Origin of the sequence: Streptomyces sp. NPDC048506, assembly GCF_040651315.1 — a bacterium.
In the GTDB taxonomy this organism is placed as follows: domain Bacteria; phylum Actinomycetota; class Actinomycetes; order Streptomycetales; family Streptomycetaceae; genus Streptomyces.
On record NZ_JBEZIX010000018.1, the window covers coordinates 114,311 to 162,797 of the forward strand.

At 72.0% G+C, this 48,487-nt stretch carries 48 protein-coding genes and 1 pseudogene (1 of these 49 only partly in view); 28 read left to right on the forward strand and 21 right to left on the reverse strand.

Translation table 11 applies throughout. From position 1 onward, the window contains the following. The 4 genes from AB0C96_RS17115 to AB0C96_RS17130 all read right to left on the reverse strand — a co-directional run. Positions 1–587: the 5' portion of a flavoprotein gene (locus AB0C96_RS17115; protein ID WP_362918168.1), read on the reverse strand. Its footprint begins 25 nt before the window's first position; 587 of the gene's 612 nt are visible here — the first part of the coding sequence; it begins with the start codon at positions 585–587; its stop codon lies off the left edge, out of view. After that, the gene (locus tag AB0C96_RS17120; protein WP_362918170.1) at positions 584–1,561 is read right to left on the reverse strand and encodes an LLM class flavin-dependent oxidoreductase; all 978 of its coding nucleotides are present in this window, start codon (positions 1,559–1,561) and stop codon (positions 584–586) included. Before AB0C96_RS17120 ends, AB0C96_RS17115 begins: the two co-directional genes overlap by 4 nt. Positions 1,562–1,701: 140 nt before the next feature. Next, positions 1,702–2,958, reverse strand: a complete 1,257-nt coding sequence (locus tag AB0C96_RS17125) for an insulinase family protein (protein WP_362918172.1) — start codon at positions 2,956–2,958, stop codon at positions 1,702–1,704. Continuing rightward, positions 2,955–4,226 carry a pitrilysin family protein gene (locus tag AB0C96_RS17130; protein ID WP_362918174.1) on the reverse strand — a complete coding sequence of 424 codons (1,272 nt, stop codon included), beginning with the start codon at positions 4,224–4,226 and terminating at the stop codon, positions 2,955–2,957. The genes AB0C96_RS17125 and AB0C96_RS17130 overlap by 4 nt, the downstream gene beginning before the upstream one ends. A 158-nt stretch (positions 4,227–4,384) precedes the next feature. Here AB0C96_RS17130 and lxmK point away from each other — a divergent pair, with 158 nt between their 5' ends. The 9 genes from lxmK (at position 4,385) to AB0C96_RS17175 (ending at position 8,733) form a co-directional block, all read left to right on the forward strand. Beyond that, entirely contained in the window at positions 4,385–5,491 is a 1,107-nt protein-coding gene (lxmK, locus tag AB0C96_RS17135) for a class V lanthionine synthetase subunit LxmK (protein ID WP_362918176.1), read from the forward strand. Between the two features lie 3 nt (positions 5,492–5,494). Further along, the gene (locus AB0C96_RS17140; protein ID WP_362918178.1) at positions 5,495–6,457 is read left to right on the forward strand and encodes a T3SS effector HopA1 family protein; all 963 of its coding nucleotides are present in this window, start codon (positions 5,495–5,497) and stop codon (positions 6,455–6,457) included. A gap of 58 nt (positions 6,458–6,515) precedes the next feature. Then, positions 6,516–6,695: a hypothetical protein gene (locus tag AB0C96_RS17145; protein WP_362918180.1), complete on the forward strand. Its 180-nt coding sequence runs from the start codon at positions 6,516–6,518 to the stop codon at positions 6,693–6,695. A 35-nt stretch (positions 6,696–6,730) separates the two neighbouring features. Then, positions 6,731–6,883, forward strand: coding sequence for an LxmA leader domain family RiPP (locus AB0C96_RS17150; protein ID WP_362918182.1), 153 nt, complete (start codon positions 6,731–6,733; stop codon positions 6,881–6,883). A gap of 322 nt (positions 6,884–7,205) precedes the next feature. Further along, positions 7,206–7,388, forward strand: coding sequence for an LxmA leader domain family RiPP (locus tag AB0C96_RS17155; RefSeq protein ID WP_362918184.1), 183 nt, complete (start codon positions 7,206–7,208; stop codon positions 7,386–7,388). A 309-nt stretch (positions 7,389–7,697) separates the two neighbouring features. Next, positions 7,698–7,853 (forward strand): LxmA leader domain family RiPP, encoded by a 156-nt coding sequence (locus AB0C96_RS17160; protein WP_362918186.1) that lies wholly within the window; start codon positions 7,698–7,700, stop codon positions 7,851–7,853. A gap of 298 nt (positions 7,854–8,151) precedes the next feature. Next, positions 8,152–8,316 (forward strand): LxmA leader domain family RiPP, encoded by a 165-nt coding sequence (locus AB0C96_RS17165; RefSeq protein ID WP_362918188.1) that lies wholly within the window; start codon positions 8,152–8,154, stop codon positions 8,314–8,316. Between the two features lie 59 nt (positions 8,317–8,375). Continuing rightward, positions 8,376–8,531, forward strand: a complete 156-nt coding sequence (locus AB0C96_RS17170; RefSeq protein WP_362918190.1) for an LxmA leader domain family RiPP — start codon at positions 8,376–8,378, stop codon at positions 8,529–8,531. Between the two features lie 37 nt (positions 8,532–8,568). Next, on the forward strand, positions 8,569–8,733 hold the full coding sequence (locus AB0C96_RS17175; protein ID WP_362918192.1) for an LxmA leader domain family RiPP: 165 nt from the start codon (positions 8,569–8,571) through the stop codon (positions 8,731–8,733). A gap of 95 nt (positions 8,734–8,828) precedes the next feature. Here AB0C96_RS17175 and AB0C96_RS17180 read toward each other — a convergent pair whose 3' ends face one another. Then, a complete protein-coding gene (locus AB0C96_RS17180; protein ID WP_362918194.1) occupies positions 8,829–9,122 on the reverse strand; it encodes a helix-turn-helix domain-containing protein in 294 nt (97 codons plus the stop codon). 242 nt (positions 9,123–9,364) lie between these two features. On the opposite strand from AB0C96_RS17180, the gene AB0C96_RS17185 reads away from it, so the two are divergent. Continuing rightward, entirely contained in the window at positions 9,365–10,036 is a 672-nt protein-coding gene (locus AB0C96_RS17185) for a response regulator transcription factor (protein ID WP_362918196.1), read from the forward strand. Then, positions 10,033–11,283 carry a HAMP domain-containing sensor histidine kinase gene (locus AB0C96_RS17190; RefSeq protein ID WP_362918198.1) on the forward strand — a complete coding sequence of 417 codons (1,251 nt, stop codon included), beginning with the start codon at positions 10,033–10,035 and terminating at the stop codon, positions 11,281–11,283. Before AB0C96_RS17185 ends, AB0C96_RS17190 begins: the two co-directional genes overlap by 4 nt. Before the next feature lie 95 nt (positions 11,284–11,378). Here the strand turns inward: AB0C96_RS17190 and AB0C96_RS17195 are convergent, their stop codons facing one another. From AB0C96_RS17195 to AB0C96_RS17235, 9 genes are all read right to left on the reverse strand, one after another. After that, the gene (locus AB0C96_RS17195) at positions 11,379–11,810 is read right to left on the reverse strand and encodes a protein-tyrosine phosphatase family protein (protein ID WP_362918200.1); all 432 of its coding nucleotides are present in this window, start codon (positions 11,808–11,810) and stop codon (positions 11,379–11,381) included. 104 nt (positions 11,811–11,914) lie between these two features. Next, on the reverse strand, positions 11,915–13,300 hold the full coding sequence (gdhA, locus tag AB0C96_RS17200) for an NADP-specific glutamate dehydrogenase (protein WP_362918202.1): 1,386 nt from the start codon (positions 13,298–13,300) through the stop codon (positions 11,915–11,917). Next, complete coding sequence (locus AB0C96_RS17205; RefSeq protein ID WP_362918204.1) at positions 13,301–14,584, reverse strand: beta-ketoacyl-[acyl-carrier-protein] synthase family protein; 1,284 nt, start codon at positions 14,582–14,584, stop codon at positions 13,301–13,303. Further along, on the reverse strand, positions 14,581–14,850 hold the full coding sequence (locus AB0C96_RS17210; RefSeq protein ID WP_362918206.1) for an acyl carrier protein: 270 nt from the start codon (positions 14,848–14,850) through the stop codon (positions 14,581–14,583). The genes AB0C96_RS17205 and AB0C96_RS17210 overlap by 4 nt, the downstream gene beginning before the upstream one ends. Then, the gene (locus AB0C96_RS17215) at positions 14,823–15,938 is read right to left on the reverse strand and encodes a beta-ketoacyl-ACP synthase III (RefSeq protein WP_362918208.1); all 1,116 of its coding nucleotides are present in this window, start codon (positions 15,936–15,938) and stop codon (positions 14,823–14,825) included. The genes AB0C96_RS17210 and AB0C96_RS17215 overlap by 28 nt, the downstream gene beginning before the upstream one ends. Before the next feature lie 31 nt (positions 15,939–15,969). Next, a complete protein-coding gene (locus AB0C96_RS17220) occupies positions 15,970–16,809 on the reverse strand; it encodes an SDR family NAD(P)-dependent oxidoreductase (protein WP_362918210.1) in 840 nt (279 codons plus the stop codon). Further along, entirely contained in the window at positions 16,806–17,912 is a 1,107-nt protein-coding gene (locus AB0C96_RS17225; RefSeq protein WP_362918212.1) for a ketoacyl-ACP synthase III, read from the reverse strand. Before AB0C96_RS17225 ends, AB0C96_RS17220 begins: the two co-directional genes overlap by 4 nt. After that, positions 17,912–19,774, reverse strand: a complete 1,863-nt coding sequence (locus AB0C96_RS17230; RefSeq protein WP_362918214.1) for an acyl-CoA dehydrogenase — start codon at positions 19,772–19,774, stop codon at positions 17,912–17,914. Before AB0C96_RS17230 ends, AB0C96_RS17225 begins: the two co-directional genes overlap by 1 nt. Next, positions 19,771–22,218 carry an acyltransferase domain-containing protein gene (locus AB0C96_RS17235; protein ID WP_362918216.1) on the reverse strand — a complete coding sequence of 816 codons (2,448 nt, stop codon included), beginning with the start codon at positions 22,216–22,218 and terminating at the stop codon, positions 19,771–19,773. Before AB0C96_RS17235 ends, AB0C96_RS17230 begins: the two co-directional genes overlap by 4 nt. Before the next feature lie 437 nt (positions 22,219–22,655). Between AB0C96_RS17235 and AB0C96_RS17240 the strand changes: the two genes are divergently transcribed. The 4 genes from AB0C96_RS17240 to kdpB all read left to right on the forward strand — a co-directional run bounded on the left by AB0C96_RS17240 (position 22,656) and on the right by kdpB (position 28,558). Continuing rightward, positions 22,656–24,005 (forward strand): hypothetical protein, encoded by a 1,350-nt coding sequence (locus AB0C96_RS17240; protein WP_362918218.1) that lies wholly within the window; start codon positions 22,656–22,658, stop codon positions 24,003–24,005. Between the two features lie 578 nt (positions 24,006–24,583). Beyond that, positions 24,584–25,360 (forward strand): GNAT family N-acetyltransferase, encoded by a 777-nt coding sequence (locus AB0C96_RS17245; protein WP_362918220.1) that lies wholly within the window; start codon positions 24,584–24,586, stop codon positions 25,358–25,360. Positions 25,361–25,655: 295 nt separating this feature from the next. After that, complete coding sequence (locus AB0C96_RS17250) at positions 25,656–26,189, forward strand: universal stress protein (RefSeq protein ID WP_362918222.1); 534 nt, start codon at positions 25,656–25,658, stop codon at positions 26,187–26,189. 194 nt (positions 26,190–26,383) lie between these two features. Further along, positions 26,384–28,558 carry a potassium-transporting ATPase subunit KdpB gene (gene kdpB, locus AB0C96_RS17255; RefSeq protein ID WP_362918224.1) on the forward strand — a complete coding sequence of 725 codons (2,175 nt, stop codon included), beginning with the start codon at positions 26,384–26,386 and terminating at the stop codon, positions 28,556–28,558. Here kdpB and AB0C96_RS17260 read toward each other — a convergent pair. Next, on the reverse strand, positions 28,526–28,894 hold the full coding sequence (locus AB0C96_RS17260; RefSeq protein ID WP_362918226.1) for a GNAT family N-acetyltransferase: 369 nt from the start codon (positions 28,892–28,894) through the stop codon (positions 28,526–28,528). The two genes, kdpB and AB0C96_RS17260, sit on opposite strands and share 33 nt — an antisense overlap. Positions 28,895–29,051: 157 nt before the next feature. Here AB0C96_RS17260 and AB0C96_RS17265 point away from each other — a divergent pair, with 157 nt between their 5' ends. Further along, positions 29,052–30,497: a glyceraldehyde-3-phosphate dehydrogenase gene (locus tag AB0C96_RS17265; protein WP_362918228.1), complete on the forward strand. Its 1,446-nt coding sequence runs from the start codon at positions 29,052–29,054 to the stop codon at positions 30,495–30,497. Here the strand turns inward: AB0C96_RS17265 and AB0C96_RS17270 are convergent. Both AB0C96_RS17270 and katG read right to left on the reverse strand, forming a co-directional pair. Further along, entirely contained in the window at positions 30,419–30,982 is a 564-nt protein-coding gene (locus AB0C96_RS17270) for a hypothetical protein (RefSeq protein WP_362918230.1), read from the reverse strand. The two genes, AB0C96_RS17265 and AB0C96_RS17270, sit on opposite strands and share 79 nt — an antisense overlap. A 303-nt stretch (positions 30,983–31,285) precedes the next feature. Then, entirely contained in the window at positions 31,286–33,517 is a 2,232-nt protein-coding gene (gene katG, locus AB0C96_RS17275; protein ID WP_362918232.1) for a catalase/peroxidase HPI, read from the reverse strand. A 494-nt stretch (positions 33,518–34,011) separates the two neighbouring features. Between katG and AB0C96_RS17280 the strand changes: the two genes are divergently transcribed. Further along, a complete protein-coding gene (locus AB0C96_RS17280; protein ID WP_362918234.1) occupies positions 34,012–34,428 on the forward strand; it encodes a Fur family transcriptional regulator in 417 nt (138 codons plus the stop codon). 24 nt (positions 34,429–34,452) lie between these two features. On the opposite strand, the gene AB0C96_RS17285 is transcribed toward AB0C96_RS17280, so the two are convergent. Next, on the reverse strand, positions 34,453–35,043 hold the full coding sequence (locus tag AB0C96_RS17285; RefSeq protein WP_362918236.1) for a cysteine hydrolase family protein: 591 nt from the start codon (positions 35,041–35,043) through the stop codon (positions 34,453–34,455). 144 nt (positions 35,044–35,187) lie between these two features. On the opposite strand from AB0C96_RS17285, the gene AB0C96_RS17290 reads away from it, so the two are divergent. Next, the gene (locus tag AB0C96_RS17290) at positions 35,188–36,177 is read left to right on the forward strand and encodes a helix-turn-helix domain-containing protein (protein ID WP_362918238.1); all 990 of its coding nucleotides are present in this window, start codon (positions 35,188–35,190) and stop codon (positions 36,175–36,177) included. A gap of 130 nt (positions 36,178–36,307) precedes the next feature. Here AB0C96_RS17290 and AB0C96_RS17295 read toward each other — a convergent pair whose 3' ends face one another. After that, on the reverse strand, positions 36,308–36,895 hold the full coding sequence (locus AB0C96_RS17295) for a TetR family transcriptional regulator (RefSeq protein WP_362918240.1): 588 nt from the start codon (positions 36,893–36,895) through the stop codon (positions 36,308–36,310). Positions 36,896–36,978: 83 nt separating this feature from the next. On the opposite strand from AB0C96_RS17295, the gene AB0C96_RS17300 reads away from it, so the two are divergent. The 4 genes from AB0C96_RS17300 to AB0C96_RS17315 all read left to right on the forward strand — a co-directional run bounded on the left by AB0C96_RS17300 (position 36,979) and on the right by AB0C96_RS17315 (position 40,984). Continuing rightward, positions 36,979–38,175: an FAD-dependent monooxygenase gene (locus tag AB0C96_RS17300; protein WP_362918242.1), complete on the forward strand. Its 1,197-nt coding sequence runs from the start codon at positions 36,979–36,981 to the stop codon at positions 38,173–38,175. Between the two features lie 707 nt (positions 38,176–38,882). After that, positions 38,883–39,875, forward strand: a complete 993-nt coding sequence (dhaK, locus tag AB0C96_RS17305; RefSeq protein ID WP_362918244.1) for a dihydroxyacetone kinase subunit DhaK — start codon at positions 38,883–38,885, stop codon at positions 39,873–39,875. A 58-nt stretch (positions 39,876–39,933) separates the two neighbouring features. After that, positions 39,934–40,542, forward strand: a complete 609-nt coding sequence (dhaL, locus tag AB0C96_RS17310) for a dihydroxyacetone kinase subunit DhaL (protein WP_362918246.1) — start codon at positions 39,934–39,936, stop codon at positions 40,540–40,542. A 13-nt stretch (positions 40,543–40,555) separates the two neighbouring features. Beyond that, a complete protein-coding gene (locus AB0C96_RS17315) occupies positions 40,556–40,984 on the forward strand; it encodes a PTS fructose transporter subunit IIA (RefSeq protein WP_362918248.1) in 429 nt (142 codons plus the stop codon). A 185-nt stretch (positions 40,985–41,169) separates the two neighbouring features. Here the strand turns inward: AB0C96_RS17315 and AB0C96_RS17320 are convergent, their stop codons facing one another. After that, positions 41,170–41,988 carry an SAM-dependent methyltransferase gene (locus AB0C96_RS17320; protein ID WP_362918250.1) on the reverse strand — a complete coding sequence of 273 codons (819 nt, stop codon included), beginning with the start codon at positions 41,986–41,988 and terminating at the stop codon, positions 41,170–41,172. A 440-nt stretch (positions 41,989–42,428) separates the two neighbouring features. On the opposite strand from AB0C96_RS17320, the gene AB0C96_RS17325 reads away from it, so the two are divergent. The 3 genes from AB0C96_RS17325 (at position 42,429) to AB0C96_RS17335 (ending at position 45,108) form a co-directional block, all read left to right on the forward strand. Then, positions 42,429–43,019: a sigma-70 family RNA polymerase sigma factor gene (locus AB0C96_RS17325; RefSeq protein WP_362918252.1), complete on the forward strand. Its 591-nt coding sequence runs from the start codon at positions 42,429–42,431 to the stop codon at positions 43,017–43,019. 2 nt (positions 43,020–43,021) lie between these two features. Continuing rightward, positions 43,022–43,786, forward strand: coding sequence for a hypothetical protein (locus AB0C96_RS17330; protein ID WP_362918254.1), 765 nt, complete (start codon positions 43,022–43,024; stop codon positions 43,784–43,786). Between the two features lie 149 nt (positions 43,787–43,935). Continuing rightward, a complete protein-coding gene (locus AB0C96_RS17335) occupies positions 43,936–45,108 on the forward strand; it encodes a sialidase family protein (protein ID WP_362918256.1) in 1,173 nt (390 codons plus the stop codon). Between the two features lie 24 nt (positions 45,109–45,132). Here the strand turns inward: AB0C96_RS17335 and AB0C96_RS17340 are convergent, their stop codons facing one another. Next, positions 45,133–45,540, reverse strand: a complete 408-nt coding sequence (locus tag AB0C96_RS17340; RefSeq protein WP_362918258.1) for an STAS domain-containing protein — start codon at positions 45,538–45,540, stop codon at positions 45,133–45,135. Positions 45,541–45,829: 289 nt separating this feature from the next. Between AB0C96_RS17340 and AB0C96_RS17345 the strand changes: the two genes are divergently transcribed. From AB0C96_RS17345 to AB0C96_RS17355, 3 genes and pseudogenes are all read left to right on the forward strand, one after another. Next, the gene (locus AB0C96_RS17345; protein WP_362918260.1) at positions 45,830–46,591 is read left to right on the forward strand and encodes a DeoR/GlpR family DNA-binding transcription regulator; all 762 of its coding nucleotides are present in this window, start codon (positions 45,830–45,832) and stop codon (positions 46,589–46,591) included. Positions 46,592–46,969: 378 nt separating this feature from the next. Beyond that, the gene (locus AB0C96_RS17350) at positions 46,970–48,301 is read left to right on the forward strand and encodes a sugar ABC transporter substrate-binding protein (protein WP_362918272.1); all 1,332 of its coding nucleotides are present in this window, start codon (positions 46,970–46,972) and stop codon (positions 48,299–48,301) included. Beyond that, positions 48,282–48,487, forward strand: a pseudogene (locus tag AB0C96_RS17355) (sugar ABC transporter permease); the annotation flags it as partial. The gene AB0C96_RS17350 and the pseudogene AB0C96_RS17355, both read left to right, overlap by 20 nt.

Here is a 48,487-nt window from a genome sequence, read left to right on the forward strand (position 1 = left end):
CGCAGGTCTTCCAAGGCATGGACCGCGTGCGGCAGCAGCGCGGCGGAACCGACCCCCTCCTCGCCACTGGACATGCTGACGCCGCGAACCGGTGGCAGGACGGTGACGTTGTCCCGTTCGGACAACTCGGCGATGTGCCGGCGGTGGGCGGGATTGGCGTGCCCGTTCGGCGGCAGGGACGGGCAGACGACGATCGGGGCGCGGGTGCACTGCAAGGCGAGGAGCGCCGGCGTGTCGGCCAGCCCGAGGGAGAAGCGGGCGACGAAGTGCATCGTGGCCGGATGGACGAGAACGGCGTCCGGCCAGGAGGCCAGTTCGACATGGAGCGCGCCGTCGGGTTCGTCGGGCCACACGTCGGTCATCGGCCGTCCGGCGCCGCCTGCGGCGGCTGTCGCCGTGGGGGTGGTGAACCGGCGTGCCGACGCGGTGACCAGGCACCGCACCTCGGTGTCCGGGTAGCTGGTGCGCAGCCAGGCGAGCCACATCGGCAGGAACATCGTCTGCACTCCGCCGGTGGCCAGGTACAGCAGGCGCCGGGCGTGGAAGGCCGGTGGTTCGGCAGCTGCGGCAGGTTGCGGTCCGATCATCGGGGGTCCCGTCCTTCGATCGCGGTGAGGATCTCCGCCAGGTCCCGAAGAGCCGCCCCGGGCCCTTCCACCAGGTGCACCCCGCCGACGCTGACGATCACCTCGTCGACGCCCGCGGCGTGGTAGTCGCCGAGGGCGGCGGCGATCTCGTCCGGGCTGCCGGTCGCTATCACGCCGTGCCGGACCAGCATCGACGCGCCTGCGTGCGGGTCGGCCGGATCGACGGGCACGCCCGCCTGGTTGAGCATGTCGGTGTAGTGGGGAGCCGAGAGGTGTGCCGCGGCCGAGTGGTACGCGAGGCGCAGCACGTCGCGTCGGCGTCGGTCGACGACGCAGTGGACGACGGCGGCGAGGCGCGGGGCGGGCCGGTCGGCCTGTCGAGCGGAGGAGGCGACTGTGGGGAGGAGTCGGTCGCGGACGTAGCCGGACGGTGTCAGCCAGGTGATGGCCCAGTCCGCCATCTCCCCGGCGAGCCTCGCCATCGGTTGTCGTAGCACCCCCAACCCGATCTGCACCGGGGAGTCTGCCATGGGCGGCAGTTGCAACTCCCCGGTCCGCCACGGGTTCTCCGGCTCGTCGGCGACCTTCCCGTCCAGCAGCGCGCGCATCCTGGTGGCGTAGTGACGGGTGGCCGTCACCGGCGCGCGGTAAGGGGGGCCGAGCATGCTCCGTTGGAGGGCGGCAGCGCCCGGTCCGATGCCCGCGATGAAGGGGCGGCCGGACAGCGCCGCTATGGAGCGGGCGTTGAGGGCCGCGGTCAGCGGGTGCCGCATCGGCATCAGTGTGACCGCCGAGCCGAAACCGATGTCGAACCCCATTCCGGTGAGCGCGGCGAAGAGGTGGTGCGTCTCGATGGTGAGTGACTGACCGGCCCACAGGCGGCGGCCGGACGTGCTCTCCGCGAGACGGGCGTACGACGCGACCGATCCGATCTCGGTGGGCATCGTCGCGTAGATGACGCTGGTCGTGGGCATCGTGTGGTCCCTTGTGGCTTGTGAGCGCCGGCGCGCCGGTGCTGCCGCGCCGGTGGGCTGCTGTGCTGTTGCGTCGATGCGCCGGTCGGGTCGGGTGCGCTGGTGCGGTGGTTGCGCTTGTCGCGCTGGTTGCGGTGGGGTCAGAACCACTCGTCGGGGAGCCCTGTCGCATCACCGCAGACCACACCGCTCATCCGCTCCGGGTGGTACAACAGGGCGGCTTCCCTGACGTCGGAGAGCGTGAGCCCGGCGATGTGCTCCGGTGCCTCGGCGATGCCCGACAACGGGATTCCCGAGGTGAGGTACGACATCAGGCATCCGGCACGGCCGCTGTGCGATCCGAGGTTGAGCGCGTGTCTGCCCATGATGTATCCGACTGCTGAGGCCAGTTCACGGTCGGTGGCACCGGTCGTGGCGAACTCCTCCAGCAGCCGGAAGAGGTGGGACATGGCCTCGACGACGGAGGAGGGATTGACGTCGGCTTCGAGCTGGAGGACGTCCGCTTCCAGGTGGTCGCCGAGGGAGAGCGTGGTCCGGTAGGCCAGCCCGTGCCGCTCGCGAAGCGCGGTGTTGATCCGGGAGGAGAAGCTTCCGCCCAGGATCAGTGCGGCGACCTGCGCGGCCGCGAACGCGGAAGGCATCCGGCGAGGTACCGAGCCCGCGGCCAGGCGGATGTGGGTCTGCTGCCATCCGGGGCGGTGATGCGTCACGATGCGGCGCTCCGCCACGGCCGGTGGGCAGAGGGGCTCCGCCACCGGGTGCGGTGGAGCGGCCCACGACCCGAGGGCCGCGTCGAGACGGGCGAAGGCCTGCGCGGGGTCGAGGTCGCCGACCACGACCAGCTGCGACCGCTCGGGGTCGATACACCGGTGATGGGCCTCGGTGACCTGCTGCGCCGACACTCCGGCCACATGGACCGGCGCGGGGGCGGGATCGGCGAACGGCGGCAGATGCCCGTAGAACTGCGCCCACAGCCGGCGGACCGAGTAGGCGGAGGGGTGCGCGGCAACCAGCGATGCCTGCTGGGTGGCCTTCGACGCGGCGATGCGGACCTGGTCGTCGGTGTACTGGGCGCCCACGGCAGCGGCGAGCGTGTCGGCCAGCAGGGGCAGCAGGTCAGCGGTGCACGACAGCGACAGCATCAGCCACTGGTGCCTGCGGGAGATCGCGACGGCACCGCCGGACTGCTCGAAACGCGCACACGCGGGCAGATCGGGCCAGCACGCGGCCAGTACGTCCAAAACGGCCAGGTCCGACCGGTCGTGCAGCGGCAGCGGTATGGCGAGGTGTGCCTGCACCAGGGGAACCGTCGCCAGCACCGACGCGGTCATCGTCAGTCCGTGCGGCCCATGGTGTGTCACGAAGTCCGGCATGCGTACCGGAGCGGGCGGGATCATGCGGCCGCCTCCTTGGGGATCAGGGTGAGTACCGCGCGCCCGTCGGGCTGCACCACGGTCGCAGCGGCGGCGGCGATGTCGTCCGGGCCGGCCCCGGCCACGGCCCGGGCCAGCTCCTCGCCGATGCCCGGTCGGTCGAACAGCAGGGCACCGCGCGCCAGGGAGCGCACGCGGTGCTGCAAGGAGTCCAGGCTCTGGTAGAGACCGGTGACCGCGGTGGCCACCGCCCGCTCGGTCTCCGCACCGTGGGCGGCGCCCGCCGCCACCTCGGCGGCCTGCTCGGTCACCATGCCCAGGGCGTCGTCCGCCAGCCCCTCGGGATGGTGCACGACGATCACGAAGGTGTCGGGGTCCTTGGCCATCAGCGGGCCGAACAACCCTACGGAGGAGTCCACTTGGGCCCCCGACGGCGCGAGTGCCCGCCGCAGCCGGGCGTTGGCGCCGCCGGTCAGCAGGTGCGACAGCACGACGTGCGCCGCGTACGCGTTCAGGTCGGCCGCCGCATCCGGCAGTCGGCAGCCGATGGCCAGTGCCGGGCGCGGGGCCAGCGGGTCGTGGCACGTCCCGTGCAGCGGACGGCGACCGAGGGGTTCCGCCGTGTCCGGCAGATGCGGCGCGGGGCGTGCCGGTACGTGCGTGAAGGCGCGGCGCGCCGTTTCCAGCGCGGCGCGCGGGTCGAGGTCACCGCACATCGCCAGCACGGCGTTTCGCGGCGAGTAGGAGGAGTGATAGAACTCGACGCAGTCCGCGACGGACGCCGCGTCCAGATCGGCCAGCTCCCCGTATCCGTTGTGGGCGTTCTCCCATTTGTGGTAGAGCACGGACGGCAACACCGTCCAGGGGAATCCGCCATAGGGCCTGCCGGAAACCTGGAGCCGGATCTCCTCTTTGACCACGGCCCGCTGCGTATCGAGGTTCCGCTGAGTGATGGAGAGGAACCCCATCCGGTCGGATTCCAGTTTCAGTACGTGTTCCAGGGCGCCGACGGGAACGACTTGGTAGTAGTCGGTCGAGTCAGGGAACGTATTGCCGTTGACCGTTCCGCCATACGCCTGGACGCTGGCGAAGTGTTGGCCTGCGGAAAAGTTCAGCGACCCTTGGAACATCATGTGCTCGAACAGATGGGCAAAGCCTGACCGGGTCTTCCGTTCGGTACGGAAGCCGACCCGGTACTGCACGGCAACCCCTACCCCGCAAACCCCCGGGACCCTTTGGGCCACGACCCGGAGGCCGTTTTCCAGCGTCATGTGCTCTATCGCTTCCGGCATGGGGTGGATTAGATCCCAAACCCCTCGGCGGCTCAACCATTAGTTACAGCCCGTATTGGCGTTCCGTTGCCCCGCCCGGTCAGGACCCACCCCGCTTCAACAAATACGGAAAGTTGAACGTTGCCGCGCCACCAAAGGGATCTCTACGCTCCCGGCCCATGGAGAAAACAATCCGCGTCCGAGATCGGGCGCCGCGATTCCGACCAGTCCACCTCGCGGACGTCCCACATGTCGACGCATTGCTCAGCCGGCTCGGGCTGGGGCGCTTCGATCCCACAACGGTCAGCAGCGCCACGGGACGCAACGACAATTGGGCCGGCACCACGGTCGACGGCACACCGGTGTTCGTCAAACAACTCGGCAGTGGCGACCACGCGGAACGCATGAAGCGCACGGAGGCGATATGGGCCGCCGGCCGTGACGTACTGGACACCCCTCGGCTGATCGGCACCGACCCGGACACCTCGCTCCTGGTGTTCGAGTACCTGTCCGGCGGCGAGTCCGGAGCCGAACTGGCCGCCCGCGACGCCTTCGACGAGGCCCTGTGCGACCGGGCCGGCTCGATGCTGGCGGCCGTGCACGGCCTGGACGGGGAGGGCTTCGACACCAGTGCACACCCGCTGCCGCCGGTCGCGAGCCTGGAGGCGATCCCCCTCCGGCACTACCTTCAGGCGTCGGGAGCGGAACTGGCGATGTGGCGCCTGCTGCACGCGGACCAGCCGCTCGTAGAAGCCCTTCGGACCCTGCGGGCCGCGGATACGGAACGGATTCCGTCGCGTTGCCTCATCCACGGCGATGTGCGGTTCGACCAGTTCCTGCTGGCGGACGGCACGCTCCACCTGACCGACTTCGAGGAGGCACGGATCGGCGATCCGGCCCGCGACATCGGCGCGTTCGCCGGCGAGTGGCTCTTCCAGGCCGCCGCGAAGATACCGGCGACGCTGGCCGACGCCTCGCCCCTCGGCCACACCGCCACCCATGAGGAGATCATCGCCACCGGCGTCGGCGAAATAGAGCAGCGCACCCCGAAGGTCAGGCGCTTCTTCCGCGCCTATCTGGACGCTGCACCGGCAACGGCCCGTGCGGACAAGGAACTCGGTGTCCGGGCCGCCGCCTACGCCGGCTGGCACATGATCGACCGGATGCTCGCCGGCGCGGCGAACTCCGCGACGCTTTCGCCGATCAACAAGGCAGCCGCCGGCATCGGACGCACCGTGCTGCTCTCTCCGGACGACTTCGTCTCGTCCCTGGGCCTGGAGGTTTGACGGATGCGGCAAGAACACCTGGCCCTCGCGGACAAGATCGCCGCTCTCCTCGACGACGTCACCGTGGCCGACGGTGGGCTGCGGGCCGAGACGGCGGGTGAGGTCTACGAGGCCGAAACCCAGCAGGCCCTGGCCCGCGAACTCGGCGCCGTCCTCTACCAGACGCTGCACACCGGGCGGGACAAACCCCTCGACATCACCGTGCGATCGTGGCGTGACCGGGCCTTCGACGCGGCGCTGGACGAGGCGACCGGGCCGCGCACCATGTCCGTCGCCGGACGGCTGATCGGTGCCGACGAGGACCATGCGATCGTGGAGTTCGACGGAGTGCGGGTGCGCACTGGGCACCAGGCGATCGCCGACCGCTCGGACGACCGGGCCAAGGTCGTCCTGCCGAGCGCGCGGCCGGGTCTGTCCCCCGGGTTCTTCCTCGCCACTTCGAGCGGAAGCGCGAGCACCGGCCCGCTATTGAGGCTCTACGGTCGCCTGGACGATCCGGATGCCGCGCCGGCGGTGTGGCGCGAGCTGGTGACGTTCCTGGAGGGCGCCGGTATCCCCTGGCGCGCGAAGATCTCCTCGTCCCGTCTGCTGTACCCGCGCAACGACGCCGTCGTGGTCTATCTGACGCGCCCGGGATGGCGCGTGGCCCGCGACTGCGCCGAGCTGCTCCAGGCCACCGGCCTGTTGGGCGAGGGGACTTCACCGTTCACGCAGGCCGTCACCGCGTCGGTGGGCTGCGCGTTCGAGCCGGACGACCCGCGACCGTCCCGGCGGGAGATGAGCTTCGGGCAGCACCGCGCCCAGGTGTTCGCCGATGCGCTCGTCGAGCACGCCGCCCTGCCGCACGGCGAGCGGGAGCCGGTGGCCGAGGTCGTCGCTGCGGCGTTCATCGACGCGGGTATCGACCCGAGCGAGCCGGCGCGCAACCTGTCGTCGCCGATCGTGAACGTCCTACAGAACTTCTGACCTGGGAGCCCGTTCCGGGCCACCTGGCATACCTCCACACACCGAGGAGTCTTTCATCGTGAGCGAGAATCTCATCGCCGGCTACGCCGCCTACACGACCGCCGCCGAATACAGCTCCGTCGCCACTGGCGCCGCCCCCGCCACGGCCGTCACAACGGAGGATCTGACGATCGGCATCCCCACCGCTCCGAGCGGCCCTCCCGTCACCGAAGTCGCAACGATCAACACCCAGTGCTGAACACCCTTTAACGAGTCGAAGAGAGGTCTCCCGTCATGAACGAGCAGCTCATCACCGGTTACACCGCCTACACCACCGCCGACGAGTACGGCGCCGCCGCCACCGATGCCGCACCGGCCACGGCTATCACGACGCTGGCGGTAGCGCTTTCCTTGGGAATCGCGTGGCTTCCCACCCATGTGAGGTGAGACATCTTCCCGATGAACACCAGAGTGCGGACTTCCGGAACCCTGCCGGAAGTCCGCACTCCTTGTCGTTGTGAGGCGGTTGCGATATCGGCCAGGGTATGGATACACCTCGGTACCTCGCCTTCAACCATGATGCGAAAGTTTCGATTCCTTCCTCATATCCCGAGGTCAGCTCCGCACCGTCGCAAGACGAAGGTATTCCACTGTCGACTGCGCACTCGGCTGCGTGGTGAGATCTCCCCCAACAACAGCCGCAGGCGCTGTTGGTCGAAATCCCCGTTCTGAATCCGTCAGAACCGCACTCGGGAGAGGAAACCCCATCATGAACGAGAAGCTCATCGCCGGTTACGCCGCCTACACCACCGCCGACGAATACAGCGCAGCCGCCACCGGCGACGCCCCCGCCACCACTCCGTTGACCACGATCGCCATCACCGTGGGTTCGACGGCGAGCATAGCGTCGCTGGGCGGGGTTTCCGCCCTGAGCGTCACCGCACAGTGCTGAACGTCCGACGACCCGGATACCGAACACCCGTGTCGACCGTGCCGGAGAATCAGCTTCCGGGATACGTGTTCTGTGCGGAATCAGCCGAGTTCGGTGAGGTGGACTCCCTGGTCGGCGGGCCGGACACCCAACCCACACTGGTGCGCTCAACGTACGCCTGTGGCACCGCGGTGAGCATTCCGCACATCTCCGTCGTGAGCTGGTAGACCACCACGGCGCGGCCTCCGGAAACCCTTTTCCGGAGGCCGCACTCCATCATTCCCGTACTCCCGGCCCACCGGGAACACGCTCAAGCGAGGAAACCCCATCGTGGACGAGAAGCTCATCGCCGGATACACCGCCTACACCACCGCCGACGAATACAGCGCCGCCGCCACCGGCGACGCACCGGGCACCACGCCCTCGTTCCTGACGGTGGTCATCAGCCCTCCCCTCGGCGTCATCACCGTCCGGGACCACTGCTGAACAGACCACCATGGTGCGGCCTCCGGAGATTTCCGGAGGCCGCACTCTTTCATGCTCCGGCAGCGGTGGTGGGCTGTTCCACTACATATCCGCCCTCCGTCTCAACCATCAAGGGAAGTTTCGCTTTCCGCATCAAAAGCCGAGGCCAACGCCGTGGCTCTGCAAGATGGATGGGTATTGCTCTCGACCGTTCAATGAGCGACGTGGTGAGGTATCACCCAACAGCAGTCGTCAGATTGCTCTCCGGATCCCCCGTCGGAGGTCCGGCCGGATATTCCAGAAGCGTAAGAGGTTTTCCATGGACGAGAAGCTCATTTCCGGTTACACCGCCTACACCACCGCCGACGAGTACGGTGCCGCCGCCACCGGTGAGGCCCCGGCCTCCACGAGCCCGGCGACGATCACCATCTTCACCCCTGTCTCCGGCCTCACAGGCGGCGTGACCATCATCGAGCACTGCTGAATTCCCCACCCAGCACCCCACCTACACGCCAGAAGCAAACAGAACAGAGGAGAGCTGCCATGGACGAGAAGCTCATCGCCGGCTACACCGCCTACACCACCGCCGACGAATACGGCACCGCCGCCACCGGCGAGGCCCCCGCCACGACCCCGCAGATCGGTGTCGTCATCGCGTCGTTCGGCGCATCCGTCATGACGTTCGAGAAGGTCTGCTGAACAGCTTTCCACGGACCGAAGAAAGGAACCCTCCCTCGTGGACGAGAAGCTCATCGCTGGATACACCGCCTACACCACCGCCGACGAATACGGCACCGCCGCCACCGGCGACGCGCCGGCCACGACCCCGGCTCTGACCACCATCAGCTGGGCCATTACCGGCGCCGGTCTGGGCTCCGTCGCGATGTCCCTGCGTCCGTAGGTCTGCTGAACGGCAGCGCGCATTGAGGTGCGGCCTTCCGGAACCCTTCCGGGAGGCCGCACCGTGTCGTTTTCCTGTCGTGCCCAGTCGCCCGGCTAGCGAGTACGCAGTCGTGCGCGTATGGACTGGATTTGCAGGTACGAGTCGCCCAAGGCCCTCTTCAGCCGGGCGATTTCGCTGATGAGCTGCTGCTCGCGACGGGTGGACTCGTTCGTATGGGCTTCGAGGCCGTCACGCCCCGCAGCGATGAAGCGGCGTTTCCAACAGCTGACGGCCTGGTCCGATACGCCCGCAGCGCGTGCCGCTTCGGCTGCGGTGGTGTCGCCGGACAGGACGGCGAGGACTACGGCGACCTTCTGGTCGGCCGGTATGGCGGGTGGGCGTGGCACTGGTGTTTCCCCATCTCGTCAACCCGACGGTGATTTCGCTGCACCCTCGCCCACCGAACCTGAGGATTTGATGATCCGGAGAGCCGGCACTGCTCCCAGGACCGGCCCGAGCCCACTCGCGCAGGCCGGCGACCCGCCCCGCCGCACCGCACAACTCCGCTCCGAACACCCGAACATGACCATTTGATGAGGACGAGTTCACGACGGCGGGATCCAGTCCCCGCTGTGACATCCTGACGGCCGTGCGCGTACTAGTGGTCGAGGACGACCAGGATCTGCGATATGCCGTGGCCACCGCCCTGCGCGGCGACGGACTGGCCGTCGACGAGGCCGCCGACCTTCCGTTCGCGGACGAGGCGTTGTTCGTCACCGAGTACGACTGCGTGGTCTTCGACCGGATGCTGCCCTCGGGGGACGCCGTCGCCTATGTGCATGACGCGCGGCGCGCCGGCCGGACGGTGCCGGTGCTGTTCCTCACCGCCCGGGACACCGTCACCGACCGGTGCGAGGGGTTCGCGGGCGGCGGAGACGACTACCTCGTCAAGCCCTTCGCCCTGCCCGAGCTGGTCGCCCGGGTACGGTGCCTGTGCCGACGGGCCGGGACGGTCCGTCCGCCGGTGTCCCGCTTCGCCGGTCTGGAGATCGACTCCGCCCGGCGCCAAGTCCGCCGCGAGGGCGTGCTGTTGCTCCTCACCAACAAGGAGTACGCCCTGCTGGAGGCGCTGGTGGCCCGCCCCGACCAGGTCGTACCGCGCGCCGAGCTGATCGAGAAGTGCTGGGACGAGATGGCCGAACCCAACTCCAACGTCGTCGAAGTCCTCGTCTCCCAGCTGCGCCGCAAGCTCGGCAACCCCCCGCTGATCCACACCGTCCGCGGTGTGGGCTACCGCCTGACGGCCGCAGGTACCCGTTGAGGACGGCCGCGGCGCGCATCCACCGGCTGCGCCGGCGGCTCACCGCCCTGTTCACCCTCACCAGCGCCATCGGCCTGACAGCGCTCGCCGCGTTCGCCATTGACAACGATGCCATCGCCCGGCAGCGGGAACTCGACGCCTCGCTGGCCATGCAGGTCAAGGGGGCCGTCCTGCTGCTCGACACCGACGACAAGGGCCGGATCAGCGTCGAACGCCTGGAGAACGCCATGGGCACCGACTGCCCGGCGCTGACCGTCCTGTCCGGCACGCCCAGCCGGATCACCGTCGTGCACGCGCCCCGCCGCTCCTGCCTCAACGGCAGCCCCGCGGCCCTGCGGGCGGTGGCCGCCACCGCCCTGCGGAATCCGAAGTCGCCGGCCACCGCCGACGTCCGCGCCAAGGACGGCGCACCGGTCCGCCTCGTCGCCCTGGCCTTCGGATCGGTCGGCAGGACCGAAGGCGCGATCGTCGGCGCCCTGGGCACCGCCCCCACCGACGAGGAACACCTCATGCTGGCCACCCGACTGCTGGCCGGCTGTGCGGTGCTGATCTCGCTCTCGGCAGTAGCCGGACATCTTCTCTCCGGCCGCGCGATCCGCCCCGCGCTGACCGCACTGCACCAGCAGGAGACGTTCCTCGCCGACGCCGCCCACGATCTGCGCACCCCGGCCACCTCGCTCCGTGCCCTCGCCGAGACGGCCCTGCGCGACGAGACCCAGCGCACCGTGGCACTCCAGCGCACCCTGAGCCTCGCCACACGCATGGGCGGCCTGGTGGACGGACTCCTGACCCGCGCCAGACTCATGGCAGGCGTGGGCACCACGGTCCGCGAGCCGCTGCGCCTCGACCAGCTCGTCGAGGTGATCGTCGCCGACACCCCGCACGACGGCCATCAGATCACCGTCGATGCCCGGCCGACCGTCGTCACCGGCGACCCGGACCTGCTCCGTCGCGCGGTGGCCAACCTGCTCGACAACGCCCTCACCCACGGCCACGCCCCCGGCCGCCCCGCCACGGTGGACATCACGGTGACGGCTGACGGAACCCTCACCGTCGACGACGCGGGACCGGGCGTCTCGCCCGCCCTGGCCCACTCCCTCTTCGAGCGGTTCCACAGCGGCGCCGACTCCACCGGCCTCGGTCTGTCCATCGCCTCCTGGGTCGCCCACGCCCACAACGGCACCCTCACCGTCGACGCCAGTGCACGCGGCGGCGCCCGCTTCACCCTCAAACTCCCGGCCAGATGACGGAGTCCGCGGTCGTCGGTGGTCGAGGAGCGTCTGCCCTCGGTGCCCTGCCCGAGGAACGCGCCCTGGGACTCAGGCTCGTCGGAGCGTCGCCGTCAGGCGGCGAAGCGGCGTACGTAGCGCTTCTGCCAGGGGGTCTCCACGGCGCGGTGGTGGTAGTGCCGGCGGACGAACTCCACTGCCCGGTCGGCGGGTACGCCGTCCAGGACGGCGAGCGCGGCCAGCGCGGTGCCGGTGCGGCCGCGGCCGCCGCCGCAGGCGACCTCGACGCGCTCGGTGGCCGCCCGGTCCCAGGCCTCGCCGAGCACGGCCCGGGCCCGGGTGTGGCTGCTGGGCAGCCGGAAGTCCGGCCAGCGCAGCCAGCACGCTTCCCAGGGGACCTCGGGCGGCTGTGTGCCGAGCAGATGGACGGCGTAGGTGGGCGTCGGACCGGCCGGCAGCGGCCGGCGCAGCCCGCGGCCCCGGACGAGGCGCCCGGACGGAAGCCGCAGGACACCTGGGTCGGAGGCGTGCCAGGTCGTGGTCATCGCCTCACTCTAAGGCGAGTCGTCATGCCGCTCAGGGCCTTTGGGAAGGTGCCCGTCGGCCGCGGCCGGTGATCCGCTCGCACCCGGCCGACGCGCCCCCTCCGCTACACGACGCCCTGGGCGAGCATGGCGGCGGCGAGTCGTTCGAAGGCGGCGATGTTGGCGCCGAGCACATGGTTCCCGGGGGCGCCGTGGAGTGCGGCGGTCTCGGCGCAGGTGTCGTGGATCGTGCGCATCACGAGGGCGAGCCGCTCCTCGACCCACGCGGAACTCCAGGTGTCCCGTTGCGCGTTCTGCTGCATCTCGAAGGCGCTGGTGACCACCCCGCCGGCGTTGGCGGCCTTGCCTGGGCCGAACGCCACCCCGGCGCCCTGAAGGATGCGGATCGCTTCGGGCGTGGTGGGCATGTTCGCGCCCTCGGACACCACCCTGACGCCGTGCCGCAGCAAGGCCAGTGCGGCGCCGGCGTCCAGTTCGTTCTGGGTGGCCGAGGGGAGCGCGACATCGGCCGGGACGTCCCAGACCCGGCCGCCGGGCAGGTACCGGGCCGAGGCGCCGCGCCGTTCGGCATAGGCGCTGATGCGCCCGCGTTCGACTTCCTTGATCTCCCGGAGGAGGGGGACGTCGATGCCCTTCTCGTCCACCACACAGCCGTCGGAGTCCGAGGCGGTGAGCACATGGGCCCCCAACTCCTGGGCCTTTTCGATCGAATGCACCGCCACGTTGCCCGAGCCGGAGACCACCACCCGCCGGCCCGCCAGCTCCTCGCCGCGGGTCCGGAGCAGGTGGGCGGCGTAGAGCACGTTCCCGTACCCGGTGGACTGGCTGCGGAGCGCGGATCCGCCCCAGTCGCGGCCCTTGCCGGTGAGCACGCCGGGCTCCCACCGGTTGGTGATCCGTCGGTACTGGCCGAAGAGGAAGCCGATCTCCCGGCCGCCCACGCCGATGTCGCCGGCCGGTATGTCGGTGTGCTCGCCGACGTGGCGGTGGAGTTCGGTCATGAAGGACTGGCAGAAGCGCATCACCTCCGGCTCGGAGCGGCCGCGGGGGTCGAAGTCGCTGCCGCCCTTCCCGCCGCCGAGGCCGAGCCCGGTGAGCGCGTTCTTCAACACCTGCTCGAACGCCAGGAACTTGACGATCCCGAGGTTCACCGACGGGTGGAACCGCAGGCCGCCCTTGTACGGGCCGAGGGTGCTGCTGAACTCCACCCGGAAGCCGCGGTTCACCCGGGTCGTGCCGGAGTCGTCCTGCCAGGGGACCCGGAAGACGATCTGCCGTTCGGGCTCGGCGACGCGTTCCATCAGTCCCGGTTCGGCGAACTCCGGGTGCCGGGCGAGGGACGGGCCGAGCGAGTCCAGGACCTCGCGCACCGCCTGGTGGAACTCCGGCTCCCCCGGATCGCGCCGCTGGACCTCGGCGTAGAGGGCGTCGAGCCGGCCACGTGGGGCGCGGGGGCCGGGCAGGGAGGAGCGGGGTACAGGGGTCGGCATCTACCCTCCAGTGCGGCTCGGGGCGGTGGCGGGGCGGAAGGCGAGCACGGTGTTGTGGCCGCCGAAGCCCGCGGAGTTGCTGAGCGCCAGGCGGATGTGCTGGCGGCGGGGCGGTCCGGACACCACGTTCAGCGTCCCGGCCGCCGGCTCGGGGCGGTGGAAGTTGGCCGTGGGCGGCACCAGTTGGTGCTCGACCGTCAGCGCGGTGAGCGCGGCCTCGATGGCTCCGGCCGCCCCCATGGTGTGGCCCAGGACGCCCTTGGCGGAGGTCACCGTCGGCGAATCGGCGCGGAACATCCGTTGCAGCACGGCCGCCTCGGTGCGGTCGTTGAGCGGCGTGCCGGTCCCGTGGGCGTTGATGTGACCGACGTCCTGCGGGGTCGCGCCGGCCGAGCGCAGCGCCTCCGCCATGGCGCGGTGCAGCCCGCGCCCTGCGGGGTCGGGGGCGACGGGGTGGTGGGCGTCGGCGGAGCTGCCGTACCCGGCGAGCCAGGCGTGGACGGGGGCGCCCCGGGCCGTGGCGTCGGAGCCCCGCTCCAGCACCAGCACGCCCGCGCCCTCGGCCAGCACGAAGCCGTCGCGTTCGGCGTCGAAGGGGCGGGAGGCGGCGGCCGGGGAGCCGTGGCGCCGGGAGAGCGCCCCCATCCTCGCGAAGGCCGTGGCGCACATCGGGGTGACCATGGCGTCGGCGCCGCCGGCGACGGCGATGTCGCAGGCGCCGCTGCGCAGCAGGACGGCCGCCATGACCACGGCGGTGGCACCCGAGGCGCAGGCGGTGGCGGTGTGCAGCGCCACCCCGCCGGCCCGGAGGGCGATCGCCAGTTGGCCGGCGCCCATGTTGGGCAGGAAGGCCGGGAGGGTGAGGGGGGAGACCGCCCGCGGGCCGCCGTCGAGCAGTCTGCGGAACTGCGCCTCGTAGGTCTCCACTCCCCCGGCCGCCGATCCGAGGACCACCGCGACCCGGGAGCCGTCCCAGGTGTCCGGGTCCAGTCCGGCGTCGGTGACGGCCTCCTGGGCGGCCGCCAGCGCGAACTGGGTGAACCGGTCGTGCTGCCACGGCCGGCCCCCGGGCACCCGGGTCCGGGGGTCGAAGTCGGGCACCCGGCAGGAGAGGGTGACCGGCAGTCCGGCCAGCGCGGGGTCCTCCGCGGCGGTGCCCCGTCCCCGGCAGACGCCCGCCCAGGTCCGCGCGGTACCGGTGCCGGCCGGTGTGACCAGGCCGATGCCGGTGACGGCGATCCCCGTGCGGTCCGGGCCGGGGCCGGGTGCGTCGGGTCCGCTCACCGTGGGGCTCCCCGGTCGGACGGTTCCGGCGCCAGGGACAGCTGCTCCTCGACGGCCCGCGCGAGCTGATTCAGCGTCAGTTCTGCGGCGGCGTCGTCCTCTTCGAGGGGGATCTGCCAGTGTTCCTGGAGGGTGACGTAGAGCTCGACGACGGCCAGCGAGTCGAGTTCCAGGGCGGCGAGGGTGACGTCGGGCCGGATCTGCTCGGCGTCGACCTCGAACTTCTCGGTCAGCACGGTCACCAACTGGTCGTAGACAGTTTCCACGGCTGGTTCCTCCGGGGCGTGGGATCGGTGGTGGTGAGGGGTTCGGGATCGTGGTTCCAGGGCCGGGCCGTGGGCCAGGTGAGGGCGACCGACGCCCAGGTCAGTCCGCCGCCGAAGGCGGTGAACAGGGTGCGGGTCCCCGGGCGGACGCGCTTGCGCTCGGCGGTGTCGGCGAGGGCCAGCGGGATGGAGGCCGCCGCGGTGTTGCCGACGTCGCGGATGTTGCCGTGGCGGTACCGGCGGGCGATGCCCACCCGTTCGGCGACCGAGTCGAGGATGCGCTGGTTGGCCTGGTGGCCGATGAACGCGCCCACGGTGTCGGGCGGCCAGCCGGCCCGCTCCAGTACGGCCAGCGAGGACGCGGTCATCCGGCGCACGGCCTGCCCGTACACCTCGCGGCCGCTCATCCGGAAGTAGCGCTCCTCGCGGGTGAGGTGGCGCGAGGTGTCGGGCCGGCGGGAGCCGCCGGCGGTGATGGCGATGAGGTCGCTGCCGGCGCCGTCCGAGCCCCAGTCGAGGGCGGTGACCGCCCCGGCCTCGGTCCGCTTCCCGGGGCCGAGCAGGACCGCCCCCGCACCGTCACCGAAGATCACCGCGGTGTCACGGTCCAGCGGGTCGATGATGCTGGAGTACTTCTCGGCGCCGATCACCAGCGGCCGGGTGCAGACCCCGGTGCGGACCAGGGCGGTGGCGACGACGAGGCCGTAGAGGAAACCGGAGCACACGGCCGCCAGGTCGAAGGCCGGGACCGTGCCCAGGCCGAGGCGGTGGGCGACCTCGGGGGCGGTGGCCGGGCAGCGGCGGTCGGGGGTGGTGGTGGCGACCAGCACCAGGTCCGCGCGGGTATGCGCGGAGGCCTGTGCGGCCCGACCGGCGGCCACCGCGAGGTCGCCGGTGCTGGTGCCGTCCTCGGCCGCCCGGCGCCGGGCGATGCCGGTGCGGGAGCGGATCCACTCGTCGGTGGTGTCCAGCACGCCGCGGCGCCGCACATCCTCGTTGGACAGCACGCGTGGTGGCAGACAGGTGCCGATGCCGCGGATCACGGCGGTGGCGCTCTCCCTGGTCGCGGTGGGGCTCTCCCCGGTCATGATCGGCACTCCTCGCCTCTCGTGGATGGGCTCAGGCGGCGAACGGAGAGGGCGGCTTGGGGATGCCGGCGAGTCCGCCGTCGGGTACGGACACACCGCCGTCGAGCACCAGGGCCTGCCCGGTGAGGTAGGACGCGGCGGGCGACGCCAGGAACAGCGCGGCGCAGGCGACCTCGTGCGGCTCCGCCCAACGGCCCAGCGGGACGTGGGCCGTCAGCCAGTCGGACAGCGGCTTCGTGCCGTACGCGAAGGCCGTCATGTCCGTGCGGGTCCACCCCGGGCACAGCGCGTTGACCCGGATGCCGTCACGGGCCCAGCCGACGGCGAGGCTGCGGGCGAGCGAGATCTGGGCCGCCTTGGAGGCCGCGTACGCCTCCATCCTCGGTGTGCCGACCACCCCGGCGAGGGAGGACATCAGCACCACGCCGGCCCGGGGCGAGCCGGCGAGGTGGCGGTGCGCCCGTCGGCACAGGGCCGCGGTGGCGTTGAGGTTGACCGACAGCACCTGGTCCCAGTCCTCCTGGGCGGAGTACTGCAACGGGTCGAGCACCGGGCTGCCGTCCGGCCGGGCGGGGAGGATGCCCGCGTTGTGCACCACGGTGTCGAGGCCGCCGAGCTTCGCCGCGGCCTCGTCCACCACGCCGTCCGCGGCCCCCGCCGCCGACAGGTCGCCGGGGACGAGGACCGCGGTCCGCCCCTCGGCCTCCACCAGCGCGGCGGTCTCCCGTAGGGCGTCCGAGGTCCGCGCGGACAGTGCCAGGTCGGCGCCGGCCTGGGCGAACGCCACGGCCACGGCCTTGCCGATGCCGCGGGAGGCGCCGGTCACCAGGGCGCGTCGGCCGTCCAACCGGAACGAGGCGAGCGAGGTCATGAGGAACTCCTTTGCGCGGCACGGGGTCGGGCGGGCGGCGGGGTCTGCGGGGTGGTACGCGACGTACGGGTCGGCGCTATCCGGATGGCGGGCGCCCCGCTCCAGGTGAGCAGGGCGCTGCCCCAGGTCACTCCGGCACCGAAGACCGCGACGAGGATCCTGCTGCCGCGCGGCAGCAGACCCCGTGCGGCGGCGGTGGCCAGCGCGTAGGGGGCGCTCGCGGCGCCGATGTTGCCCACCTCGTCCCCGACGATGACGAGCCGCTCCGGCGGGATGCCGATGCGCTCGCCGAGGCTGCGCAGCAGGACCGGGTTGGGCTGGTGGATGATGAAGGCGTCGATGTCCGCAAGCCGGAGCCGGTTGCGGATCAGGCTCTCGCTGACGAGTTGGGGGAAGATCCGGACGATGAAGTCGCGGACCGCACGGCCGTCCATGTGGATGTGGTGCCGGTGTGCGCCGAGCGTCGCCGGGCTCGCCGGAATGCGGCTGCCGCCGGCGGGGATGAGGACGTGGTGCGCGCCGGTGCCGTCGGAGCCCAGGCGGAGGTCGGCGAACCCGCCGTCGTCCGCCACCGGGCCGAGGATCGCGGCGGCCGCGCCGTCCGCGAAGAGCACCGCGGTGCCCCGGTCGGTGGGGTCGACGAACTTGGAGTACGCCTCGACGCCGACGACGGCCGCGTAGCGGGCTCCGGGCGTGCCGCGCAGCCAGTCGTGGGCGACCTTGGCCGCGAACAGCCAGCCGGCACAGGCCGCGCTGACGTCCAGGGCCACCGCGTACCGGGCGCCGATCCGGGCCTGGATCCGGCAGGCGGTGGAGGGGCCCAGCTCATCGGGGGTGGAGGTGGCGGCGATCAGCACGTCGAGTTGGTCGATGTCGATCCCGGCGGCCGCCACCGCGGCCCGTACGGCGGCCGCCGCCAGATCGGATGCGGCCTCTTCGGGGGCGGCCATGTGCCGGGTGTGCACCCCGGTGCGCTGGGTGATCCACTCCGGTGTGACGCCTGCCGCACCCGCGACGTCCTCGTTGCTGCGGGTGGCGCGGGGGAGGTAGGTGCCCATGCCCAGGACGCCGATGCGGGGCACCGTCGGGGAGGTGTGGCTCATCACGGCCTTTCCGGTAGCCAGTTGAGGGAGTCGGTCAGGGCGGCCGCGTAGTCGTCGGCGCCCAACGGGACGGGCGCACCACCGGGGTGCGTGGCCATGGCCTCTTCCAGAAAGGGGAGGTGCGGCAGCAGGCGGTCGCACAGGCCGTCCAGCACGCCGGGGAGCGCCCGGACCGCGGAGGCGTCGAGCAGCCCGCCGGAGAGCAGTCGGCCGCTGTGGCGCCGTGCCTCGACCACCCCGTACAGGGCCGCCAACGGGCGCAGCACCGCCAGCAGTTCGGGGTCCTGGACGGCGGCGAGGGCGCCGGCCAGGCTCTCCGCGACGAGCCGACCGCCGTAGGCCTCGCCGAGTTCTCGGGTCGTGTCCAGCAGCGGGTTCCACAGCTCCAGGCCCGTCAGTCCGGCCTGGGTGCGGTGCTCCAGGGCGCGGCGCAGCTCGTCCGTCAGCCTGGCCTCCTGGGCCCGGGCGAGGGCGGGCCACCACGCGGGGTGGTCCGGGGGGACGTCGGGCGGCGGCACGGTGCCCACGGGGGCGCGGGCGGCCTCCTCGGCGAGGGCCCGTCCGGCGTCCAGCACGATCAGCCGGCTGTCGCCGCCGGCGCTGTCGAAGGCGTGGGCGAAGCCGTGGTACCCGGTCAGCGCGTTGGGCCCCAGGAACCCGGCGAGCCCGCAGCGGTGCTGGCACTCGGCGGCGACCCGTGCGGTGCCGGCCACCGCGACCGCCTTGAGGACGGCGAGCGGGCGGTCGACGGCGGTCCACGGGGCGAAGGTCATCCCGTCCGCGCTGCGGGCCGCGGGGAGGCGGCCGGCCGGCGCGGGGCGGGACCGGGCCCAGATCTCCCGTGCCGTTCGGCCGGCGCAGGTGAGGGCGAACGACCGGGCCAGGCAGCCGAGCAGCGCGTGGTGTTGGTTCCGGTAGGCGAGCACCGTCGCTCCCGGGGCCAGCCTGCCGTGCGCCCGCCGGCGCGCGGAGAACCGCAGCGCCTGTACGGAGCACTCCCGTGCCATGGCGGCCACCGCCGACGGCAGGGTCGCCCACAGTCCCCGTCCGACGCAGAGGGTGCGTTGCAACCGGGCGTCGGGCGTGCCGAGCGGATCGTGGAACCGTCCCTCGCCGTCGACGTACGCGCGGTCGCGCAACCACTGGTCGTACGCCAGCCGTACTCCGGCGAAGCGCACCAGCGCGTAGTCCAGCGGGAGGGCCGGTACTTCGATGCGGTCGGAGATCTCCACGCCCGGCAGCGGGCCCCGCTCGTCGGTGAGGTCGACCACGAAGGAGAACACCCCGCGGTCCGCCCCGCCGACCCGCAGCCGGGCGCACACCACGGCCGTCTGCGGCAGCCGCGGGTTGCCGACGCCGGAGAACTTGGCCGCTCCGGCGTCCGGGGTGCGCAGCACGAACTCCCTGGTGTGCGGGTCGAACACGGCGGTGGTGCGGATCCCCAGGTGGCTGCTGGCGTCCCCGATCTCGGTGACCATGAAGACGCCCTTGGAGCGCGCGCTCGCCAGCGCGTCCCACCGGCGGCCGAGCCGGGCCGGGTCGTCGGTCAGCTCGACGACCGATCCCAGGCACAGCACGTAGTGGGAGAGGGTCGCCATGTACAGCGGCGGGTCGACGACCGCGACGCACTCGCTGAGCAGCGCGAGCCGCTGCGGATCGCGGCACAACTCGGCCGCCGGCGGCAGGGTTTCGGCCAGCCGGCGCAGCCGCCGGTGGAGGCGGTGGGCGCGGTCCGTGGGGCCTGCGGCGGCCGGTTCGTCCTCGGTGGTCAGGGTGGACATCAGACGGCTGCGCAGTTCGTCCTGGCCGGTGCCGTTGATGAGGTCCGCCAGTTCGCCGGGGGTGGGGGCACAGGTGGTCATCGGGTCGGCTCCGGGGTGCGGAGGGCGTCGGCCGGCGGGGCGGCCGGGGCGCCGGGGTGCGGCCAGGGGAAGCCGGGCTCGGCGAGGGGGGCGTGGGCGGTGGCCGCAGCGGGCGGCAGGGTGTGCCGGACGTTGCGGGTCAGGGCACTGCCGGTGCCGGCTTCGAGGAGCAGGGCGCTGCTCCGGGCGGTCGCCCGGAGCAGGACTCCGGGCAACCGCGCGGGCCGGACCAGGCAGTCGGCCAGCCCGCGGTGGACGTCGTCACCGGGCCGGTACGGGCCTTGCCGGACGGCGGAGAGCACCAGGAGCCGGGCGGCGCGGGCCGCGATCGGGCGGATCGACGCGGCGAAGGCGTCCGCCCGCGCGGTCAGCGACGGGTGGTGGGAGGAGAACGGCAGCCGCAGCCGGGACGCCGACAGGCCCTGACGCCGGGCGAGTTCCTCCACCGTCTCCAGGGCCGGGAGGGGGCCGCTGAGGACCGTCTCACCGGGGTCGTTCACGCAGGCCAGGGCGAGTTCCGGGGTGCCGGCCTCGCGCAGCAGGGCGTGTGTGCGGCACTCCGGCGCGCCGATCAGCGTCATACCGCCCGCGCAGTGCGCCAGTTGGTGGGCCAGCAGACAGGCGATCCGGGCTCCCTCGGGGACGGCGAAAACCCCGGCCGCGGTGAGCGCCGCGATCTCGCCGAAGCTCACCCCGAGCACCAGGTCGGGCGCCAGGCCGATGTCGCAGAGGGCGCGGTGCACCGCCATCGAGGAGCAGAACAGGGCGAGTTGGGGGGTTCCGACGGTGGCGGCGGCCAGGTCGCGGCCGCTGGGGGGCGTCTGGCCCATTAACGCCTCGGTCAGCGGGGCGATTCCGAATTCCCTGCCCACGTCTTCCGTCTGCCCGAAGACCTCGATGACGGCTTTCCGCACGCTGTCGTGTGCGCGGGCCGCCCGGACCAGCGGGCTGACGGCGAAGTCGCCCTGGCCCGAAAAGAGATGGCCGACCGGGCGCCGCAACGGCGTGCTCTCGTACGGGAATTCCGCGGCGGGACTGCTCATGGCCCGTTCCTTTCCTGCCGGTGTCCCTGCTTCGATTGAACAACCGCCGCCGCCCCGGTGGCCGCGGCGCCTTGCCCGGGGTTGTTGAACCGCGTGAAAGGCTGCCGCCGCCGGAGACGTTTCAGTGGTGTGCGGATACGGAGGCCATGGCGCACGTACGGCGCAGAACGGCGGTCGCCGCCGGGAGTTGGCGAAAGGGGATGAGCAGCTGCCGCAGTCGGTGGAGGGCGAGATCGGCCGCACCGGACCGCAGGAAGGCGTAGTGATCGAGAAAGGAATTCCAGGCGGCGCAGGCCTCTTCCACATGGCCGAGACCGACGAGGACTTCGGCGAGCTGGGCACGGCTGAGCGCCTGCCCCGGTGGTCGTCGTCCGGCCGTCGCGCCGAGGAGCGGTGCAGGGCCGTGCACGCCGCCGGCAGGTCCCCCAGGTGTCGGAGCACCTGGGCGCTCTGGAAGTCGAGCGCGGCGGGCGAGTAGCTGGTGAACGGCCCCGACCCGCGCGGGCGCTGCCGGTCCTCCTCGACGGCCCGCTCGGCGCGTCCGAGGGAGGCGAGCGCCTCGTTGCGCTGGCCGCAGGAGGCCTGGGTGACGGCGAGTTGGGAGAGCAGGAAGGCGCGGGTGGCACCGTCCGGCGGGCCGGCGGACGCCAGGGCGGCCTCGGCGGCGTGCAGCGCGGCCTTCCGGTGGCCGAGCGCGAGGGCCTGGGCGCTGAGCCCCCGCAGGACGACGGCCCAGGCCGTCGCGTCGCCGGCCTCGTCGGCGAGCTGCAACGCGGTGGTGAAGTGGCGTTGGGCCAGCCCGTGGACGGAGGCGTCCTGGTACATGCGGGCGAGCAGGAAGACCAGTCGCGAGGCCTCCACCAGCAGGTCGCGGTGGACCTCGTCGTCGCCGGCTTCCCGCAGCCGGGTGGCGATGTCGTCCGCGAGGTAGGTGGCCAGGGTGGAACGGACCCTTCTGCCGCCGTGGGCATCGAACGAGGCCGCGTAGAAGCGCACCGCGAGCCGGACGACGGCGAGTTCGCCCTCGTCCGGGCCGTGCCGCGGCGTGGGCGGCCCGGCCCGGGTCCGCCGTGCGGCCCGTAGCTGTGCGAGTTCCGCTTCGCGGTACGGCCGGAGCCGGGCGGACACCCGCTGGGCGGGGTCGCCCTCCATGCTGCACAGGTCGGTGAGCGCGGTTTCGGCCGCGGAACCGTGCTCGGGAAATCGGCCGCCCGGTGGCGCGGGGCCCTCGCACACGAGTCCCGCCGCGCTCGGCGAAACGGACCTGCCGAGGCGCCGGGTCAGCGCCTCCGCTATCAATTCGGGCACCGGAGCCGCCGGCTGGGTACCGCTCAACCAATGCGCCACGGCGGTGCGGTCGTAGTGCAGATCCAGGTCAATTTCCGCGGCGACTCTGTTCACCGACCGGGCGAGTGCCGCTTGCGTCCATCGGGCCTCCGCCAAAAGGGCTCGCAATTTCATGTTCTGGCGGCGTGACGACGGCATGGGGTGCTCCCGACGTGACAGGGCGACGTCGGACACCAAGCGCCGGCCGCCGCTGTGCGGCGCTCCGGGGGACGTTTTCCGAAAGGGTCCGTGAGGTGCCTTATGACGCGTCTGGTGTTGCCGTGGTACGTGATGACTCGCCCTGTGCACCGAACCGGCGGAATTTTCCCCGCTGACCCGCCGGGCCAATGGCCGAAATACTTCGCTGCGACCATCGGGGGCATAGCCAACATCCGCCCCTTAACGGAACCATGAATCCTGTCGAGTGGGAACGCCCGGCAGAGCACGCATGCGTGAACGTGTTGAACGTCGGCCCCTGACGCCCACTCACCTCCCGGAAGGCCCGAGGGCCCATGAAGCGTAGGCGTCGCCCCAACCGTGTCCTCGCCGCCCTGCTGGCCGAAGCCGACTGGTCCGCCGGCGACCTCGCCCGCGCCGTCAACGCCCTGGGCACGACCCATGGGCTGCGGCTGCGCTACGACCGGACCTCCGTGGCCCACTGGCTCCAGGGATCGCGCCCCCGCAGACCGGTCGTCGAGCTGGTCGCGCAGGCGCTGGGCCGCCGGATCGGCCGGCGCCTGTCGCCCGCGGACGCCGGGTTCACCGATCCGGAGGAGTCCGGTGACGCGGTGGCCGCGGTCCTGCGGAGCGACGATCCGGTGCGACGGCTCACCACCCTGTGCCGGGCGGACGCCGACCCCACCCGACGGGCCCGGCTGGCCCGCTCGGTCATCTCCGCACCGCCCCCGGTGCTCAGCGGCTGGGAGGCGCAGCCGCCCTCCGTGCTGCGGACGCCGGACAGCGGACGGCCGGCGTCCGCAGCGGACGCGGCCCGCCTGGAGACCATGGCCGCGTGCAGCGCCCTGATGGGAGAGAAGTACGGCGGCGCGCACGGGCGGTCGGCGCTGGCCCTCTCCCTGTCCGAGGACGTGGTGCCGCTGCTCTCCGCCCCGGCCACACCGGCGGTGCGGCGCTCCCTGCGCACCGGCGCCGCCCATCTGACGCTCCTGCTCGCCGCCAAGACCTCCGAGGTCGGCCACGCCGCCCTGGCGCAGCACTACTACAACGTGGCCCTCGGGCTCGCCCGCGCGGCCGAGGACCGGGACTGCTACGCCATCACCCTGCGCTGCCTGAGCGTGCAGGCCCTCCGGCTGGGCGACCCCCGCCAGGCCCTCGCCCTCGGCGAGGCGGCGCTGGATGTCGCCGGCTCGGCCGCACCGCCGGCCGTCCGTGCCTTCCTGCACGCGGGGCGGGCCGTGGTGCGTGCCGGCGCCGGCCAGGACCGGCCCTCCGCACGGGACCTCCTGGCGGCCGAGCAGCACCATTCCCGGGCGACCGGCCCGGAGGGCCCCTTCACCAGCTATCCGGAGGCCGCGCTGCGCTACCAGCGGGCCCACGTCCTGGCCCGCCTGGGCGACCACGACGGCGCGGCGGCCGAACTACGGCACTCCCTGGCCGGCCGGCCCTCCTCCCACCACAGGGCCCGTGCGCTGCTGCACGCCCAGCTCGCCCACGCCCTGCTGGCCGGGAACGAGGTGGAGGCGGCCGTCGACCACTGCTTCCACGCCCTGCGGCACTACCAGCAGCTCGCCACCGGATCCGTGCACGGTGCGCTCCCCCGCCTGGTCCAACGGCTCGCGCCCTTCGAGCGGAATCCCCGGGTCAGGGAGTTCCGGGATCGTCTGCGCGCCACGCCCCGGTGACACCCACGGGACGAGCATCAGCAACGCCAGATCAAAAGGGTCCGTCACGCCTCTATAGGTGCGTTCGGGTGCCGCGTTCTAACCGCCGACGCACCAAGCCCCCCGTCTGCTTCACCCGTACGCACGAGGCCCCGTCGGTCCGGCGGGCCGCCGAGGCCGAACCGGTGGCGGTTTCGCCCGCCGACAGCACGGGGCACTCCGGCCGCGGCCGGGCCGGCCCGCGCCGCTCGCCCCCGCTCATCAGGCGTACGTCAAGAGGTGCCCGGAAGGCTTGAAGCGGCGCGCGGCCCGGCATGTGATGGGGGATGTGAACCGCGTCCGGCTGCCTCCCGGCCCTCCGCCGTCAGGGCGGGGCCGTGCCCTGTCACGGTAGGCGCCCCGCGCCGTGCCCCGTGCCGCACGGAGACGCCCCGCCCGCCGAGCGGGCTCCCGCACCCCGCCTCCCCGCCCCCTTCCCGTCCCCCCGTCCCGTCCCGTCCGCATCCACCACCCACCCTTGCTCCCTGACGGCCCGTCCGGCGTCCCCTCGGTGATCCGCCGGCCGGCCCGTCGGCCGCCGCGTCCGAAGCGAGGACCCCGTGATCGCACTCACGCCCGCCCAACTCCCCTCCCTCCCCCGCTGGTTCGCCGATGGGCCCCCCGGGGCGACGGCGCTGGCGGAGCATGCGCTGCTCTCCGGAGCGGCTCGTTGCTGGGCCGACCGGGCCGTCGATCCGCGTGCCGTGGCCGTGGCCTGCGCCGGCCATCTGCTGCTCCGCGGCGAACCCACCGCGCTGGCCCCGCTCGCCCTCGCCCCCTTCACCGCGCACTACGTGCAGGCCCCCGCCCGCTTCCTGCCCCTGCTGGCCGGCGCCTTCGAACGGCTGGTGCCGTGGGAGCGCATGGTCTACCTCCGCCGCGTCACGGTGGCGGCGCCGCGCCCGCCGCACGGGGTGACGGTGCGCCGGGTGACACCCGACGACGCCCCGGCGCTCGCCGCACTGGGGGCGGACCTGGCCTGGATCCATGCCAGTTGGGGCGGACCGGCCGGTCTCGCCGCCTCCGGGCACGGCTGGGCGGCGTTCCGGAGGGACCGCGTCCTCGCCCTCGCCTGCACCTACTTCCGCGGCAGCACCCACGAGGACATCGCCTGCCTGACCGTCCCCGCGCACCGGCGCCAGCACCTGGCACTGGCCTGCGTCACCGCCCTGTGCCGGGACATCGAGGCCCGCGGCCACACCCCGAGCTGGACCTGTTCCCGCGACAACCGCCCGAGCCGTCTCCTCGCCTGGACCGCCGGCTTCCGCCTGGCGCACGAGTACGTCCACCACCTCACCGGAGAGCCGGCCCGGCGCGTCGCCGGACTCGCCGCCTGACACCTCCGGGACGCCCAGCCTGACGGACTCCCCTGTCGCCGAGCCGCCGGAACGGCTCGAACAGCTCGAACGGCTCGATCCGGTCCGCGCGGCGGACCACGTCGCATCGTGGCTGCCCATCGGCGCGGACCGCGCTTGCGTTCGAGGACGTCGACGCAACGCCGACCCCGCCGTCATGAAGCCGTCAGGGTCTCCGCCACCGGCGTAAGAGAAGCGCCAACCGGCCGCCCGGCGGTACCCGCCGGCACTTCGATGGTGACGACACAACCACCGCACGGTACGAGGAGAGTGACCCATGGACGGCCCCAGCGGCGGTCGGCGCGTCGTCGTCGGGGTGAGCGGTTCGCTGGGGAGCCTGACGGCTCTCCACCGGGCCGCCGCCGAGGCCCGGATGCGCGACGCCGCGTTGTGGGCCGTACTGGCGTGGGAGCCGCCCGGCGGCGGCGTCCCACACCGCGGCGGACCCTGCCCGCCGTCGCTGACCGCCACCTGGCGCCGGCTGGCGGGCGAGCGGCTGCTGGAGGCGCTCGACACCGCCTTCGGCAGCGTCGGACCGGGGGTCGTGCTCCAGCGCCTGGTGGCGCCGGGCACGCCGGGCAAGGTCCTGCTGGCGGCCGCCGACCGGAGCGACGATCTGCTGGTCGTCGGGGCCGGCGCCCGCGGCAGGCTGCGCCGCGCGGTGTGGCCCTCCGTCTCCCGGTACTGCGTGGCACACGCCCACTGTCCGGTACTGACCGTGCCGCCGTCTCCCCTGCACCACGCGCTCGACACCGCACACCGCCGCAACGCGTGGAAACTTCCGCTCGACGTACGGGAGTTGGCGGACTGACGACGTCGCCCTCGGGTGCCCGGCCGGCCGACGGGCCCCGGGAGGCGCCGACCGCCCACCGCCCCCTGCGCACCGGCCCCCGCTCCACCCGTGCCACCGGCCGCCCCGCCCGAGCCGTCCGGTCCCGTTCCTCCCCAGGTCCCCCGGCCGCCCGCTCGCCGCAGGGGGCCGCCGCCCTCCCAGAAGGTCTCCGCATGGCACCCGTCCCCCACGCCCCGACGACACCGACGACCACGGCGACCGGGACGGCGTCGCCCCCGGTGCACGGCGGCCCGGCGCACCGGGGCCGGCGGCGGCGGAAGCCGGCCGGACTCTTCGACCCGAAGGCGCTGCTGACCTCCCTCCCCGAGGCATGGCGCAAACTGCATCCACGGGCGCTGGCCACCAACCCGGTGCTGTTCGTGGTGGCCTGCGGCTCGGTGCTCACCACGCTCTCCGCGCTGCTCCACCCGTCCGTCTTCACCTGGGTGATCAGCGGCTGGCTCTGGCTGACGGTGCTCTTCGCCAATCTCGCCGAGGCGGTCGCCGAGGGCCGCGGCAAGGCCCAGGCGGCATCGCTGCGCCGGGCGCGGACCGACATCACCGCCCGCCGCCTGCGGGACAACTGGCGGGTCGGCATCGACCTCGGGGGCGCGGCGACCGAGAGCGTCGGCGCCGCCGAGTTGCAGCCGTTCGACTTCGTCGTGGTCGAGGCGGGCGAGGCGATCCCCGCGGACGGCGAGGTGGTCCAGGGGGTCGCGGCGGTCGACGAATCGGCCGTCACCGGTGAGTCCGCGCCCGTCATCCGCGAGTCGGGCGGCGACCGCTCCGGTGTCACCGGCGGCACCACGGTACTGTCGGACCGCCTCGTCGTCCGTGTCACGTCCCGTCCCGGACAGTCCTTCCTGGACCGGATGATCGCCCTGGTCGAGGGCGCCACCCGGCAGCGCACGCCCAACGAGATCGCGCTGCACATCCTTCTCGCCGCGCTCACCATCGTCTTCGTCCTCGTCGTGGTCACCGTGCAGCCGATGGCCTCCTACGCCGGAGCGGCCCAGCCGACGGCGGTGCTGGTCGCCCTCCTCGTCACGCTCATCCCCACCACGATCGGCGCCCTGCTCTCGGCGATCGGCATCGCCGGCATGGACCGCCTCGTCCAGCGCAACGTCCTGGCCATGTCCGGGCGCGCGGTGGAGGCCGCCGGTGACATCAACACCCTGCTGCTCGACAAGACCGGCACCATCACCCTCGGCAACCGTGCGGCGGTCGCCTTCGTCCCGCTGCCCGGCACCGACGAACTCCGGCTCGCGGACGCCGCCCAGCTCTCCTCACTCACCGACGAGACCCCCGAGGGCCGGTCCGTCGTCGCCCTGGCCGAGAAGACCTACGGGCTGAGCACACCCGCCGACGGGGAGCTCCGGCAGGCGGAGTACATCGACTTCAGCGCGCACACCCGGATGAGCGGCGTCGATCTGCACGGGGCGGACGGCGCCGGATGCCTGGTCCGCAAGGGTGCGGCCGCACAGGTCATCGCCTGGGTGGCCGACCGTGGCGGCGCGGTGCCCGCCGAGGCCCGGATGTTCACCGACGCGATCGCCGAGTCCGGCGGCACCCCGCTGCTGGTGGCGGTGCACGACCGGTACGGGCCACGGGTGTTGGGCGTCATCCACCTCAAGGACGTGGTCAAGGAGGGCATCCGCGAACGCTTCGCCGAACTGCGCCGGATGGGCATCCGTACGGTGATGATCACCGGCGACAATCCGCTCACCGCCCGGGCCATCGCGCACGAAGCCGGCGTGGACGACTACCTCGCCGAGGCCACCCCGGAGGACAAACTCGCCCTGATCACCCAGGAGCAGGAGGGCGGCAAGCTGGTGGCGATGACCGGTGACGGGACGAACGACGCCCCCGCCCTCGCCCAGGCGGACGTCGGCGTCGCCATGAACACCGGCACCTCCGCCGCCAAGGAGGCCGGCAACATGGTCGACCTGGACTCCAACCCCACCAAGCTGATCGAGATCGTCGAGATCGGCAAGCAACTCCTCATCACCCGCGGCGCGTTGACCACCTTCTCGATCACCAACGACGTCGCCAAGTACTTCGCCATCATCCCGGCGATGTTCGCGGGCGCCTATCCGGGTCTGGCCGACCTGAACGTGATGGGCCTGCACAGCCCGACCTCCGCCATCACCTCCGCGATCATCTTCAACGCACTGATCATCGTCGCGCTGATCCCGCTCGCACTGCGCGGCGTCCGCTACACACCCGCCTCCGCCCACGACCTGCTCCGCCGCAACCTCACCCGCTACGGCCTCGGCGGTCTGATCGCCCCGTTCGTCGGCATCAAACTCATCGACCTAGTGATCTCCCAGATCCCCGGCCTGGGGTGATACCGGCCGCGCCGCGTAGATCAGGTCGAACCCGTCGTACCCCTCGCCGTAGAGGTGCTCCGCCCGGATCAGGCCGGCGCGCACCGCGACGCGCTGGGAGGCCAGGTCGGCGGGCCTGACCCGGGCGATCAGCGGGACGTCGGGCACCCACCGGGCCGCCCAGGCGGTGACCGCGCCCGCGGCCTCACCGGCGAAGCCCTGGCCCCATGCCGAGGTGGCGAACCGGTAGAAGAGGTTGAGCACCGGCATCCCGTGCAGCTCCATCGGCTTGATCCCGCAGAACCCCAACGGCTCCCCCGGGCCGCGGCCGAAAACGGCTCCATGCAGCGACAGCACGGAACACCTCAGGGCGGATCACATCAAACCACCCACAAGGCAAATCGACCTTACCGGGCCAAACCCTTCCCCCACTCCCCCGACGCGACGCCCCACTGAATGACCAAAATGGCGTGGGGTTAGCATATGAGCACCGTCTAGCTCGAAAGATGCGCCTGTGACTGTCAACGACGACTCGTTCACCAACTGGAAGAACCGCGAGGAGATCGCGGAATCGATGATCCCGATCATCGGGAAGCTGCACCGCGAGCGGGACGTCACGGTCCTGCTCCACAGCCGCTCCTTGGTGAACAAGTCGGTGGTCAGCATCCTCAAGACCCACCGCTTCGCCCGGCAGATCGCCGGCGAGGAACTCTCGGTCACCGAGACGCTGCCGTTCCTCCAGGCGCTCACCACGCTCGACCTCGGCCCCTCCCAGATCGACATCGGCATGCTCGCCGCGATGCACAAGGCCGACGACCGCGGCCTGTCGGTGGCGGAGTTCACCGCCCAGGCCGTCGCCGGCGCCACCGGCGAGAACAAGATCGAGTGCCGCGAGGGGCGCGACGTCGTCCTCTACGGCTTCGGCCGCATCGGCCGCCTCGTGGCCCGCCTGCTGATCGAGAAGTCCGGCTCCGGCAACGGCCTGCGCCTGCGGGCCATCGTCGTCCGCGGCGGCGGCGAGGCGGACCTGGTCAAGCGCGCCTCGCTGCTGCGCCGCGACTCCATCCACGGCCAGTTCCAGGGCACGATCACCGTCGACGAGGCGAACAGCACGATCGTCGCCAACGGCAACGCGATCAAGGTGATCTACGCCAACGACCCGTCCGAGGTCGACTACACGGCGTACGGCATCAAGGACGCCATCCTCATCGACAACACCGGCAAGTGGCGCGACCGCGAGGGCCTCTCGCAGCACCTGCGCCCCGGTATCGACAAGGTCGTCCTGACCGCTCCGGGCAAGGGCGACGTTCCCAACATCGTCCACGGCGTCAACCACGACACGATCAAGCCGGACGAGCAGATCCTGTCCTGCGCCTCCTGCACCACCAACGCGATCGTCCCGCCGCTGAAGGCGATGGCCGACGAGTACGGCGTGCTGCGCGGCCACGTGGAGACCGTCCACTCGTTCACCAACGACCAGAACCTGCTGGACAACTACCACAAGGCCGACCGCCGCGGCCGCTCCGCGCCGCTCAACATGGTGATCACCGAGACCGGTGCCGCCTCCGCCGTCGCCAAGGCGCTGCCCGACCTCAAGGCGCCCATCACCGGCAGCTCGATCCGCGTCCCCGTCCCGGACGTCTCGATCGCCATCCTGAGCCTGCGCCTGGGCCGCGAGACCACCCGCGAGGAGGTCCTCGAGTACCTCCGCGGCGTCTCGCTGCACTCGCCACTCAAGCGCCAGATCGACTTCACCACCGCCCCCGACGCCGTCTCCATGGACTTCGTCGGCTCGCGCCACGCCTCGATCGTGGACGCCGGTGCGACCAAGGTCGACGGCGACAACGCGATCCTCTACCTCTGGTACGACAACGAGTTCGGCTACTCGTGCCAGGTGATCCGCGTGGTCCAGCACGTCTCCGGCGTGGAGTACCCGACCTTCCCGGTCCCGGCGGTCTGACCCGACCGGACCGTCCGATCCGGCGCGGCTGCGGCCGACGGCCCACACCGCGCCGGATCCCCGCCCGGGGGGTGTCTCCCCCTAGGTGCCGGCCCCGCCGTGCGCCGCCGCCGGCTCCGCGGCACGGGAGTCGGCGCCGGCGAGCCCCACCAGCCGCAGTACGGCGTCCAGCCCGCGGTACGCGCCCGGGCGTCCGCATAGGGCACCCAGTGCGCGGGGGCCTTCAGCTGCTCGTAGAGCACCTCGGCCACCGGCGCCAGTTCGGGAACCGAGGCGTACCACGTGGTGAAGGCGTGCCGATGGGCGCTCGACGACACATCCCGCGCGCGCTGCGCCTCCACCACCTCGGGGTCGGACAGCCCCGCCTCAAGACCCCCCAGTATGCGGTCCATCGCCGCCTCGTCCACCGGATGCGGCAGCGCCGCCCGGATCCGGTCGGCGTAGGTGCCGATCTGGAACAGCGTTCCGGAGAAGTCGAAGAGCACGGCCCGGACGGCGCGCGGGGGGGGCCGTCCTGGCCGGCCGTTGCACGGAGGGGCCCTTCCGGACCACAGACGGGCACACCACGCATGCGCTCTTCTTCTCCCAGTGCCGACGAACCCACCGAGCCACCACCCCACTGCGATCCGCACCACGGCGCCCCGCCTCGGGGCCGGCCGCCCACGGGCCGGATCCACACCCGGACTTGAGCCGCGAACGCCCCGACGCCCGTACCCAGAACGCCCAGGTCGGCCCCGCATCGGGCCGACCTGGGCGTCTCCTGGTCAGACGACCTGGCCCCCTCCCGGTCAGGCGAGGTCGTACCGGTCGAGGTTCATCACCTTGACCCACGCCGCGACGAAGTCGGTCACGAACTTCTCCTTCGCGTCGTCGCTCGCGTAGACCTCCGCGAGCGCGCGCAGCTCGGAGTTCGAGCCGAAGACGAGGTCGGCACGGCTACCGGTCCACCTGACCTCGCCCGTGGCGGCGTCCCGACCCTCGAACGTGGCCTGGTCCTCGGACGTCGACGTCCACGTCGTACCCAGGTCGAGCAGGTTGACGAAGTAGTCGTTGGTCAGGGACCCGGGGGTCGCGGTGAGGACGCCGAGCGACGACTGCTGGTGGTTCGCGCCCAGGACGCGGAGGCCACCGACGAGGACGGTCAGCTCGGGGGCGCTGAGGGTCAGCAGGTTCGCCCGGTCGAGCAGCAGGTACTCGGCCGGCAGTCGGTTGCCCTTGCCGACGTAGTTGCGGAACCCGTCGGCGGTCGGTTCGAGCGCGGCGAAGGACTCCACGTCGGTCTGGTCCTGCGCCGCGTCCACGCGGCCCGGCGTGAAGGGGACCTCGATGTCGAGGCCGGCGTCCTTGGCAGCCGTCTCGACGGCGGCGCCGCCGGCCAGCACGATCAGGTCGGCGAGCGAGACCTGCTTGCCGCCGGTCTGGGCCGCGTTGAAGGACTCCTGGACGCCCTCAAGGGTGCGCAGCACCGCCGCCAGGTCGTCCGGGTTGTTGACCTCCCAGCCGCGCTGCGGCTCCAGGCGGATGCGCGCACCGTTGGCGCCGCCGCGCTTGTCGCTGCCCCGGAAGGACGAGGCCGACGCCCACGCGGCGGACACCAGCTGGGAAACCGTGAGGTCCGAGCCGAGGATCTGTTCCTTGAGGGAGGCGATGTCCGCGGCGTCGACGAGCTCGTACGTGCGCTCGGGCAGCGGGTCCTGCCACAGCAGCGTCTCGGTCGGGACCTCCGGGCCGAGGTAGCGCACCACCGGACCCATGTCGCGGTGGGTCAGCTTGAACCACGCCCGGGCGAAGGCGTCCGCGAACGCGTCGGGGTCCTCGTGGAAGCGCCGCGAGATCTGCTCGTAGACCGGGTCGAAGCGGAGCGCGAGGTCGGTGGTCAGCATCGTCGGGGCGTGGCTCTTCGACGCGTCGTGCGCGTCGGGGATCGTCCCCACGCCCGCGCCGTCCTTGGCCACCCACTGGTGGGCGCCGGCGGGGCTCTTCGTCAGCTCCCACTCGTAACCGAACAGGTTCTGGAAGAAGCCGTTGCCCCACTGGGTCGGCGTGCTGGTCCACGTGACCTCAAGGCCACTGGTGATGGCGTCGCCGCCCTTGCCGGTGCGGTAGCTGCTCTTCCAGCCCAGGCCCTGCTCCTCCAGCGGGGCCGCCTCGGGGTCGGCGCCGACGTTGTCCGCCGGGCCCGCGCCGTGGGTCTTGCCGAAGGTGTGACCGCCCGCGATCAGCGCGACGGTCTCCTCGTCGTTCATCGCCATCCGGCGGAACGTCTCACGGATGTCGCGGGCCGCGGCGAGCGGGTCCGGGGTGCCGTTGGGGCCCTCCGGGTTGACGTAGATGAGGCCCATCTGGACCGCGCCGAGCGGGTTCTCCAGCTCGCGGTCACCGGTGTAGCGCTCGTCGTCGAGCCAGGTGGTCTCGGGGCCCCAGTAGACGTCCTCCTCGGCCTCCCAGACGTCCGCACGACCGCCGGCGAAGCCGAAGGTCTTGAAGCCCATCGTCTCCAGGGCGACGTTGCCGGTGAGGATCAGCAGGTCGGCCCAGGAGATGCGCTGGCCGTACTTCTTCTTGACCGGCCAGAGCAGACGGCGGGCCTTGTCGAGGTTCGCGTTGTCCGGCCAGCTGTTGAGCGGCGCGAAGCGCTGCTGACCGGCCCCGGCGCCACCACGGCCGTCGCTGATCCGGTAGGTGCCCGCGCTGTGCCAGGCCATCCGGATCATCAGCGGGCCGTAGTGGCCGAAGTCGGCGGGCCACCAGTCCTGCGAGGTGGTCAGCACCTCCGCGATGTCCCGCTTCACCGCCGGGAGGTCGAGGGACCCGAACGCCTCGGCGTAGTCGAACTCCTCGCCGAGGGGGTTGGCCACGGCGGGGTTCTTGGCGAGGATCTTCAGGTTGAGCCGGTCCGGCCACCACTGGCGGTTTCCACCGCCCTGCGTCGGGTGCGGGGCGCGACCGTGCGCGACGGGGCAGCCACCTCCGCCCTCCGTCCGGGCGTCTACGACGTTTGCGTCCTGGTTCTCAGACATGGGAATCCTTCCGGATTAGGCGGATCACGGTGCTCAGGAACCGCTGGCGGTGGAACGGTCGGGGCACGGGCCCCGGTGGACGACCCGGCCTCGTCGGTCGCGAGGCCTTCGTCGTCGGCGCGGTCAGGCCGGGTGCCTCACCGACCGCGCCCTCGACGTCGGCGACGACACCACACGACCGGCACACGAGGGGGCGGTGTCGCCGGCGTGTCCCTCGAAAGGGCCGGGTGGCATGCCGGTTCGCTGCGGCGTGTGAGTGATGCGCTCGGACCGCCGAGGCCGGCCTGCTCGCGGTCGTGATCGTCCGCGGGCGGGGCAACCGGCTTCGGTGGTGAGCGGACCCGTCTGGTGATCCGTCACGTGCTGTCCCTGCGGTTGTCTTGTCCCTTGGCTGTCGCCGGAACCGATCCTACGATGGACCAAGTCCAAGTCAATACGACGACCAGACCCATACGGATTCATTCGTCGGACGACGCACTGTTAGGCTGGTGACCATGAGTGACCTGCTGGAACGGCTCCGTGGACGGGGCTGGCGGATGACCGCCCAGCGCCGGGTCGTCGCCGAGGTACTCGACGGCGATCACGTCCACCTCACCGCGGACGAGGTGCTCGCCCGCGCCACCGCCCGACTGCCCGAGATCTCCCGCGCGACCGTCTACAACACCCTCGGTGAGCTCGTCACGCTCGGCGAGGTGATCGAGGTGGCCACCGACGGCCGCGCCAAGCGCTACGACCCGAACGCCCACCGCCCCCACCACCACCTGGTGTGCTCACGCTGCGGCGCGATCCGCGACGTCCACCCCGGCGGCGACCCGCTCGCCGATCTGCCCGCCTCCGAACGGTTCGGCTTCACCGTCTCCGAGGTCGAGGTCACCTACCGGGGCCTGTGCCCCGACTGCACCCGCGCCTGAGCCGGCCCGCGCACCGGTGGCCGCTCAGCCCAGCGAAGCCGCCGTCGGCACGACGACTCCGTACAGGTCGTCGATCGTCGCGAGCGCGCTGTGGTGGGCCTGCTCGGCGGACACCTCGACACCCGCCGTCCGCAGGGGCCGGGTCGCGCAGGCGTCGGCGACGACGGTGGGCCGGTTACCGCGCAGGAACGCACCGGACGCGGTGAACAACACGCACATGTGGGTCATGAACCCGGCGATGACGACGTCCTCGTTCCCGGCGGCATCCACATGCTCGGCCAGGTCGGTGCCGGCGAACGCGTCGGGCGTGGTCTTGACGACGACCGGCTCGCCCTCGACGGGGGCCACGCGGGAGTGGATCCGTCCGATCTCGGCCCGGATGTCGTAGGGGGTGCCCGCGCCGCCGTCGTTGATGACGTGGACGATCTTCGCGCCCGCGCCCCTGGCCCGGCTCAGCAGGTCGGCGGCCGCATCGAGGGCGTCCTCCCACCCCGCCAGCTCCATCACGCCACGGGTGTAGGTGTTCTGGTAGTCGACCAGGATCAGCGTCGCCCCGGCCAGTGAGGCCGGGGTCTGGTCGAAGCCGTTGAGTTCACGCAGGGTGGTGGTAGGCACTGCTGCCCCTTCCGGGTCTGCTCGTCGGACGTTCCGGGCCACCGCGCGGTGGCCGTGCACCTCACGCTAGGATCCACCCCGCATGGCGGCAATGTCATATAACTTGCAGATACGGACATGCCCGCGCAGCAACGGAGCCCCCTCTTGGACAGCGCCGGACGGCTCATCGTCATCATGTTCTTCGACGGCGTCGACCTCCTGGACGTCACCGGCCCACCGGAGGTGTTCTCCCTGCTGAAACGGGAACTGGACGGCGCCACCGGCTACCGCGTGGCCCTCGCCGCCGACACCACGGACCCGGTCACCACCTCCGCCGGGGTCCGCGTCCTGCCCGACACCACCTTCCGTGAGGCGGCCGGGACACGCATCGACACCCTCATCGTTCCGGGCTCCGTCGAGATCGACGACCAGCGCCGCGTGCACGCCGTCACCGACCCCGCCGTCGTCGACTGGGTGCGGACCCTCTCCGGCAGCACACGGCGCATCGCGTCCGTCTGCGTGGGCGCGCACCTCCTCGCCGCCGCCGGACTCCTGGACGGCAGACGCGCCACCACCCACTGGTCGACCGCCCAGCAACTCGCCGCCGACCACCCGGCGGTCGACGTCGACGCCGACCCCATCTTCATCCGCGACCACCACGTCTGGACCGGCGCGGGCATCACCGCCTGCCTCGACCTGTCCCTCGCCCTGGTCGCCGAGGACTTCGGCGAGGCCATCGCCCTCCGCGTCGCCCGGCAGCTCGTGATGTACCTCAAACGCCCCGGCGGACAGAGCCAGTTCAGCGTCCCCATCGAGCCCGTCTCCACGACCCGGCGCATCGAGGACCTCCGCCACTACATCACCCAGAACGTCACCGGACGCCTCGCCCTCACCGACCTCGCCGAGCGCGCCCACGTCAGCGAACGGCAGCTCACCCGGATCTTCCAGACCGAACTCGGCACGACGCCGGCCGCCTATGTCGAATCGGCCCGCGTCGAAGCGGCACGGAACCGGCTTGAGGCGACGGACGACACCCTCGAACGCGTTGCCTCCGCCTGCGGCTTCAACACGACCGACACCCTCATCCGCGCGTTCCGCCGGAGACTGAACACGACACCGACGGAGTACCGAAACCGCTTCCGTCGGTCCGTGTAGGCGACCGGGAGTTCGCGCACTCCGGGACCTATGCGGCTGCCCGGCACCGCTCACCGGCCGGCATGCGCCGGAGGACCGTAAGAACCGCCGACGCTCCACGTCACGCCCTACAAGGGAAAGGGCTCAAGGATCAGGGATGGTGCGGTCCGGTGTAGGTGCGGATCAGGCCAAGGAGGGTTCGGCGCAGCTGCTCGGAGGTGAGCCGATGTGGGGCTGCGGCGGTCAGCTGGTTGAAGAGTATGCCGTCCAGGAAGGCCACGAACGCGCTTGCGTGTGCCGCGGGATCAGGTGCGCCCGCGGCGGCGAGCAGGTTCTCGGCCACGGCCCGGTGACGGCTGCCCGCGGTGTGCAGGGCGGCACGAAGCTCGGGGCGGCGGGGCGCTTCCAGGGCCAGCTCGTAGCGGGCGAGCATGCGCTCGCGTCCAGCAGTGGTCCAGTGCTCGATGAGGCCCGCAGTGGCGTCGGCGATCTGGGCGATGCTCGCGGGCCCGGTGAGGGCGGGGCGCTCGTCGATCTCACTTAGGTCCAGTTCGGCCAGACGCTCGACGGTGGCCTGTAGGAGCTCTCGGCGCGTACGGAAGTAGTACGAGCACGAGCCCGCCGGGACTTCTGCGGTCTGGTCGACCGCGCGGTGGGTGAGCCCGCGCATGCCGGAACGGGCCAGGGTGCTGATCGCCGCGTCGGCCAGCCGTTGCCGCCGGAGCGTGGTGTGGGCCACTTGGTTTCCTCCCTCGCCTCGACCTCCGACTCTACAAGTGTAGAGTCACTTGGCAGTCCACTACAGATGTAGAGGGAGTTCTGATGGGCAAGGCAGAACATGCCGGTGGCGCCGGGGAACGCTCCGCGATCGTCGTCGGCGGCGGGATCGGCGGTCTGGCCGCCGGCGTCGCGCTGACGCGGAGCGGCTGGCAAGTGAAGGTGCTGGAGCGCGCCGCCACCTTCGGCGAGGTGGGAGCGGGGCTGTCGCTGTGGCCCAACGGAGTGCGCGCGCTGGACGCCCTGGGCGCGGGCGACCAGGTTCGCGAGCAGGCCCTGGTGGAGACCCGGACGGGCATCCGGAACACGTCCGGCCGTTGGCTGTCGCGGACCGACACCCAAGAGCTGACCAGGCGATTCGGCCCTGTGGCGATGATTCACCGCGCCCAGCTGTTGGACATCCTTCGTACGGCCCTTCCCGCGGGGGCGCTGTGCGCAAACGCCAGGGTCAGCAGGATCAGTCTCCGCGGCCGGCGGGTCGAGGTCGAGCACGGCAAAGACGTCTCACAGGCCGATCTACTGGTGGCCGCCGACGGGATCAACTCCACCGTGCGGCGCTCGCTGTGGCCGCAGGCTCCGGCGCCGCGGTACGCCGGGTACACCGCATGGCGTCTCGTCGTCGACACCGGTCGGCGACTGTCGGCCGGAGGTGAGAGCTGGGGACGCGGTGAGCGAGTGGGGATCGCTCCGCTCGCGGACGGCCGCACCTACGTGTTCTGCGTCGCCAACACCCCCGAAGGACAGCACAACCCCGGCAACGAACTCGCCGAGATGCGTCGACGCTTCGGACGCTGGCACGACCCGATTCCCCGACTGCTGACGGCCGCCGATGAGGAAGCAGTGATGCGCCACGACATCTATGCGTTGCCGCCGCTGGCCAGTTTCGTCACCGGGCGGGCCGCCCTGCTCGGCGACGCCGCGCACGCCATGACCCCGAACCTGGGCCAGGGGGCCAACCAGGCGTTGGAGGACGCGGTCACGCTGGCCGCGCTCCTGGACGCACACCCCGACGTGGAGTCCGCGTTGGCCGCCTACGACCGGGACCGACGCCCCCGCACGCAGCTGATCGCCCGTCGCTCCCACCGGATCGGCACCGTTGCGCAATGGCACTCGGCACCCGCCGCCGCGTTGCGCGACCTGGTGCTCCGCCTGGCTCCCGGCTCGGCCATGCTCAACGCGCTCGCCCCGGTCCTCAGCTGGCAGCCGCCGGCCACGGTGAGCCGAGAAAGACCAACTCATTGAGGTTTGCTGCCACATCCAGCCCTCGGCGGCCTGCACGACGCCGTGGCCGACTGCCAGTTGCCGCCTGCGCAGCTCGAACCATGGCCGCGGCCACCGTCCGCCGATGCGCACGAGAAATGCCCGCCGGGTGGCCGACCTCATGCAGGCCTATGAGGCCGCGGGCATCTGATGGGCTCCCGGTACCTCAGGCAAGAGGACAGGCCGTTACCCCGTCGATGAGCCCGGGCCGGTAGTACCGCATCCGTTTGAGTCGGCTCTTCACCGACGCGGTCAGTTCGTCGATGCCATGTCAGGCGACCTCGACCGGAGCTCCGTTCAGGTGCGACCTGACCACCTCGTCCGGGTTGGCTTCCGGCGCGTAGGTCGCCTCCCCCCGTCTCAGCAGTCGACGTCTCCGCTTGAAGCCCGCCCGTTTCTGCTTTCCGCCACAGCAAGGAACCGCCACCTGGAGACGCTGCCCCTGACTCACGTGACCTTGGCGACGCGAGCGCAGATACTTCCCCTGGAGCGATCTCTCCGGCAGTGCCGAGCCCCCGCCCACAAGGAGCTGACAGAGCATCAGGAAGCTCGGTACGAGGTCGTCACCAGCGCCGCTGGAGGCCGCTTCCGAGCGCCCTGGACCGCCAGATCAAAAGCGCTGTATACACACTCTGACCTGCAAAGACGCCGGCCAGAGGCACAGCTGCCAGTCTCACCAGGAGGTACCCGTGAAGATGCTGATCAACGTCGCCGAGACCGTCGTGACGGATGCGCTGCGGGGAATGGCCGCGGCGCATCCCGAGGTGGTGGTGGACGTCGAGAACCGGGTGATCGTGCGGCGGGACGCGCCGGTGGCCGACAAGGTGGCGCTGGTGTCCGGGGGCGGGAGCGGGCACGAGCCGCTGCACGGGGGGTTCGTCGGACCGGGGATGCTGGATGCGGCGTGCCCCGGGGAGGTGTTCACCTCACCGGTGCCGGACCAGATGGTGCGCGCGGCGGCCGCCGTGGACAGCGGCAACGGCGTGCTGTTCGTGGTGAAGAACTACACCGGGGACGTGCTCAACTTCCAGATGGCGGCCGAGCTGGCGGAGGACGAGGGGGTGCAGGTCGCCAGCGTACTCGTCGACGACGACGTGGCGGTGACCGACTCGACGTTCACGGCGGGGCGGCGGGGCACCGGGGCGACGCTGTTCGTGGAGAAGATCGCCGGGGCGGCGGCCGAGGAAGGGATGCCGCTGGACCGGGTGGCGGGGGTGGCCCGACAGGTCGTCGCGTCCTCGCGCAGCTTCGGGGTGGCACTCGGCGCCTGCACGACGCCGGCGAAGGGCAGCCCGACGTTCGACCTTCCCCCGGGCGAGCTGGAGTTGGGCGTCGGGATCCACGGCGAGCCGGGGCGGGAGCGGCGCGCGATGATGACCTCGCACGAGATCGCGGACTTCGCGGTGCACACGGTCCTGGACGACCTCCAGCCGCGGCTACCGGTCCTGGTACTGGTCAACGGCATGGGGGCCACACCGCTGCTGGAGCTGTACGGGTTCAGCGCGGAGGTGCGCCGCGTGCTGGACGAGCGCGGGGTGGCGGTGGCCCGTACGCTCGTCGGGAACTACGTGACGTCGCTGGACATGGCCGGCTGCTCGGTGACTCTGTGTCAGGTGGACGGTGAGCTGCTGCGGCTGTGGGACGCGCCGGTGCAGACCGCGGGGCTTCGCTGGGGACGGTGAGGGAAGAACCGCAGGCGGGCCCGGCCCGGGTCACCGCACGACCGAAGGGGAGTAGTCCGTGTCCGAAACGGCCTTGGATGCCGCGTTCTTCGTACGTTGGATGACGGCCGCGGCCGCCGTCATCGACCGGGAGGCCGACCGGCTCACCGAGCTGGACTCCCCCATCGGGGACGCCGACCACGGCAGGAACATGCAGCGCGGCTTCGCGGCCGTGGTGAAGGTGCTGGCGGACGAACCGCCGGCCACGCCGGGTGCCGTCCTGGTGGCGGCGGGTCGGCAGCTGATCTCCAGCGTGGGCGGCGCGTCCGGCCCGCTGTACGGGACGCTGCTGCGGCGGGCCGGCAAGGCGCTGGGCGAGGCACCGCAGGTGTCCGCACAGGAGCTGCGGTCGGCGCTGGGCACCGGAGTGGACGCGGTGGCCCAGCTCGGCACGTCGGCGCCGGGCGACAAGACGATGCTCGATGCGCTGGTACCGGGGGTGGCGGCGCTGGAGACGTCCTTCGGGGCGGCGGCCGGAGCTGCCGAGGAGGGCGCGCTCGCGACCGTACCGATGCAGGCCAGGAAGGGCAGGGCGAGCTATCTGGGCGCGCGCAGCATCGGCCATCAGGATCCGGGCGCGACGTCGTCGGCGCTGTTGTTCGCGGCACTCGCCGACGTAGCGGAGTAGGAGGGGCGGCCGGGTGAGCACGCAGGAGAGCGGCGGCGAGCGGCCGCTGGTCGGAGTGGTGCTGGTGTCGCACAGCGGGCCGGTCGCCGAGTCCGTGGCGGCGCTGGCGGTCGGGCTGGCCGGTGGCGGCGCCGAGGCGCCGGTGGCCGCCGCGGGCGGTGCACCGGACGGCGGGCTCGGAACGAGCGCCGAGCTGATCGCCGAGGCGGCGCACCGCGTGGACCGGGGCGCGGGGGTGGCGGTCCTGGTCGATCTGGGCAGCGCGGTGCTGACCGTGAAGGCGCTGATCGCGGAGGGCGACGAACTCCCCCCGGGGTCGCGGCTGGTGGATGCGCCGTTCGTGGAGGGTGCGGTGGCCGCGGTGGTCACGGCCTCGGCGGGGGCGGACCTGGACGCGGTCGCGGCGGCGGCCGGGGAGGCGTACGGCTACCGGAAGGAGTGAGCGCCCCACTGGGCGGTGTCCGGGCGGCGGGAGCGGTGTCCGGGCGACGCGGGCGGTGTCCGGGCGGCGGTGACGAGGGCGGGGCGGCCGGGGCGGAGTGCGGGGCGGCGCGGTGCCGGCCGCCCCGCGACCGTCGCCCACTCGTCCGCCGTCGGTCGCCCGCTCGCCCATCGCCCATCGCCCGGTCAGGGTTTGCGGGCGATCCCCGCGTAGGAGGCGGCCTCCGCGTCGGTGACGTGGGTGGCGTCCTCGGGGCGGTCGGGGCACCACTGGTGGGAGAGGGTGACCCCCGGTTGCAGCAGTTCCCAGCCGTCGAAGAAGCGGAGGAACTCGGCGCGCGAGCGGAACTGGAGGTCGGTGCCGGCGTCGGCGTAGATCTTGGTGATCCGCCGCATCGCCTCGGGGGCGAAGTCGGCCGTCGCATGGGTCATGGCCAGGGTCGAACCGCTCGGGAGGGCGGCCTTGAGGGTCTCGACGATGGTGTGGGCACGGTCCTCACCGTCGTCGGTGACGAAGTGCATCAGGGCGTTGAGGCTGAGGGCGACCGGACGGCTCAGGTCGAGGGTGTCGAGGAGCTGGGGGGCGGTGAGGATGCCCCCGGGATCGGTGACGTCGGCCTGGAGGTACGCGGTGCGGCCCTCAGGGGTGCTGAGCAGCAGGGCGGCTGCGTGCGCGAGCACGATCGGGTCGTTGTCGGTGTAGACGACCCGGGCGTCGGCGGCGACGCCCTGGGCGATCTCGTGGAGGTTCGGCGGGGTGGGGATGCCGGTGCCGATGTCGAGGAACTGCCGCAGGCCGGCTCCGGCGAGGAAGCGGGTGGCGCGGTGCATGAACTCGCGGTTGATGCGGGCGGCGACCAGCGCGGCAGGGAAGACGCCCAGCACGCTGCCGGCGGCCATCCGGTCGGCCAGGAAGTTGGTCTTGCCTCCCAGGAAGTAGTCGTAGATCCGGGACGAGTGAGCCCGGTCCAGCTGTAGGTCCACCACGGGCTCGTCCACGCTCATCGTCCGCTGCCTCCCAGTACGGCGTACAGGTGGCCCTCGGCACATCCCGCCCCACAGGGGGCGCACCGCCAGGGGCGTGCGCCCCCTGTGCACACAACACGCTTCCGTGTGCCGGGCTGTTGGAGCACTGCCCGATAGCCCCGGGATCATGCGGGGCGCATGGCTGACAAGGGTCGTGACACCACGCCAAGGAGATGTCACGGTTCGCCACATGCGATTGTCGTGGGTAGTCATATGAATACGCAGCGGAAGATTTTTGCGCCCCCCGTGCCACAAACGGCTGCGTTTTCCTGTTCATTGGAGGGTGAGGGCAAACCGTCCTCCCGCTGCCACCGGTGCTCCGGCGCCCCGCCAGCGGTGCACGGCGAACGGAACGAGGACGGCTCGTGAGCGCAGACCGCGACCGACTGCTACCGGCGTGCGCCCCGGCGCACGCTCGCATGACGAAGTTAGCCGCGCTCGCCCGCTGCCCACCGCCGTCCTTCGTGCCGGACCCCTCCGACCGTCAGCTGTCGCTCACCTTCGAGGCGTTCCTGGCGACCCACGCCCGCAAGTGGCTGACGTATGCCTATCTGCACACGGGGAGCGAGGCCGCGGCCCGCGAGGTCACGCTGGCGGCCTACGACCGGCTCGGCCGGCTGTGGGCGCACGCCCTGCGGCAGGCGTCGGTGGAGGCGTACGCCTGGTCGGTCCTCAAGGAGCGCGTCGTCGAGTGGCTCTACGACCACCAACAACCCACCGCACTCACCGAAACCGCCGCCTTCGCCGTCGTCACCCATGCGCTGCTCCGCGAGTGTCAGCAGCAATTCGCCATGTTGGAGAGCCAGTTGGGGCTCTACGCGGCCATCGCCCGGCTGCCGGAGCGGCAGTGCGACGTCATCGTGCTGCGGCACGTCATCGGCTACAGCGACGCGCAGATCGGGGCCCTGCTCGGCGTCGACGAGGTCACCGTCCGCTCCTACGCCAGCCGCGGCAAGCGCAAGCTCGCCGCGGCGCTCGGTATCGATCAGGGAAACACCAGGGGGAACTGAGCATGTCGCACCACCGTCCGGCCGACCGCCGGGAGACCGTCGAAACGCTGCTGAGCGCAGCGGCCGCGGTATCCGGGATCGAGGGCCTGGCCGGCTTCCGGGACCTCGACGGCGCAGGGGCACTCGGGGGCCCCGGCATCCCCGTGGGGCCACCGGCGGCGACCGCACACGGTCCGCAGACGGCCGTACTGCCGGCCCGCCCCGGCCTGGGCGCGCCCAGCGCCTACCCCAGCGCCCGCGACGAGGCCACCCATGAACTCCAGCTGGCCTGTGCGCTGGTCGTCAACGCCGCGGCCGCCGCGGCCAGCCTGGAGCGGCTGGTCAACGACCACCACATCGACCCCGAGGGCGCACTGGTCTTCGCCTGTCTGCTGCACATCGCCGGGCGGACCGACGCGGCGCACTTCTGGTGGCACTTCGGCGCCGGCGCCGGCAGCCGGACCGCCGCCTACTGCCTCTACCTCTCCCACCGCCGCGACGGGGAGTACCGCGACGCGGCCTACTGGCGCGAGCAGGCCGCGCATGCGCCCGACGAGGAGCGCCCGTCCGTGGCCGCGTTCGACGAGAAGCAGTTACTGCCGGACGCGGCCCGGCACAACCTGCTCGTCCAGTGGCACAGCGGGCTCGCCCCGACCCTGCCGACCGCCCTGGAGAACGTGATCAACCGGCTCGTCGTGGACGGCGCCGACGACGACTTCGGCCAGGTCCCGCACCCGTCACCCACCCTGGTTCGGGACCTGGGGCGGGACTTCGCGGACACGCCGTAGCCGGCGGGACCGGGCGGCGGACGGGTCCGGACGTGCGCCACGCCGTGCGGAACGGGCCGGTTCACCCCGACGGAACCGCTCAGCGCGCCCGTCCCGGCGGGCTCCCGCACCCTGGAGCGACCCCTTCTGGTCCCGCCCCGGAGGTCCCGGTGAAAGCCGCCCGCCCCCTCACACTGGCCACGCTGCTCGCCACCGGCACCGGCCTGCTGACCGCCCCCGCGACCCCCGCCGCCGAGCCGCGCCCCGCCGTCCGGCCGGTCCTGTACGAGAGCACCGATCTGGCGGTGTCCGGGCAGGGCGCGCACACCTACCGCATCCCGGCGCTGACCACCCTCCCGGACGGCACCCTGCTCGCGGCCTACGACCGGCGCAACGACAGTGCGTCCGATCTGCCCGGCAACGTGGACGTGATGGTGCGGCGCAGCACCGACAAGGGACGCACCTGGAGCGCCCCCCGGGCTGCGGTGGACTACGACGGCGGGGTGGGCGCGGGGGATCCGAGTCTGGTCGTCGACCGGACGACCGGCCGGGTCTTCCTCTTCCACGCCTATGCGCCCAAGGGGATCGGATTCGGCACGGCGGGTGCCGGCAACGCCCAGGACAGCACCACCGTGCTGCACACCGACTACAGCTACTCCGACGACGGCGGCCGCAGCTGGCGCCACCGGCGCCTCACCCATGCCCTCAAGGACCCGTCCTGGCGCGGCATCTTCGCCTCGTCCGGCTCCGGCAGCCAGCTCGCCCGCGGGCGGCTGCTCCAGCAGTACGCCTTCCGCAAGGCCGACGGCAGCATGTGGGCGGCGAGTGCGTACAGCGACGACCACGGGGCGACCTGGCACATGGGGACGCCGGTGGGTCCGCGGATGGACGAGAACAAGACCGTCGAACTGGCCGACGGTCGCGTCATGCTCAACAGCCGCACCAGCAGCACCAGGAGGCGGCTGGTCGCGCACTCGCGGGACGGAGGGCTGACCTACAGCACACCGGTCGCCGACGACGAGCTGATCGACCCCACGAACAACGCCTCGATCCTGCGCTACGACCCGTCGGCGCCGGCCCGTCAGCCGCGCGCGCACTGGCTGCTGTTCAGCAACGCGGCGAGCACCGGCGCACGGAAGAACCTCACCGTCCGGGCGTCCTGTGACGACGGCGAGAGCTGGCCGATCGCCCGGACGGTCACACCGGGCCCGGCGGCCTACTCGACGCTGACCCGGCTCACGGACGGCACCTTCGGGCTGCTCTACGAATCCGGCCCGTACCGGAAGATCGTCTTCGCCCGGTTCGACGGCGCCTGGCTGGGGCTGGACTGCCCGGCCTCCTGACCGTCAGCCGGCCGCGCCCCCGCTTCACACGGACGGGTCCTCCGCCGCGGGCGGCCAGGCCGGGCGGCTGCCGTCCGGGACGGCGGCCAGCGCATGGCCGACGGTCGGGTAGCAGGAGAAGACGCCGAGGGACTGGGTGCCGACCAGCAGCCGCAGCATCCGCACGCCGAGCGACGCCAGCAGCAGCCGGCCCTCCAGCCGCCGGCACAGCCACTCCAGGGCGAGCAGACAGCTCAGCCCCCGGGAGTCGCAGAAGCGCAGGGCGGTCAGATCGAGCACGAGGAAGCGGTGGCCGGCCGAGACCACCGACCGTGCCTCGGCGAGGAAGGCCTGCTCGGTACGGAGGTCCAGCTCCCCGCTGACGCGCAGCACCGCGCACTCCTCCGCCTGCACGATCGCAGTGACCGCCAACGACCGCATGTCCGAGCTCATGCGGTCCAGCCTAAGTGGCGCGGCCGGACCCGCCACCGTTGCGGTCCCCCGGTCGCCGCCGCCGGCTCCGCCATGGCCGACGGGCGCCTCCAGAGGGCCGTACGGGCACCTCCCCGGCATCCGCGCAGGAGAACACGGTCAAGAAGCGGGCAGAAACGGGCAAGTTTTCTGCGATGACGGGCAGATATACCTACGGTCCCGGTTGCTATAAACCTGAGGCGGGCGGAAACGGGCACCCCCGTGACCGAACGGAAGCCGGAAACATTCAGAAATCGGGCAGGAGTGAGCCATGAGGGCCGAGGAACGCCAGCACCGCATCCTGGGGCTCGCCCGGCAGTCCGGTCGGGTCGAGGTCGCCGATGCCGCTGTCGAGTTCGGGGTCGCCCGCGAGACCGTCCGACGCGATCTGAGCGAGCTGGAGCGCCGCGGCCTGATCCGGCGCACGCACGGCGCGGCCTACCCGGTCGAGAGCGCCGGTTTCGAGACCACGCTGGCCCGGCGGGAGACCGAGCAAGTGGCGGAGAAGCGGCGGATCGCCGCGGCCGCCGCGACGCTGGTCGGCGAGGCCGAGACGGTCTTCGTCGACGAGGGCTACACCCCCGAACTGGTCGCGATGCTGCTGCCCACCGACCGGCCGCTGACCGTGATCACCGCCTCGCTGCGGACCGCCTCGCTGGTCGCGGCGTCCGAGTCGGCCACCGTGCTGCTGGCCGGCGGCCGGGTCCGCTCCGGGACGCAGGCGACGGTCGGTTCCTGGGCCCGCGACATGCTGGCCCGGTTCGTGATCGACCTGGCGTTCCTGGGAGCGAACGGCGTCTCCCGGGAGCACGGCCTGACCACCCCCGATCCGGCGGTCGCCGAGGTGAAGGAGCAGGCCGTGCGCTCCTCGCGGCGGCGGGTGCTGGTCGGGGTGCACAGCAAGTTCGGCGCCAGCAGTTTCTGCCGGTTCGCCGAGGTGAGTGACTTCGACACGATCGTCACCGACGCGGGCCTGTCCGCGCCCGAGGCGCATCGCTACTCGCTCCTGGGGCCGCAGGTGCTCCGGGTCTGACCGGGAACGGGCCGCCCGGACGACCGGCCCCGTACAACCTCCACAGCCGCCGCACGCAGGCCGCGCCGGACCGCCGGCCGGCGTGCGGGACTCCGGCGTACCCGCGGCACACCGCCGTGCGCCGGAGAAACGCCGAGGACCACCGAGGACCGCCGAGGACCGCCGAGGACCGCCGAGAAAGTCCTAGAACCACCGATAACCGCAGAGGAAACAGAGAAAACAGAGAAAGCACAGAAAGCCCAGCAACACCGCGAAACCCAGCAACCCCCAAGAAGACCGCACCACCTCACACACGCCCTACCCCACACCGTCCCCAGAGAGGTAAGAGCCGTGAGAGCAAGACCCCCCGGAACGGGCCGCGGCCCCCGCGCGGCCGGGCTGACCGCCCTCGCCCTGGCCCTGGCGCTGTCCACCACCGGCTGCTACCGGGGTGCCGGTGACGTCGGGAACAGCGGCCGGAACACCATCAACGTCCTGATGGTGAACAATCCGCAGATGGTGGATCTGCAACGGCTCACCGCCGAGCACTTCACCAAGGAGACCGGGATCACCGTGAACTTCACGGTGCTGCCGGAGGACGATCTGCGCGACAAGATGAGCCAGGACTTCTCCAGCCAGGCCGGCCAGTACGACGTGGCGAGCCTGAGCAACTACGAGACGCCCATCTACGCCCGCAACGGCTGGCTCACCGAACTGGGCTCGCGCGCCGCCGCGGACCGCGGTTTCGACCAGGCCGACATCCTGACGCCGGTGCGCAAGTCCCTCACCGCGGCCGACGGGAAGGTCTACGCCGAGCCGTTCTACGGCGAGTCGTCGTTCCTGATGTACCGCAAGGACCTGTTCAAGGCCGCCGGGCTGACGATGCCAGCACACCCCACCTGGAAGCAGGTCGCCGCGATGGCCGCGAAGTTGGACGGTTTCGTCAAGGGGATGAAGGGGATCTGCCTGCGCGGTCAGCCCGGCTGGGGCCAGGTCATCGCCCCGCTGACCACGGTGGTGAACACCTTCGGCGGGACATGGTTCACCAAGGACTGGCAGGCGAAGGTCGACAGCCCGGAGTTCACCAAGGCCACCCAGTTCTATGTGGACCTGGTGCGCAAGCACGGTGAGGCGGGCGCCCCGCAGGCGGGGTACACCGAGTGCCTGAACGACATGCAGCAGGGCAAGGTGGCGATGTGGTACGACGCCACGGCCGGGGCCGGTTCGCTGGAGGGCCGTGAGTCCAAGGTCGCCGGCAAGGTCGGCTACGCCCCGGCACCGGTGGAGCGCACCCCGAGTTCGGGGTGGCTGTACAGCTGGGCGTGGGGGTTGCAGAAGGCCAGCACGCACCAGGACGCGGCCTGGAAGTTCATCTCCTGGGCGTCGAGCAAGGAGTACGAGCGGCTGGTGGGGCGGGAGCTGGGCTGGTCGAACGTGCCGGCCGGCAAACGGGCCTCGCTCTACCGCGACCCGGACTACCTGAAGTCGGCCGCCGCGTTCGCCGGGGCCACCAAGGAGGCGATCAGCTCGGCGCGGCCCGACGATCCGGGCGTGCAGCCGCGCCCGGTGCCCGGAATCCAGTTCGTGGACATCCCCGAGTTCTCCGACCTGGGTACCAAGACCAGCCAGGAGATCAGCTCCGCCATCGCCGGCAAACAGACCGTCCCCCAAGCCCTCAAGAACAGCCAGCGCCTGGCGCAGGAGGTGGCCGATGCCTACGCACACCACTGAGCCGCTCCGCGAAGCCGGTGCCGCGGCCGCGGCCCCCGGCAGACGCCCGACCGGCCTCGCCCGACACACCCGCAAGGCAACGGACTGGGCGCGTCGTGCCCCTCTGTTGCCGGCGCTGGTCTTCCTCGTCGTCGTCACCCAACTCCCGTTCGTGGCAACGGTGGTGATCTCCTTCCTCCGCTGGAA

Coding starts and splice junctions, on each gene's coding strand:
- AB0C96_RS17120 (WP_362918170.1), bottom strand. CDS start 1,561: ATGCCCACGACCAGCGTCATCTACGCGACGATGCCCACCGAGATCGGA.
- AB0C96_RS17125 (WP_362918172.1), bottom strand. CDS start 2,958: ATGATCCCGCCCGCTCCGGTACGCATGCCGGACTTCGTGACACACCAT.
- AB0C96_RS17130 (WP_362918174.1), bottom strand. CDS start 4,226: ATGCCGGAAGCGATAGAGCACATGACGCTGGAAAACGGCCTCCGGGTC.
- lxmK (WP_362918176.1), top strand. CDS start 4,385: ATGGAGAAAACAATCCGCGTCCGAGATCGGGCGCCGCGATTCCGACCA.
- AB0C96_RS17140 (WP_362918178.1), top strand. CDS start 5,495: ATGCGGCAAGAACACCTGGCCCTCGCGGACAAGATCGCCGCTCTCCTC.
- AB0C96_RS17150 (WP_362918182.1), top strand. CDS start 6,731: ATGAACGAGCAGCTCATCACCGGTTACACCGCCTACACCACCGCCGAC.
- AB0C96_RS17155 (WP_362918184.1), top strand. CDS start 7,206: ATGAACGAGAAGCTCATCGCCGGTTACGCCGCCTACACCACCGCCGAC.
- AB0C96_RS17165 (WP_362918188.1), top strand. CDS start 8,152: ATGGACGAGAAGCTCATTTCCGGTTACACCGCCTACACCACCGCCGAC.
- AB0C96_RS17170 (WP_362918190.1), top strand. CDS start 8,376: ATGGACGAGAAGCTCATCGCCGGCTACACCGCCTACACCACCGCCGAC.
- AB0C96_RS17195 (WP_362918200.1), bottom strand. CDS start 11,810: ATGACCACGACCTGGCACGCCTCCGACCCAGGTGTCCTGCGGCTTCCG.
- gdhA (WP_362918202.1), bottom strand. CDS start 13,300: ATGCCGACCCCTGTACCCCGCTCCTCCCTGCCCGGCCCCCGCGCCCCA.
- AB0C96_RS17215 (WP_362918208.1), bottom strand. CDS start 15,938: ATGACCGGGGAGAGCCCCACCGCGACCAGGGAGAGCGCCACCGCCGTG.
- AB0C96_RS17220 (WP_362918210.1), bottom strand. CDS start 16,809: ATGACCTCGCTCGCCTCGTTCCGGTTGGACGGCCGACGCGCCCTGGTG.
- AB0C96_RS17225 (WP_362918212.1), bottom strand. CDS start 17,912: ATGAGCCACACCTCCCCGACGGTGCCCCGCATCGGCGTCCTGGGCATG.
- AB0C96_RS17230 (WP_362918214.1), bottom strand. CDS start 19,774: ATGACCACCTGTGCCCCCACCCCCGGCGAACTGGCGGACCTCATCAAC.
- AB0C96_RS17240 (WP_362918218.1), top strand. CDS start 22,656: ATGAAGCGTAGGCGTCGCCCCAACCGTGTCCTCGCCGCCCTGCTGGCC.
- AB0C96_RS17250 (WP_362918222.1), top strand. CDS start 25,656: ATGGACGGCCCCAGCGGCGGTCGGCGCGTCGTCGTCGGGGTGAGCGGT.
- kdpB (WP_362918224.1), top strand. CDS start 26,384: ATGGCACCCGTCCCCCACGCCCCGACGACACCGACGACCACGGCGACC.
- katG (WP_362918232.1), bottom strand. CDS start 33,517: ATGTCTGAGAACCAGGACGCAAACGTCGTAGACGCCCGGACGGAGGGC.
- AB0C96_RS17280 (WP_362918234.1), top strand. CDS start 34,012: ATGAGTGACCTGCTGGAACGGCTCCGTGGACGGGGCTGGCGGATGACC.
- AB0C96_RS17300 (WP_362918242.1), top strand. CDS start 36,979: ATGGGCAAGGCAGAACATGCCGGTGGCGCCGGGGAACGCTCCGCGATC.
- AB0C96_RS17320 (WP_362918250.1), bottom strand. CDS start 41,988: ATGAGCGTGGACGAGCCCGTGGTGGACCTACAGCTGGACCGGGCTCAC.
- AB0C96_RS17325 (WP_362918252.1), top strand. CDS start 42,429: ATGACGAAGTTAGCCGCGCTCGCCCGCTGCCCACCGCCGTCCTTCGTG.
- AB0C96_RS17330 (WP_362918254.1), top strand. CDS start 43,022: ATGTCGCACCACCGTCCGGCCGACCGCCGGGAGACCGTCGAAACGCTG.
- AB0C96_RS17340 (WP_362918258.1), bottom strand. CDS start 45,540: ATGAGCTCGGACATGCGGTCGTTGGCGGTCACTGCGATCGTGCAGGCG.
- AB0C96_RS17345 (WP_362918260.1), top strand. CDS start 45,830: ATGAGGGCCGAGGAACGCCAGCACCGCATCCTGGGGCTCGCCCGGCAG.